Origin of the sequence: Nostoc sp. DedQUE12b (genome assembly GCF_034530835.1) — a bacterium.
GTDB lineage: Bacteria > Cyanobacteriota > Cyanobacteriia > Cyanobacteriales > Nostocaceae > Nostoc.
The window spans coordinates 1-52,659 of record NZ_JAVRCI010000050.1 but is presented as its reverse complement, the minus strand read 5'-3'; the positions used below and the strand labels follow the sequence as shown (position 1 = coordinate 52,659).

Below are 52,659 nucleotides of genomic sequence, written 5' to 3'. Positions count from 1 at the left end.
TGGCATGGCCGCTCGATGTAATGGCATGGCCGCTCGATGTAATGGCATGGCCGCTCGATGTAATGGCATTGCAAAAGGTTGCGTTTACATAACACAACAATAGAAATACTCGACTACAAAACGCCGTAATGAAAGCTTTTTCTCCTCATCAAAGCAGTTTATGTACTTTTGATTTACAAAAATAGACAAAATTTAAATTTTTTTTAGAGAAAGTAGCAGTAACCTCAACATTATGAGTTAATTTTTTCACTCAGGAGAGTCTGCTGATGAAAGCTTTACTACTCTGGTCTATAAAAATGCTCAATTATTTCTGGATTTACTAGCAGACGATTGGTCTGGCAGTTTTTCGTTGCATAAATCCGCCATTATATTTTATAACAACGGCGGTAATCCTGCTAGCTGACTACAAAATTATCTTTGCCGATGCAAATGTCTATCTAAAAATAGATAGAGCAAAAATAAAGCTAGTGGGATCGTAGCATCATCTCTGCAATGACCATCCAAAACTCGGATTTGTCAAAAGTAAAAAATTTTTCAACCAAAATTTAATTAGAGGACTACAGCAATGAAAGTACTCTTACTTTACCCCCGCTTTCCTAAAACGTTTTGGTCTTACGACGAATTCATGAAAATAGCGGGACTTAAAGCATTTATTCCACCGTTAGGGATTTTGACTGTTGCTGCGATGCTACCAACAGACTGGGAAGTTCGGTTTTATGACCGCAATGTTAACCAAGAAACGGATGCTGATTGGCAATGGTGCGACATCGTGATTCTTTCTGCGATGCTTGCACAGAAAGAAGACTTTCTCGCCCAAATTCACAAAGCAGCCCAACTAGGGAAAAAAGTTGCTGTGGGTGGCCCTTATCCAACCTCAGTGCCAGAACCTGCCGAAAAAGCAGGAGCTAACTATTTGATTTTAGATGAAGGAGAGATTACAGTTCCGCAATTTTTAGATGCGATCGCTAAAGGTGAAGAACAAGGAACCTTCCGCGCCCTGGAAAAACCAGATGTCACCCAAAGCCCCATCCCCCGCTTTGATTTACTCAAGCGAGATGATTACTTAATGATGGCAATCCAGTTTTCTCGCGGTTGTCCTTTTGAATGCGAATTCTGTGACATCATCAATTTATACGGTCGCAAACCACGGACTAAAGAACCCAGTCAAACCCTAGCAGAACTCCAAACCCTTTATGACTTAGGCTGGCGCGGATCTTTGTTCGTTGTGGATGATAACTTCATTGGCAATAAACGCAATGTAAAACGCCTCTTACAAGAGTTAATTCCGTGGATGCAGGAACATAATTATCCCTTCACCTTCCTGACTGAAGCTTCCGTCAACCTAGCAGAAGACACTGAGCTATTAGAACTAATGGCTAAAGCTGGTTTCTACGCAGTCTTTTTGGGTATTGAAACACCAGACCAAGACAGCCTGCAAGTGACTCGCAAGTTTCAAAATACCCGCAATCCCCTTTTAGAAGCCTGTCGTACCATCAATGAAGCTGGATTGTTGATCTATGCAGGATTTATCATTGGTTTTGATGGAGAAAAAGCTGGTGCTGGGGAGCGAATTCAAGCTTTTGTTGAAGAAACCGGCATTCCTCAACCGATGCTCGGTATACTGCAAGCTCTTCCCAATACAGCCCTTTGGCAAAGACTAAAAAAAGAGGAGCGATTATTAGAAGGTTTTGGAGGTTTAGAGGTGGGGGATCAGAATTCCTTAATGAATTTTGTTCCTACGCGTCCGATGGCTGAAGTTGCTAAAGAATATTTAGAGGCAATTTGGAGAATATACGAACCCAAAAACTATCTCCGACGTTGTTTTGAACAATGCCTGAAGATTACACCTAATCCCCAACTACAGCAGACAATGTATTTTCCTCCTGGCAAAGGACTGCGGCTACTTGGACACTTGCTTTGGCGTCAAGGTTGGCAACGGCAAGAAATTCGCGGTCAATTTTGGCAACAGCTTTGGGCTATTCTTTGCACCAAGCCGCAATTTGTGAATATGTATTTGGGTTTATGTGCTGCTGGCGAGCATTTTTGGGAATATCGCCTTTTAGCCAGAGAGCGCATTACTGAGCAATTAGGATTTGATCCCCTGACTACGCCTACACCTGTTGAAAAACCATTAGTCACAATTTAATATTAGTTGATTGTTCAGCGATCGCTAATGTGTTTTTATTGTGTTTTGATCAATAGCGATCGCATTAATTTTGCTCACAAAAACCAAACTCTTAAATTCGATTTACCTTTGAGCCAAACCCACCTGTCCACCAATTAGCCCCAAAAATCCAGTTCCAAAGTGCTGAATCTCCAAAAAGCTTGCTTGCTCCGGCGATGTTTTGTAAATTCGGAATGTTTTCATAATTCCTAAAGTAGCAGCACTTTCTAGAGGCCCAACAAAACTAATATCTCGGTTCAAAAAATAGGTTTGATTAGCCCAGTAAGCCATTTGATTTGCATTTAAAAAGTAGCAGCCTGCGTGAGGATTGAGGGCACGACGAAAGGTAATTGGTGCATTCATGATTGCACCATTGAGTTCCTGTTGCTCCTGTATATTTTGAAAAGGAGCAGTTACTCGCAAAGCCAAATCCCCATCAATATAAGCTTTGTGAACCAAACCGTGGGGAGAGACTTCATAACGATTTGGCTGGAGCAAATTTAAATCGCCCGCTTGTTGAGTAAACCAGTTTAATTTTATAAAAAACCAAGGGTCATGAATAATTAAGTCATCTTCAAGAAAGCAGTAATAATCATACTGACCGATACAGGTTTGCAGAATAGCTTGGCACTCAAACCCCAAAAGTAGAGGTTCTACATTAGTAGAATGATGCTTATATAAATGGGATGGTAAGGGAAGCTGATTCAGAAGATGATTATCTTGAGTTGTACAAATAACAATATCTAGTTCGTGAGACTGCGGCTGATTAGCAGGGAAAGCTAGTCGTTGAGCAATGTTGATAATACTTTGAGATTTGCCAAATAATTGATGTAAAGCAGTAATGCTTTTAGTTAACGCCTCCAAGCGAGGTTGTGGGTCTTTGCGTTGGGAAGCATGACGACCCTCATTGCTAGGTTTGAAAAAATGGGCAATGGTAAAAATAATTCGCATTTTCAATATCACTTTTATCTTTATTTGTCATTTGTACTAAGCTTAATTATTGGTGCAGCCTCTCTAAGAGTTATTGTCATTGGTCATTGGTCATTTGTACTAAGCTTAGTCGGTGGTACAGCCTCTTCAAACGTTGTATTGGTCATTTATAGTTTGTCATTTGCTCAAGAGCAATAACTAATGATTAATATACTTCTTGCAAAAGTCTTTATTTTCAAGCTTTTATTTGCACGTTTGCTTGAGGCAAAAAATATTTATGCAAGTGACAAATGACAAATGACCAATGACCAATGACTAATTTTTGCCAAATCCTTTAGAACTTGGGCGCTTTTTCAAATTATCAGAAGTTTTACCAGCGAACATCCATTGCAAATGCTGTGGTAACAGTCTTGCCAAATCATAACGCTTCAGAATTGTCTCTCGCGCATTCGCACGAATTGCTTTCATCTCTTGAGGATTATTCAATGCTTCTTCAACCCGATTAGCAATATTCTGAGGAGAAAAGAAATCTACCAGCAGTCCATTCACCCCATCCTGTACAACCTCCAAGACTGGTGAAGTCTTAGAAGCTATTAGTAAACATCCTGCTGCCATTACTTCTAACATTGACCAAGATAAAACAAAAGGACGGGTTAAATAAACATGGGCAGAAGAAGCTTGCAAAACCTGAAGGTACTCATTGTAAGGAAGCCTATCTGTAAAGTGCAGTCTCGATAAATCCAAAGATGATTTTAATTTTTCTAACATTAATTGTTTATAAGTCTGACCATCGGGGAGATTTTTACCATAAGCAACCCGATCTTCTCCCACAACTACCACATGGCACTTAGGCCGTCGCTGCTGAATTAGCGCCACCGTTTCCATAAACTGCGGAAAACCTCTATAAGGTTCCATTCCTCGTCCTACATAAGTTACCAACTCTTCCACATGGGAAAGATCCAGATTTATTCTTGGTAAAACTAACTTTGCACCTGGTTTGGGAACAAAATAGTTGGTATCAACACCATCATGAATTACAGTGAGTTTGCTATGATATTCTTTGGGAAACTGCTGACGCTGCCAATTAGTTGGAGAAAGACCGCGATCGCAGCTATATAAATCAGTTAAAATCGGTGCATTTTTCACGCGGATACGGCATTCATCATCAGCATTCAACGGATCGTTGGGATCGAAATCTGCATCGGAACCGTGAGCGTGATAAAACCACTCGAAATAACACAATAATTCTGCTTTGGGAAAAACATCTTTCATAAATAAAGTCGGCCCCCAACCAGAATGACCATAAACTATATCTGGAAAGAAACCCTCGGATTTTAATTTTTCTGCCACGCGATAGACAGCTTGAGCGGTAAGAACAGCATTTTCCAGGTTGCGAACGTAGTGGTGAGTTTGAGGCGCAGCTTCACGAGAAGGGGTATAAATAGCTTTGAAAACGCCAGGTATTTCCCCTTCACGACGATTTGTACCAAAGACAACTTGGCAATTAGGATCTTTACCCAAAACTATCGCTAGGTTGCGAAATTGCGAGGGAAAATTGGGATGTAAAAATAAGATTTTCATTGGAATAATCTTGATTAATTTATGCGAGATAAAATAAATTAAGACAATCTTTTTAAGATTATAAGATTATTTATCAAGATTTTGAGCAAGTAAATTTAGGTAAATGGTTGTCAGTAAATGCGAGAATAATCGCAAATTCGTGTTATTACAATGAAATTTATTGGCATTGATTTAGGCTGGCGATCGCAACCAAGTGGACTATGCTGTTTAGAATGGGTAGATGGACAACTGCAATTACTCGATTTAGACCGCAAAGAAGCCATTGCAGACATCCTCACCTGGATCGATCAAAACGTCCAACCAGATGAACCAGCCATCATCGCCGTAGATGCACCTACCCTCATACCCAACGCCACCGGAAGCCGCCTCCCTGACAAACTTAGCCACAAGTACTTTGGCAAATATCATGCAGGCTGCTACCCAGCTAATCAAAACCTACCCTTTGCCGATCGCACCATCAACTTTGGCTTAGAATTAGAATCACGCGGTTTTGCCCACGCCCCCACCATAGAACCGCAAAAACTCAGCAGATATCAAATAGAAGTCTTTCCCCACCCAGCAATCGTTAACTTATTCAACTTAGAACGCATCCTCAAATACAAAAAAGGGCGCCTCAATGAGCGTCGCCTAGAATTAATCAAACTTCAAAATTATCTTCTCGATATCCTCCCCTCCTTTTCTCCTGCTCTGCGCCTCTGCGATAGCCCTACGTTCCTTCTGGAAATACCCACCACAGGCGCAGCCCTCAAAGCAACCGAAGATAAACTGGATAGCCAAATTTGCGCTTACGTTGCTGCATACTGGTGGTATTGGGGAGAAGAACGTAATTTGGTATTAGGCGATCGCACTACTGGCTACATTGTCATCCCTCAAAGAATGTTAGCCTAAAATTGTAATCTCGTAAGATTTAACTCAAAGAGGTTTTATGCAAAGAGTTAGTTCTAACTTGAGTTTAAAAGAGCTTTATGAAATTGATGATCATCTCTGGTTAGAGGAAACAATCAAGCTATTGAAAGCTAACCATTTAGAAGAACTAGATTTAGAAAATTTAATTGAGGAGCTAGAAAATTTGGGTCGTAGAGACAAAGCCAAGGTTGCTAGTTTATTAGAACAAATTATTAGACACCTTTTATTATTACAATATTGGACAGAAGAATCTCAATATAATTCTGGACATTGGAAAGCAGAAATTAGAAGTTTCAGGAATCAATTAAAACGTAACTTGACAACGAATTTATATCAATACTTAGAAAATGAATTAGCATCAATTTATGATGATGCCTTAGGATATGTAATTGAGAAAAGTGATGGCAAACTAGATAACTTACCTCAATCTTGTAGTTACACTTTAGAACAGCTACTAGATATTAACTATCTATAGCCGTAGTCACACAGATTAGGACAGTGTTGATTGCTCAAAGTCCTGAAAAAACTGGATTTTTACTCAGCACTCAGCACTCAGCACTCAGCACTTAGCTATACCAGAAAATGTTTAACATAAAAGGCGTTGCTAAACTTAAATCAGCAACGCCTAATCTTGAGTATTCAATAACTACTCAACACTCTTACTCTGCCCAAGCAATCAACCTTGGTTCATAAGGATTAGCCAGATTTTTATTTTTCGGCAATACACGCAAAGACAAGCCTTGTAAACCAGAAGCGGTATAGATGATATTACCAGTGTAAATACTCAATTGCTGTCCATCTTCGCCTTGGTAATCCATCACCACTGGCACAGCGTTGACAATATCACCATTGGCATCGATCGCACCTTGATATAACTCCACCTGCACATCATCATTCGTCAAAGTTGCCAAGTCAACCTTGGCTTTGACGGCAACGGTTTGGTTAACCTCAATGTCTGAAGCTGCCGATACATCAACATCTTTGATTCTGATGTTGAACCAGTGTTCGCTTAGTTTTTCTTTCCAAGCAGCTAGTTCTTTCGCTGGAGCATAGTTATCAACAGTCAGGGTATGATAGCGATCGCTAGCTGGGAAATAAGCCCTTTGTGCATATTCTCCTACCATCCGCGCTGTATTAAAGAACGGACAATTCAACCGAATTGCATCCTTCATTTTGGCAACCCACGGACGGGGCAAACCATCAGTATCCCGATGGTCATAAAATAACGGTACAACTTCCTTCTCTAACAACTCGTAGAGAGCGTTGGCTTCTACTTCATCCTGGTAGTTGGGATCGTCGTAATTCTCTCCATGTCCAATCGCCCAGCCCGTGCGGACGTAATCAGCTTCATCCCACCAGCCATCTAATACACTTAAATTCGGCAATCCATTCATTGCTGCTTTCATGCCACTGGTACCAGAAGCTTCCCGTGGACGACGCGGTGTATTTAACCAGATATCGCAACCCGCAACCATCAACCGGGAGATGTGAATGTCGTAATTGGGAACAAACACTACCTGTTTTTCTAAATGCTGTTCACGGATAAAGTGATTGATCTCGCGGATCAACTCTTTACCGGGAATATCCTTGGGATGTGCCTTACCAGCAATCACAAATTGCACTTTCCGGTCTTTGTTAGCCAGCAGAAGCCGCTTAATCCGCTCCAAATCGCGCATCCAGAGGGTGGCGCGTTTGTAGGTGGCAAAGCGACGAGCAAAACCAATGGTGAAAGCGTAAGGATCTAAAACTTCTTGGGCTTGGGTAATTTCGGAGGCAGAAGCGCCGCGATCGGTTAAATGCTTAACTAGATGGTCACGCACATACAAAATCATATCTAAGCGGCAGCGTTCGTGATTGCGCCACAACTCTTCATCGGGTATGGCGTCCATCCGCTCCCACAATGGGCTATCTGGTGCTGCTGATGACCAATTTGGGCCGAGGTAGCGATCGTACAATTCTTGAGTCGATTTCGCCACACAACTCCGAGCATGAACACCGTTGGTAATTGCTGCGATCGGCACTTCCTCCACTGGCACTTTCTGCCATAAGCCCTGGAACATTTGCCGCGATACCACACCATGCAGTTGTGCGACACCGTTAGAAAATGTTGCCATTTTCAGCGCCAGCACTGCCATACTGAAAGGCCCAGATAAATCGCCTGTATTCTCACGCCCCAGTCCTAAAAATTGCTCTTTGGGCAACCCAAATATCTCTGCATAGTACCCCAGATAGTGCAGCATTTTGTCGGGAGCGAACAAGTCAATTCCTGCCGGTACTGGCGTGTGGGTAGTAAAGATATTACTGGAAGCCACTACCTGTCTAGCTTGGGGATAATTCAGTCCTTCTTCCTGAATCAGCAAGCGGATGCGTTCTAAAGCAGAAAAGGCGGCGTGGCCTTCATTCATGTGGTAAGCGGTAACTTTCAGCCCCAAAGCTTTGAGCATTTGCACACCACCGATCCCCAGCATGATTTCCTGGTGGATACGCATATCGATGTCGCCACCATACAGTTGATCTGTGATGTCGTGGTCGTAAGTGTTGTTCGGTTCAATGTTGGTGTCCAGGAGATACAGGGGAACCGTTCCTACCTGTACGCGCCAAACTCTGGCATATACCTTACGTCCTGGATAATCTACCGCAATCCGCAGTTCAGAACCATCGGCATTGCGCTCCAGATGCAAGGGCATATTATAGAAATCGTTGAGCAAGTAGCGTTCTTGCTGCCAGCCATCGGCATTGAGATACTGGGCAAAGTAGCCTTGCTGATACAGCAAACCTACACCGACAAGCGGTAGTCCCAAGTCACTGGCAGATTTGAGGTGATCCCCCGCCAAAACGCCCAAACCCCCAGAATAGACTGGCAAACAATCTACAAGTCCAAATTCCGCCGAAAAATAGGCGTAGCATTCTTTGGGTTTCTGCTCCCGTTGTTTCTGATACCAGGTGCGCTCTTGCAAATAATCGTCTAACTGACGGTCAGCTCGATCCATTTGCGCTAAAAAGCCTTCATCTTCGACAACTTCCAGAAGCCGCGATTGAGAGATTGTACCCAACATTAACACTGGGTTATGATGGCTAGACTCCCACAGGTCAGAGTCTAAGCGACGAAATAAATCTTTAGTATCAACGTTCCAATCCCAGTGCAAGTTATATGCCAGCCGCCGTAGTGGTTCGAGTCGCGGCGGTAGTGAAGGGGATACGTTAAATGTACGAATTGGCTGCATAAGTTGGCAAAACTCCAAGTTTAGCTATGGTTATTGTTTACTCTCTTTACCAATGTTGCCAATTCTTTATACAGTAGTTTGTGAAAAAGCGATGACTTTGTTAAGCATTGAGAATTATTTTTAACCTCGTTGCTAAAGTTTACACCAAGGTGTTTCTAATTCTATGCCTTACTCTGAGCCATGTACTTGGTATATCAAGATTTAATCATTTACTGGTATGTATCACTTAAAAAAATTTAGTTTTGAATAAATAATTTATATTTATTTTAGTATTGCTTCCGGGGATCAATTAGAGATTCTTGACTGAGGGTGAAAATTCCCCATACCTGGGTCTAGTAAAGTTAAAATTTTTAATTATTTTTTAATAAAACTGCCCTGTCAAAGAAGGCAGTCCAAATAAAACGAGTTTCAAAAGCCTTGCATGAAAATCTTCTCAAGACTGGGATTTTCACTCAGCACTCAGCACTTTCAAGTCAGGAGCAGAAGGGAAACCCCATAAATAATCGGATGAAAGCCTTACCAAGCAGTTAATCAAGAAAACCGATGCCTGCGGTGGTCACTGACTTGTACTGAGCGCAGTCGAAGTAGCTTTGTCGTACCCCTCCGGGGAAGCAAGCTACGCGCAGCGTTTTATAGAGAAGTGCGGACTACGCCTACACTAACTACTTGGTATGAAATATTTGCACTACACCAGGAAAATAACTTATAAACGTGTTATTTTATGCACCTAGTGAAGGCTGATCTTTAGTACTTTTTGTCATTGTCAGAGCTACAGCTGCTGCATAAGCGAGTTCCGCTGCCATTTGATAAGCAAGTTTGATACTTGATGAAGTGTCCTTGGCTTTAGGAGATGGGGAAGCTTTTTTTCGGCGCGACTCTTGTTTGACATCACCTGCTGCAATAGCTCGCTGTAAAATTATCCAGGCATCTAGGTCTTCTGAGTCATAATTCCCTTGAAGCTGCGATCGCAGTTGATCTTCGGCTACAACACTCAGATAGCCGATAGTTAGAGCTTCTTGTACAATTTCTTTAATTAAAGCCATAATTTGAACCAAGTGTGTGAGTTAAAACCGATACCTCAATTTGGAAAATTAGATGTTTTTTTGTGATTTATCCTCGAAACTAAGCTACTTTTAGCTTTCTTTTAATAAAATTTATAATAAGTAGTAACAAGTACGCATCACCCGCTTGGCTCACCCATTCGGGTGATTTATAAATTTTTAGATATCAGTAATAGGGAAGAGGAAAATTTTCAGCTACTTTAGCTTTTTAACGAAGAGGGTGTCACAAGTATAGTAGATATCATTCTGAGTTTAACGCCCAATTATAAAATAGTAACGGTAGAAATATAGACAAAAATGCTAATAACCACTTACAACATTTTTAAATTTCCGTCCTGAATGAATGCCATTTAAGTAGACCTCTTGCAAAAATATATTTTTGCACTCTTAGGGAAAAGGGAAAAGGTTAAAGGGAAAGGATTTTGAGTTTTTTTACCCTTTTCCCCCGCCCCTTACCCCCAGAGGGGGCCCCACCTTCCCCTTTACCCCGACAAATGCCAAGAAGTCTAGTGTATAAAAGTATTTCAGAGTAGCGATTGCTCTAGTAAAAAACTTAACTTACTTCTACCATTATCATCAACAATAAATCTGGAAATCAACTAAGTTGGTGAGAGTGTTCCACTAAAAATAAAATGTGCTATCGTTAAAAACAATTGTTATTAAAAACCATTCATGTCATTACAAACTTGAATTGGTTAGTCTGTAAATCATCCGTGTGCAACATGATTGGAGCAGCATACTCTAGAAATTCGTTGCAAGAAAGCCGTCATAGCAGTCGGGGAAGCGCTTACTTGTTTGCACCGATGGTTAACTTCAATGTGATGGCTGATGTGGGAGATAATCCACCTTAATTGGATTTTTTGGGCAAAAATACCCAGAAAAATCCAACAATAATTACATTGTCATGCTAGGCATAAAATTTATCTAAACTTTAAATATAGTCTAGTTAAATGTATTTTTTGTTGCAAAATAACTTTTGAAACGAAGTTGCTTCAAAAGAATAAAACCGCTTGAGAGGAAATAGCCTCAAGACAAACAACACTATCTCTATTTGCTTTAGGAGTGGTGTTAGCGGTAGCAAGCTTTTAAAATTTGCCAAAGAACAAAAACAGTAGTCTATCTAAACCAGCAAATTTTCCATCAGACAATTTAAAAGCCTGAGTTTTGACCCAGCAATGCACTAAATTGTTTTGTTAAGTGATTTTGTGAAAAATAAGCCAAACTTTTACGTGCATATAGTACAAAATCTGCTAACGAATTAACGTAATTGTGCATATTACTTGAGTAATTATACACACCTAGCCTCAAGAATTGCTCGCATAGTCAGAGCCAGACTATGGTTTTTCAAATGTTGAAAACCATCTAAAAATCTTAGGGAATTTTGGTGATCTTGATACCTTAGCTCATGTATTAATACACACAGAGCCTATTGGTATTGACAGAAGATTAGAATACAGCCAAAACAACTTCAACACTGTCAACAACAATTGATTAAAGAGATATGTAGCCATGCAGAACGAGCAATATTTTTCCAAATTGCAGCGCATGCAAGAACTTTTAGTAACTACAGTGTTAGGAGATATTCCAACACTTCTTCTCGGTCCAAAGTTGCGTAATTTAGGATACCGTAGTATTTTTAGCCAGATAGGCAGTCCAGTGTATATTCAAAATGGTGTTGAATTTAACGGTACTTCTTGTATTGAGATCGGCGCAGGAGTCTATATTTTCAAGGGTGTGCGGATGGATGCGAGAGGACACAAAAATAATAGAATTCATCTAGGAAATAGAGTCGCGATTGAGCGTAACGTTGATATAGGGTGTTTGGAAGATACGTATATACATATTGATGAAGACACTTTCATTGCTCCCAACGTGTGTATTGAGGGGCCAGGAGACATTAAAATTGGTAAACACTGCTTGATTGCCGCCCACTCAGGGATATATGCCAATAATCATAATTTTGCCGATCCGATGGAGCTAATTAAATTCCAAGGTGTTACTCGCAAGGGAATTGTGATTGAGGATGATTGTTGGCTAGGACATGGAGTAACAGTATTAGATGGCGTTACTATCGGCAAAGGCAGCGTTATTGGTGCGGGAGCAGTTGTTAATAGAGATATTCCTCCTTTTTCCGTTGCTGTCGGCATACCTGCACGAGTAATCAAAAACCGAACTGGCAAAGATATAGCCAAGCTTCAAGTTAAGACATAGGGCATTGGGAGTGCTGAGTGCTGAGTGCTGAGTTAAGAGTTAAGAGTTAAGAGTTAAGAGTTAAGAGTTAAGAGTTAAGAGTTAAGAGTTTTGTTTACCCCATTGTCTCCTTGTCCCCCTCATCCATCTCCCCTGCTTCCTTGTCTCCACCTTCCCTATTCCCCACTCAGTACTCAGCACTCAGCACTCCCGAAGGGTATGGGGAATAGTAACTATCCCCTGTAACCTGTTACCTTTTTTGGGAAACCTTTGCCATCAGTCAACGTCACAATGGTAAACGTCTCTGAGTTACTTTCTTAAGGGCATCTACAAGTCAGACAACTTACATCTTGTACGTTATTAATAACCGTAGGATAGGCATTGCTAGTCCTGAGCCCCCAGAGTCCTCTCAAAAAGGGACGAGATTTGGGTAATATAAAGTAGCTATCTTTTCTGCATTGCAGATACTGAAAGAAAAGCTTTCTTTGTTTTACCCGTTGGAGATATTTCTATGCTGACTTTAAAAATCGCTGTTTATATTGTTGTTGCCTTCTTCGTAACTATCTTCATCTTCGGATTTTTGTCGAACGATCCAGCTCGTAACCCCGGCCGTCGGGACTTAGAGTAAAAGGGCGATAAATCATCCGCGACTTTGGAAGGCGGAAAATACTAAACGCCACGGAAACTTACTAAGCGAAAATTTAGTAAGTTTCTTCCTCCAAGTAGCTTGCTGTAGGTAGCAGAAGGCGACAGTCGGAAGGCAAAATGTATGTTTAATCCTTCCCTTTGTCATTTGGCTGTTTGTTAGCCCGATTTTGCTCGCTTATGCTTCATCCAGTTCTGCCACCTAATCCGCCTCCTATCGTTGAATCTTTACAACCTGTAAATCCCGCCTCATCTGCTAGTCATACAAAGTTTCTTTCAGGTGTAGATACTGGAATACACAAAAAAACAGACGAATCCAAGCAGCCCAAGAATTTGGCTCAGTTGGCAATTTCGGGTAACACTAAGAGCGATCCTTTATTGTCAACTCCGATTAACTCAACTCAAGATGACTTGGTAGTTGCTAAAACTTCTTCTGTACCTCATTCACCAGAAGCCTTTCCACCAGAAAGTTCCCCACTCCCCAGTTCTGCAACTGCTGGGCTTTTGGGGCAGCCACTAGTTGTTGGTTATACCACGCAGGAGGTTAAAACCTCTAATGGCCAAGTTAAAGAATACACAAAGATAAGTCCGAGCGTCGAACCCCGCCACTCGGAAATTCTTCTGATGTCGGCACTGCGTAAACGGGAGATGCAAAGAGAAGCTGCGGCTTTGCAAAGAAAAGTTGGAGCAGAGGCTTTAGACCAAGACGCGAAAGATAAGCCTGCTCAAAAACTCGATCAGCGATGTCTGACGACAAGCCGCTTTGCGTCTACGCTAAATCCAAACTTTAATGGTGAAGCAAAATCAACCTTTTTGGACTCTTCTAGCTTTACCTATAAAGTTTCTCCAACTCCCCTTATGGGCCAATCTCCACGGCCTCTTCAAATTGCCCCAACTGTCACAAACAGCAACAAGTTAGGCAAATCCAAGGCAGAGATTTTAGCTGAGAAGTTAACCCAACAAAAACAGCAACGCGACCTTACTGCACAACAGTCTCTAAAAAAAGACAATATCTCTTTATCTGCTGCCGATCTAGCACCGAGTTCTCAATCAGTACAAAATTTTATAACATTCAAGTCTCGTCAGCCCACAAACCAACTCTCAGTACCGATCACTGTAGAATTTAAGTCCCAATTCCAGCAACAAACCCAAGTACCAACGCCTACACCACAAGTAAATACCACTCAGCCACAAACTCAACCATCTGGTACAACTGCGCCAGCTACCACACCGCCAGCCGGGCCAAGAACTGTAGAAGTCACTTCAGATCGGCAAGAGTATGACGAGAAACAGCGAATTATTACAGCTGTAGGTAATGTCATTGTGCGATTTGATGGAGCTGTGGTGGATGCTGATCGCTTACAAGTCAATTTGGACAACTTGATCGCTGCGGGGGAAGGCAACGTAACCTTAACACGGGGCGATCAGATACTGCGTGGACAACGCTTTACCTATAACTTCGTTCAAGATCGTGGGGAACTGGAAAATGGTAGAGGAGAAATTTACGTACCTTCAGCACAAACAGATTTTGCTTTTTCACCCACGGCTATAAGTGCTGGTGGAGTTTCAAAACGTCCGCCTAGCGATCGCATTAGAGCCAATCAGCCCGTTTCCGGTGTGAGTAGCCCTGGAGGAATTGATGTGACATTTGGTGGTCAAGCAGATGCTAGCAATATCCCGCCACAAAAAACAGGGGGTGCAGTCAATCGGCTCAGGTTTGAAGCTGAACAAATTGACTTTTATCCACAAGGCTGGCAAGCAAACAATGTCCGCATCACCAACGATCCTTTTTCGCCTCCTGAATTAGAATTACGCGCAGATAAAGTAACTTTGACGCGAGAATCACCCTTGGTAGACCGCATCAGGACACAGCGACAGCGTTTGGTCTTGGATCAAACAGTCTCCTTACCAATTCCCTTGAATGAGCGTACTATTGACCGTCGAGAGCGGGACGTTTCACCTGCAATAGTTTCTCCGGGCTACGATGCAGAAGATCGGGGTGGTTTGTACATTGAGCGTGGTTTTCCAGTAATCGATACAGAGCAGACACGCTGGACAATTACGCCCCAGTTATTAGTACAGAGAGGTGTGCAAGAAGGCGCGGGTGACTTAGGGGCACTGTTTGGTCTGAAGACCAAGATCAATTCTGCTTTGAGTCCACGGAGGATAATTCAGGGAACTGCGGAGTTAACTAGTTTTAACTTGAATGACGTGGAAGAAAATTTGCGAGTGAATTTAGGATTGCGCCAGACATTAGGCACTTCCCTTCCCCACACATTGAATGTGCAATATAACTACCGCGATCGTCTCTATAACGGTACTTTGGGTTTTCAAACTGTCCAGAGCAGTTTTGGCGGGATTATTACCTCTCCTGTGATTCCTTTAGGAAAAAGTGGCATCAACCTCAACTACCAGGCAAGTGCCCAGTATATTGATGCCAACACCGATCGCCTAGACTTGCTAGAACCAGTGCGGGAAAACAATCGCATTTCACTTGGTCGTTTACAAGCCAGTGCGACTCTCAGTAGAGGGCTGTTACTGTGGCAAGGAAAACCATTACCACCCACTGCCACTGAGGGATTGCGATACACGGCTAACCCTGTAGTTCCTTACTTGCAAACGTTCGCTAGCCTTACAGGCACTACCAGTTCTTATACCAATGGTGATAACCAAAGCACTCTAACTGGTACAATTGGATTACAAGGACAAATTGGTCATTTTTCTCGACCTTTTTTCGACTATACCGCCTTTAATGTCAGTTTCTCTCAAGGCTTAAATAGCGGATTATCACCCTTTTTGTTTGACCGCTCCGTTGATAACAAAGTGTTGACCGCTGGAATATCACAGCAAATCTATGGCCCTGTTCGCTTAGGCTTTCAAACATCTGTGAACTTGGATACTGGTAGAGAAAGTAGCACTGACTACATTTTGGAATATAGCCGTCGCACCTATGGCATCACCTTGCGTTACAATCCGGTGTTGGAGTTAGGCGGCATCAGCTTCCGAATTAGTGATTTTAATTGGGGTGGTGGCACCGATCCATTTTCGGAAGTTAAACCAGTAGTGAACGGCGTACAACAGGATTATTAGTTTAAGGATTAGGGACGACTCGACAGGCGATCGATCTCACAATTAGTTAATGCCGAGCCAGGTATTCTCAAGCTGGCATAGTCGCCGCTTAGTTGAACGCTTGATGGTGGTTGATGTAGGGTTACACAGCATCTATGAACTGCGGCTTGGTATTCTCGCCATTGCCTACGGATTGCAATACTTGCAGCATCGTTACCTAAGTCGGAAAATCTTAGCCCCGCTCGCATCAGCCAAGATTCTACGTCAGTTGTTTCACCAACTATTTCTGAAATGGGATTAATCTTTTTCATGAGTAATATCTTATACGTGTATTCTCAATTACTCATTTCACTTTAAAAGAAAGTATCAATACTAGCCAATATCATTTTTTATCAAAATCATCAATAAAAATTATTCATACCTGAATAGAATACTCAGGTATGAAAGAAGGAATTACTATTACGGCTGGTAAACAGCATTGCTTTAGCTTGTGAATAGGCCGTTTTCTAGCTCGTAATTACTAGAAGCGATAGCCTAATCCAGCTTGGAAGCTGACAGCATCAGCATCACTATTTCTGTAGGCGTCAATACCCCATTTAGTATCGCCGTAGGCAATGACATTTTTGCTAACTTCTGATTCAATGCCAAGGGTGACTACAGGTGAATTCTGATTGCCCAATGGAGTTTTTTGACCTTCGTCAGTTACAAAGGAATAACCACCACCGAAGTAAACGTTAGTATTTTTGGCGATGGGCGCATCATAAGTCACTATGGGCATAATTGCAGCAGCATCACCACCATACAACACAGAACCTCGCAGTGAAACAGGGGCATTGGGTACAGCGTATCGTCCTTGAATATTACCACCAATTTGTGCTTCATCGTTTCCTTGTCCGCCACTGGTTGCACCAACAGCAACACCAGCACCGATGTAGTTACCGTTAGTACCGTTAGTAACTGCCGTTTGAGCAGATGCAACGCCAGCTGAGAGGATAATGGAAGCAACAGCAAGTGCAGAGGCAGCTAATTTTGTAAGTTTCATAGAATTCTTCTCACTAGAGTTAGTAAAATCAATGTTCTCTAGTACTAGAATCTCTTTTTTTACAAAATGTAACCTCACGCACCTGGTTCACCCAAGCGGCTGAATTATTTCTCACCCACCTGGGTGTAACAACTGAAATATTTAAAACTCTTAAAATCGAGTAGTGGGTGCGATCGCGCTTTTACCCCTGCCTTATCCCAAGGATAATTATTTACGCTGACCTACTTAAGCATCTCCAACAGAATGGAACTAGCCTGATTGACTGACAGGATCTCCTGAACTCAGATGCTGTAGATAAATTTCCCGCTTAAATTGATTGAGCCACTGCCCTTAGGATAATACTTGATCTGCTGCTATTGAGTCAGCAGAACTTTTAGCTGTAAAATTTATCTAGAGTTGATGAGAGTAGATGATAAGCTGGCAATGACCAATCAAATTCTGCAAGAACAAATTGCCTACTATCGTGCTAGAGCCAACGAATACGATCAGTGGTTTTATCGCCTTGGTCGTTACGATCGCGGTGAGGAACTAAACCAGCGTTGGTTTAAAGAAGTTGATATTATCAAACAGGATTTACAACAAATTGTCCAAGCTGAAGAAATCTTAGAATTAGCCTGTGGAACCGGAATTTGGACACAAGAGCTTTTAAAAATTGGACAGAAAATTACTGCAATTGATGCCTCCGAAGAAGTAATTGAAATTAATCGCAGTAAATTAAATTCACAAAAAGTAGAATATCACCAAATTGATTTATTTGCCTGGGAACCGCACACTGAATATGATTTAGTATTTTTTTCTTTCTGGTTATCTCATGTGCCGCCAGAATTACTGAAACCGTTTTTGCTAAAAGTTTATAAATCTGTGCGTGTCGGTGGGCAAGTATTTATTGTTGACTCGCGCTTTGAACCCACATCTACAGCTAATAACCATATTCTGAATGATGATAGCAGTATCTACAAAAGCCGGAAGTTAAATGATGGGCAAGAATTTAAAATAGTGAAAGTTTTTTATCAGCAAGATGAACTGCAAAAGCATCTGATACAAGTTGGTTTTAAAACCGATGTAAAAGTGACAGACCATTATTTTATCTATGCTAATAATAGGAAGTTTTAGAATTAACTTGTAATGCTGGACACTCATCTAATGGTTGCTTAAGTGACGATGGTTAAGAATAAAATCTTAATCATTTTTATTTTTTATAACGACTATAGTCTATTTTAAACTTCTGAAAAAAGTCATCAAAACTTTGCCTATATTTAAAATCATTAATCGAGAAGAAATGTTAATATCCTTAAACCAGATTAAGCAGTCAGCATAATAAAAATATAAACTGATAATAATTAATTTTATTATCAGTTTATATAAAATGGGCAAGTACTGTGTTTGTTAACGAAGAAAAAATTTGATTAAGGACGCATTAGGCTTAATTTTCACTTATCCAAAGTCCAATCCCTTTATCAAGCAAAAAATACGCTTTTGGCAGCGGGGGGTAGTTATACACCCACCCAAAATATTTCTATTCCTAACTTTGTAGCAACAGGCTATGTCTACGACGGGCAGCGCCGACGCTATCTATATATCTCGATATTTCTTAACATTGGCTAGAGCGATCGTTATTTCTTCAAAAAGCGCTGACGTAGACGAGATACAAAAATATTCACCTCTGGTATTTTCAGCCATGAAGCGATCGCAGCAAACACCGCAATTCCCACGAAGCCAGATATACACAATTGCAACAGCAGAACCAGTAAACCCGTTCTACCTAAGAATTGTTGAGAAGCAACCAAAGTCCCATAGCTGGCTACCCCAGCTACCACGCTACCAGCAGTCAAACCCAAAATCGGCAGACTCCACTCACGCCAAGGTAAACCATTGAGTTTGCGATCAAGCAACCATAACAGCATCAACAGGGAACTGCAATTTACACCCACTGTTGCTAACACCAAACCGGGAGCACCAAAAGGCCCAACTAAAATCCAATCGAGCGCAGCATTGAGAAAGATATTAAAAGTACTGATGCGAAAAGGTGTCTGCCCATCACCCAAGGCATAAAATACCCGCACCAAGACATCACGCCCCAAATAAGCAAACATCCCAATCCCGTAAACGATTAGCAACTCGGAAACTAGCTGTGTAGCATCTTGCTTGAAAGCACCCCGCTCATACACTACCTGAACAATGGGTACAGATAAGACTACCATCAATGCTCCTAGAGGTAGCATGGTGACAGCACTAAGTAGGAGTCCCTGACGAATACGCAATTTGAGATCGTTCCAATTTTCTGGTTCGGCAAGTTTGGCAAATATCGGTAACAGAGGCAGCAAAATTATATTAGAAATAATCCCTAAAGGAGTTTGCACTAGCAAATTGGCATAGTTAAAGCCAGCAGCAGCACCAGGGATGGGACTGGCGAAGTAAAGCACAGTAGCAAAGTTAATTGGCATCATCCCGGAAGAAATTGTTGCCGGAGTCATGATTCTAATCACTTCTTGAACACCGGGGGATTTAAAATCAAACCGCAGGCGTAACGTACCTAATCCTAACCGCCACTGAACAATTAGCTGCACCAGCCATTGGAGAATTGCCCCTGCCAAGGTTCCCCAGGCTAATACCATACCACCGATTAAAGCGTATTCTGGCTTGATAATGTCCTTGCCCACTTGCATGGTCATCAACCCAATGCCGATAATAACGGTAATGCTAGATAATAGAGGGCTAATAGAGAGTAACCAATATTGATTTGCTGCATTAAGAGTACCGAAGCCAATGCCAATTAATCCTGAAAATAAAGCCATCGGTGCCATAATGCGGAGTTGTTGAATGGCGATCGCTCTGGTTGTTTCTTCCAAACCATGACCAACTAAATCAACGATCGCATCCGCAAAGAAAACTTGAGCAAATGTCACCAGCAACAGTACTCCACCTACCAACGTTGTCACGGTTTCTACTAGGGGAGCCGCTTCTTCTCGGCGACGCTTGGCTAAAACGCTGACGATCGCACTGTGTAATGGCCCATTTACGCCACCGAGTAAGATCAATAAAAAGCCAGGGATAACATAGGCATAACTATAGGCAGTGGCAGCAGCACCAACACCAAATGCGGCAGCGATCGCTTGCTGCCGCACTAAACCGAAGACTTTACTAATTAATGTGGCTGCGGCAACAATGCCAGCAATTCCAACGAAAGAACGAGAGGGTTTTTGATCTTGTTGTGTCACGAATAATACCCGACAACTCTTGCAGAGTGCATACTTTAAAACATTTAACCTGAAATACCGCAGTCTGTCAGGTAAATTTTGACAAATTAGTAATTTTAAATGCCTACGCTAAGGGCAAAGGCAAAGCGATACCTACGCCCAGAATTAAATTCCTGAGATTGCTATGATACAGCGAACGCGATTCAAAAGTGGTCAGATCGCTTTTCTGATTTGTCCCTGCAATACTAACTTAGTCGCCTCCTTTGTTGTGTACAAGCCAAAACTATTTTTTAACTCATTACGAGGATAGATCGAGAAAGGGGAACTATAACAATAACCATCTTCTGGGAAATTGTTGAACACTGTAAAAGTTTGCAGTTTGTCATACTTTTGACACCCTTCAAGCCTGTGAAGTTTGGTATGAGGAACCCTTGTATAAAAACGAAATAATCCAGAGCAATGGAACCCAATTCAAATTTCACGGAAAATCAACTTCTCTTGTCCAGCGCTCAACTTCAAGAGCAACTAGAGCAACAAAAGGCTTTGGCAAGTGTAATTGTCCGAATTCGGGAGTCTCTTGACTTAGAAACAATTTTTCAAACTACCGTTACACAAGTGCGTCAGTTGCTAAATGCTGACCGAGTAGCAGTCTTCCAGTTCGACCGCGAACAAAGCTGGGAGGGAGAATTTGTTTCTGAAGATGTTGCCATTGGCTGGGACTCAGCAATGGCAGTAAAAGTTTACGACCATTGCTTTGGAGAACAATTTGCTGCCAGTTATCAACAAGGTAGAGCGCAAGCAGTAGCAGATATTTACAAGGCGGGACTGAGTGATTGCCATGTGGCAATTTTGAGTAAATTTCAGGTACAGGCCAACCTTGTTGTCCCTCTATCGCGCCAGAAGGAACTGTGGGGATTGCTTTGCATTCATCAGTGCAGTGAGGCTCGTGACTGGAAAGAATCGGAAATTGAGTTTATTCGTCAAATTGCTGACCATCTTGTGGTTGCGATTCAACAAGCAAAGCATCTCCATGAAGTCCAATTGCAAGCTGCAAAATTGGCTCAAGCAGTTCAGCGCGACCAAGTAATAGCTAAAATTGTCGATGAAATTCGCTCACCCCTTGATATTGAAACTATCTTTAAAACCACAACTCAAGAAATACGTAAGCTGTTGCAAGCTGACCGAGTTGCCATCTTTAGCTTCAATCCCGATTGGAGTGGTGACTTTGTTGCGGAATCATTTGCTGAAGGTTGGGCTCCTTTAGTTGGGGTTCAGGCTGCGATCGCTGATAGTTATTTACAACAGACGCAAGGCGGGCGTTACGTTAACAACCAGACTTTTATAGTTAATGATATTTACCAAGCCGAATTAACAAACTGTCATGTAACTCTGTTGGAACAATTTCAGGCAAAAGCCTTTGCTACTGCCCCGATTCTCCAAGGAGATCAACTTTGGGGAATCATCGCTGCCTATCAAAATGCCTCACCCAGAGAGTGGCAATCTTATGAAGTCGAATCACTGACCAAAATCGGCACACAAATTGGTGTAGCAGTGCGACACCATAAGTTGCTGGCATACGCTCAGTACCAAGCAGAGCAACAAAAAACATTAACTAGCGTGATTACTCGGATTAGGGAGTCCCTAGATTTAGATACAATTTTCCAAACTACTGTCACTGAGGCACGGCAAATGCTGCAAGCAGATAGAGTAGCAGTTTTTCGTTTTGACCCGCAAAAAGATTGGGAAGGAGAATTTATTTCTGAAGATTTTGTGCCTGAGTGTAACTCGGTAATGGCAGAAAAAGTTTATGACTATTGTTTCGGAGAAAACTTTGCACCCCTTTACGCCCAAGGTCGAGTAAATGCGATCGCTGATATTTATCAAGGAAAGTTTCCCGGTTGCTACATCCAAATTCTAGAAAAGTTTCAAGTGCGGGCAAATCTGGTCGCACCTCTATTAAAAAAAGGTGAACTTTGGGGATTGCTATGTATTCACCAATGTAACGCTCCTCGTCACTGGCAAGACTCTGAAATTGAATTTACTAGTCAAATAGCCGAGCAATTAGGAGTCGCATTAAAACAGGATTCTTATTTAAAACAAGTTCAAATGCAGGTTGTCCAGTTAGCAGAAGCTACTGAACGGGAGAAAGCAATGGAACGGCAAGAATTACTGGCTGCAACTATTGATAAAATTCGCCAGTCACTTGATATTAAAACTATTTTTAAAACCACTACTCAAGCTGTGCGAGAGTTGCTTGAAGTTGAGCGAGTTGCAATTTACCGATTCAACTCAGATTGGAGTGGTAAATTTGTGGCAGATTCCTTTAAAGATGGTTGGAAGCCTGTTGCTCAAGCCCAACCAATGATTGTCGAAACCTTTGAGGACACAGACGACGATAACGAACTTCCGCGTAACGAAACCTTTGTTCCGATTCGGGAAGGTGAAAAATTATGGGGATTATTAGTTGCTTATCAAAATTCGCAACCGCGTTATTGGAAAGAAGAGGAAATTAATTTACTGGCTCAAGTCGGGGTGCAATTGGGGATTGCAATTCAGCAAGCAGAATTACTCGAACAAACTAAACGTCAAACCTTAGAACTTACTCAAACTCTGCAAGAATTGAAACAAACTCAGACTCGGTTAATTCAAGGTGAAAAAATGGCAGGTTTAGGACAACTACTTGCTGGAGTTGCCCATGAAATAAATAATCCTATTAGTTTTATTTTTGGCAATCTTATCCATTTAAATGAATATACTCAAGAACTGCTAAAGGTAGTGAAACTTTACCGTCAAAACTCCTCAATCTTGCCAACTATCCAAGAGAAAATCGACAAGAGTGATTTGGACTTTCTCATTGAAGATTTACCGAAAACCCTTGAGTCAATGAAAGTAGGAACAGAGCGCATTTGTGATATTGTGCTATCACTGCGAAACTTCTCTCGTACAGATGAAGCTGAATTGAAGCCAGTAGATATTCATGAAGGCTTGGATAGTACTTTGCTAATTTTAGGGCATCGCCTTAAAAATAATAACGATCGCCCAGCAATTGAGATTATTAAACAATATGATAATTTACCTTTGCTCGAATGCTATCCCGCGCAATTAAATCAAGTTTTTATGAATCTTTTGAGTAACAGTATTGATGCATTAGAGGAAAAATTTAACACTATACAGCAAAGGTATTTGAAATTATTACAAACGTGTCCGAGAATACCCTTGACTATCTGGATTAATACGCAAGCCATTAATAACCAGGTTGTAATTAGAATAGCTGATAATGGTCTTGGGATTCCAGAAGAAGTGCGATCGCATATATTTGATCCCTTCTTCACTACCAAAGCACCAGGTAAAGGTACGGGGTTAGGATTGTCTATTAGCCATCAAATAGTAGTTGAGAAACATCATGGTCAGATGAAATGTTCTTCTAAACCAGGAGAAGGAACAGAATTTTTAATTGAAATTCCAACTGGTAATTAGAGGCGGTTGATTTTTGACAATTTTCAGTCAATCTTAAAGGGGAACCAAGATAAAAAGAGGTTGCCTCCATTGCGTTATGCCATTAACTAATCCACCAACGCCTGAATCAATATAATTTTATTTATAGTTTAGGGCGTTTTTTGGGATGCGATCGCAGAGTTGATGTTGATAAAGTAGCAGATTTGGTAGAAACAAAGAAGTTTGATTTTCCATTTTTCGCAAAAATGTCTCCGTTTTGAAGCTCAATGCGGAGATTCTTTACCTACAACCCAAACTATCTCGCGTTGACATACCCGTAACTGGATTTACGCCATCGGCTCTTTCACACAGCAGTGACACTTGATAGCGGTCAATTAAAGCATCGGTAAAATCAGCACCAGTGACATCAGCATCGTAAAAGCGGCTGCGGGTCAAAGTTGCTTCAGTAAAGATGGCATTTTTCAGGTTAGCACCATCCATAGTGGCGCGATCAACTAAAGCGCCGCTCAAGTTCGCAGCTTCCAAATTTGCCTTTAATAAAACTCCTTTAGTGAGAATTGAGTTGGTTAAATTTGCTCCTTGAAAATTTGTCCCCCGCATTTCTGCTGCTACAAAAGTTACACCTGCCAAATCAGCATGAGAAAAGTCACGATTTTCTAAATTTATATTGTTGTAATTAATTGTGTTTATCTGAGCAAAAGCCGGCTTAGGATTAAGTATTATCCACCCAAAGGCTAGTAGCAAAATTACAATCAAACCCAAAACGCGCAGTAAAATCTTTTTCATAACTTTATTATTTTTCAGTAGTCCTTTGTCATTAGTTCTATCTTACAAAGTTCTGAGCGGAGGTTTCCTCCGCTCAGATTTTGCGCTTTGTCATTTAACCAATGACTAATGACTAATGACTCTTAGCTATTTCCAATCTTTCCCAATGCGAATTGTCAGGTCGGATTCTAAATCACCAATAGCAGACACCTCGATTTGACCCAAGCCTAAGACTTTTTGCAAATCAGCCCCAACTCGTCGGTTGCCTTTTTGGACAATAATCTGAGTTTGACGTTGGGTATCTGGCCAATCAGGCACTTTGTAAATATTATTAAAGCCTTTCTGTTTAAGATAAGCAATAACTTTTTCAGTTAGCTGAGGTTGATTAGAAGCATTTTGAATAGCAATTTTGAGGTTAGGAACCTGACGCATATCTGGTTTTAGACCAGGTACATTTACCCCAACATAATCATTCAACAGGCTCTGTTGTCCAGTCATATTTAGCCAATAGCTATCAGGGTCTTTGCTAAAACGGCTAAAGGTACCAGGCAACACAGTCATTTGGAAATTATCCCGATCTAGGTTGAGTCCGAAATTGACCAACGCCATCATTTCTTCCATCTTCAGGTTGGTATCAAAATATTTTCGCATTAGGCGAGTCAATTGAGGCAACCTGGGTAAGATGGTGGGACTATTTAAGCGTTGCAGCAGGGCAGCTGTTAGTGCTTGCTGACGCTGCACTCTCGGTAAATCTCCCAAACCTGGTTCGCGGAATCGGGCAAACTGTTCTGCTTGTTCGCCATTAAGGGTTTGCCAGCCACTGACTAAATTAATCGACAGCCGACTGCTGGAGTCTTTATATTCCATTGATTGGGGAACAAAGACTTCTACTCCGCCTAACTGATCGACTAACTGCCGTAAGCCGCTGGTAGAAATACGGATGTAACGATCGATTGGGGCATTATTTAAGGTACGGCTAACTACCCGTGCTGCTAAGACTGGGCCGCCTTTGGCATTGGCATCAGATACCTTAGTTAATCCCTTTTCTCCCTTTTCGGGGATGGCGATCATTGTATCTCTGGGAATGGAAAGTACTCTTACAGATTTTTCACTAGGGTTAAGTCGTACCAGCAGCATGGAGTCGCTTTTGCCTGCAAAGCTTTCTGGTGAGCCATCAACGGTACCGCTAACTGGTTCAATCCCCATGATTAAAATATTCATCGGACGTGAAAGCTTGTACTGGGAGAGTTTGCCCCATAACTCCCCTGGTAATGGGATTTTTACTTCGTCTTTAGCAGCAGTTCCTAAATCGTCATCTGTTCGATCTAGATTGCTCCATAAAGGAGTCCACAGCGCTAACGTTGACACCAGCAGCCCAGATAAGATGATGCCAATGACAACCGTCATAAACCATAACAGCCATCGAGGCATGGTTAAGCCCAGTCTCTCAGAAAGCTGATTGGGAAACGCGCCCACAGATTCGATGACGCTACGGTTCGGATTCGCTGGCTGGTTTTGTTCGACCAGTTCCTCCTCTGAGTCGGCTACTGGTGCTGGCGTTGCTTGATTTTCTGTCCGTTGAAGTTGCGACGATCGCACGTCACTTTCAAACTCTACTACTTGCTGAGACGTAACCGGATTTTCCGACCATTCGACTTGTTTTATCACAATTATCTCCCCACTCAACCACTCCCTAAAAGTATGTTAATCCAAGCTACAAATATTGCCAGTGGAAAAGCTCACTGTAAACTTGTAATGTTCTTCGGTAGGCGTGTATGACAACATGAATACTTTATTGTTCCCCGTAATCCTAGCTGGTGGTAAAGGTGAACGTTTTTGGCCCCTAAGCCGCAAAGACCGACCCAAGCAATTTTTAAGTCTTGATGGTAGCTCTAGAAGTCTATTACAAGCAACCGCCGATCGATTGATTGAACTCGGTCGCGGGTGGGATTCCCTGTGGGTCATCACTTCTAGTCAGATAGCTGAAGGCGTAAGACAACAACTACCCGATCTACCAGTTGAAAACTTACTGATTGAGTCGGAAGGCAGAGACACAGCCGCCGCCGTTGCTTGGACAAGTTTAGAAATCAAACAGCGCTATGGTGAAGACGCTGTGATTGGCTTTTTCCCTGCTGACCACTGGATTGCTGACCAAGAGGCGTTTGCACGCACATTAAATGCAGCTACGCAACTGGCAACAAGCACAGCAGCGATTGTTACACTGGGGATCAAGCCTACTTTTCCATCAACCGGTTACGGCTACATTGAACAAGGTGAAAAAATAGGTAGCTTTAATGAGTTGCCAGCTTATCACGTGAACCGCTTTACTGAAAAGCCCGACCGAGAAACGGCAGAGACTTTTTTATCTACGGGACGTTTTAGCTGGAATAGTGGAATGTTCGTTTTTCGGGCGGGGGTTGTTCTCAAGGAACTACATACCCATGCTCCAGAAATTATCGAACCTTTAGAACAACATGGTCCTGATATCTATCCCCAGTTGCCTAAGAAGAGTATAGACTATGCGTTAATGGAAAAGACAACTCTAGCATACGTTTTGCCAGTTGATTTTGGTTGGGATGATTTAGGAGATTGGAATGCGATCGAACGTTTACTGAAAACGGAAGATACTCCAAACGTGGAACTCGCTACTCACGTAGGTTTAGATACGCAAGGGGCGATTATTTACGCCTCAAATCCAGAAGATGTAGTTGTTACTATTGGTTTAGACGATGTGGTGATTGTGCGCGATCGCAATGTCACCCTCGTTGTCAAAAAAGAACGTACCCAGGAAATCAAGCAGATCCTTAAAATTCTCCAGAGTGATTCCCGATTTACTGACCTGCTATAAAAGTTAGAACCCTTGGCAGAGGCGAAAAAGTCTATTTTCACATTATAACTTGACTGTCTATTATTTTATCTGACAGTTATGGACATTATTAACTTTTAGCCTCTTGCCAAGACAATGGCAATTGATTCTACTACTGCCTATCAAAAATATATTTCTCCGTCCAAAGAATTTTCTTGTTCCCATCGCTTATTACACGGCGGGGATTCCTGCTCTAATTACATCAAACGAATGCTCAACGAACAGAAACTTCACGAAGCCGTAAATCATCCATAAAAAGATTTCAAGACTGTGCGACAGCTAGCAAAACTTGTGACTTGCACCAAAGCTAGAGCCGACTTCCGTTGTATTGTTATCCCCTGCTGTTTACCTCTTTAACTCCTCTGCATCCTTGCAGTTTTTTACAAAAATGTTCCTCACCCAAACTGTTCCCCGTCAACGAGAAATCCTTGAAGTCTTCCTTCGCAATGGCTGGGACTATATGCGAAGGTTACTTACTGGTGGCAAAGCTGATGAACCCCAGCTGCCGACACCTGCGGTTTTAAAAAATATTCTGGTAGACTTGGGGCCAGTTTACGTCAAACTTGGCCAGCTAATGTCTACCCGCCCTGACTTACTGAGCGCCTCCTACATTGAGGAATTGTCAACTTTACAAGATGAAGTACCACCAGTTCCTTGGTCAGAAATAGAAATAATCCTGCGTAAAGAATTAAAACGTCCATTAGCAGAAACCTTCAGTACAGTTAACCCGATCCCAGTCGCAGCCGGATCGATTGCCCAGACACATCGAGCTACACTAGCAGACGGTCGAGAGGTCGCTCTGAAAGTGCAACGTCCGGGAATTGATCTGACTATTGCTCAAGATATTGCTTTAATTCAAGGTATTGCCGATTTAGTGGCGCGGACTGATTTTGGGCAAACCTATGAAATCAAATCCATCGCTGAAGAATTTACCAAAGCCTTAGAAGCCGAGTTAGATTTTACACGGGAAGCAGGTTTTACAGACCAACTGCGCCGCAACTTATCCCAGAGTCGCTGGTACGATCCTACACAAATAGTGGTTGCGGAAATTAACTGGGAATTGACCACACCAAAGTTATTGGTAATGGAATGGTTGGATGGAATACCATTCTTGGCGGCGGATTTGGATAGTGACCCCAATGTTAAAGATCCTGCCGAAAAGCGTAAAGAAATAACTACCTTGTTATTTCGGGTATTTTTCCAGCAACTATATATTGATGGTTTTTTTCACGCCGATCCCCATCCAGGAAACTTATTTTATCTCAAAGATGGTCGGGTTGCCCTCTTAGATTGTGGCATGGTGGGAAGACTCGATCCCCGAACACAGCAGATATTAACAGAGATGTTGTTAGCGATCGTTGATTTAGATGCTCAAAGGTGCGCTCAGTTAACTTTACAGCTATCAGATTCTGCTCAACCAGTGATTTTGTCGCGGTTAGAAAATGATTACGATCGCATGTTACGTAAGTATCATAATGTCAGCCTTACACAAATAAACTTCAGTCAGATAATTTATGAAGTTTTACAAGTTGCCCGTAACAATAAAATTAGGTTGCCTAGTAATATGGGTTTGTATGCCAAAACCCTAGCGAATTTAGAGGGTGTAGCGCGGACATTCAACCCAGAGCTTAATTTTTTTGATGAAGTTAAACCATTAATTACAGACTTGTTTCGTCGGCAATTACTGGGCGATAATCCAGTGCGATCGCTATTACGGACAGCCTTGGATATTAAAAGTTTGTCTCTCCAATCTCCCCGCCAAATCGAGCTATTATTAGACCGAGTTACCTCAGAAACCTTACAGTGGAATCTATCACTGCGGGGTTTAGATGGTGTACGGCGCACTATGGACGATGCCGCTAACCGACTATCTTTTAGTATTTTAGTGGGTTCGCTGATTATGGGTGCGGCAATTATTTCCACCAGAGCGCAAACAACTCAGCTATCTTTTTTAAGCACTATCTTGTTTGCAGTCGCTAGTTTATTGGGTTTGTGGTTAATTATTAGTACATTGCGATCGGGACGTTTACGGTAAAATCATTTTGAATTTTGGACTTTGAATTGAAGGAAAAATCTAAAATTTAAAATTGAAGTTTGTAGTAAGCACTTTAGTGCTGATAACATTAAGAACTAAAGTCCTTACTACGAACTTGCTTATCCATCAATTTTGATTAGCTGGATAAGACTCCTGCAATACTCGTCAATTCCATAATTTTCTCAAACTGAAAATCATGAGCTAAATTCTTAATAAAATTTTGTAGTACAACATTTTCCGAAGGGATTTGCTCAATCAATTCTAAAATCAGGTCATCACTACATTGAGCTGCGGCGGTGTACAGCTGTTTCACCCATTCAGGTGACATTTCAGATAATAGATTCACTAAATCCGCGAGCATTAATATTGATTTTGACCTTTGTTGCTTTAGGTTTATTAACTGATAGCTTTCTTCTTGATAAATATATTGAACTCCCAAATATTCGCTCAACTTTTCTAATAATTCTTCCTCGCGGAAAGGCTTGTTAATATAATCATCGCAACCAGCTTTGATTATTGCCTCTCGTTGTTCCTCAAAAGCATTAGCAGTTAAGGCAATAATAATGGTCTTCCAATTGGGGATTTGGGATTCGGTATTTTGGATTGAGGTTTGTTCTCTAGTTTTAATAACTTTTGTGGCTTCATAGCCGTCCATAATCGGCATCCGCATGTCCATTAAAATTAGATGTGGTTGCCATGTCTGCCAAAGTGCGATCGCTTCAATGCCATTTATTGCTTCCTGGACTACAAAACCGATAGATGTCAGAATTTTCTTTAACACTAAGCGGCTGTCTGTGGAGTCATCAACCACTAAGATACGGTATTCACTTTGAGTGGACGCTAAACTAATAACTTGGGGTCTAGTTTGTTGGATCTGGATTTCGCTGGCTGCGGCTAGACCAATTTGAATATCAAAAGTAAATTTACTTCCCTCACCAATAGTGCTGGTGACGCTAATATCTCCTCCCATTAGTTGCACGTATTTGCGGCTAATTGCTAAACCTAGTCCTGTTCCCTGTTGCGATTTTCTTCCAGTTTCAGTCTGCCCAAAAGCTTCAAATAGCAAATCAATTTCTTGTGGGGCAATACCGCGGCCAGTGTCTTGTACCTCAAAGGTTAGGAATTGGGTATTGGGCATCCCTTCTCTGCGAGACGCTACGCGAACGGCTTCGCTACCTCGGCTTTGCTCGGCATAAGTCGGGGCAAGCGGGGATTGGGGATTAATTATTTTCCTCTGCTCCCCTGCTCCCCTGCTCCCCTGCTCCTCTGCTCCCCTGCTCCCCTGCTCCCCTGCTCCCCTGCTCCCCTGCTCCCCAATCCCCACTCGCAGCGTCACCCTGCCAGTATCGGTAAATTTGATGGCATTTCCCAGAAGGTTAAGCAAGACTTGACGCAGTTTACTTTCGTCAACTTGGATGTATTGGGGAAGGTGAGATGTATATTCAAAGACTAATTCCAATCCTTTAGAGGTGGCGCGGAAGCGCAACATCTCTTCGAGGTTTTCCAAGAGGCGAATTAAATCAAAACTGTTGAGATTTAAGGTTATTCTGCCAGCTTCGATTTTAGACATTTCCAAAATATCGTTGATTAAATTTAGGAGATGTTCGCCAGCACGATTGATAATTGCTAGATTTTGCTGATGTTCAGTTGATAAATCACGATCGTGGCTCATGACTTGGGTAAAACCAAGGATGGCGTTAAGTGGAGTACGCAGTTCGTGACTCATGTTGGCCAGGAATTCGCTTTTGGCACGGTTAGCAGCATCAGCAATGATTACAGCTTCTTGCAATGCTTGTGACTGCCTTTGAGTTTGCGCTAGCAATTGTGCCTGCTGTAAAGCAACACCCAACTGATTGCCAATTTGAACTACAATGTTGATTTCTCCTGTTTTCCATTGGCGGGGATCGGAATTTTGATAACTCGCCAGCAATCCCCAAAGCTGACTACCATGTAGAATGGGAACAATAATGTAGGCTTTAGCCTGAAAGCGCTCTAAGAGATTGATATAAGCAGGATGAAACTCAGCGTTGTAAATGTCTGGTACACAGAGGAAACTTGTACCTGGAGTTACTTGCAGATCAGGATATTCCACCTGGTTATCCGCGCTATCCAAAATTTTCGCTAGGCAACGCCCATCTTGTAAGACACCTTCTGTAAGATGAGGGTCATTGTTGTGTTCTTCTATGAGAGAAATCCAATCGTTACCCACTGATTCAGAAACAAATTCGCCATTCCAGTTGGGATTGAAACGATAGACAACAACCCGATCGCAGTTGAGTACTTGGCGTAATTCTTCGGTTGTAGCTGCAAATATCGTCTCTAAATCCAGTGTTTGGCGCATTCTTTGAATCACTTGAGCGATCGCTCTTTCTCGCTCTGCACTCTCACGTAAGGCTTCTTCTGCTAATTTTCTCTCGGTAATATCTGTAATTGTACCGATGTAACCTTTAATTTCTCCATCATCTTTGAATTCTGGCAAAGCATGACAAATTACCCAGATGACTGTATTATCATCATGTAAAAAACGATGTTCGTACTTATAGGTTGACTTAGCGACTGTTGCTTGATTCCATGCCAACAATAATTGCTCGCGGTCGTCTGGATGCACGGCATTTGCCCAACCTATTCCCAGAGATTCTTCTAAACTACATCCAGTAATTTCACTCCAGCGTTGATTAAAATATAAAACATTGCCATCTACATCAGTATGAAAGATACAAGCTGGTGAGGCTTCTGCTAGAAGTTGATATCGTTGCTGACCTGACTGCAAAGCTAGTTCTGCTAATTTGCGATCGTTAATGTCTGCCCAATAACCAACCCATTCGATCGGGGAGTTAGCTTCGTCACGAATTAACCTCATCTTTTCGTAGAACCAGTGATAAGTTCCGTCAGCGTGTAACCAACGGTATTCGTAAGAAATGTACTCCTGCTTAATAAGGTGAGAAAATTTTTCCGAGATCAGTTCAATATCTTGTGGATGGAGGCGATCAAGCCAAAAACTGGAGTTATCGATAAATTCCTGCGCTTCATAGCCCACCATTTCTTTAACGTTTTCACTGATAAAAGTAATGCTATTCTCTGATATTTTGCTACTATAGATGACTACAGGGCTAGAAGTGAGCAGATATTGTAGGCGTTCGTTGGCTAAACGCAGTTCTTGTTCGACGTGTTTGCGTTCGCGTAGCGCTGCATGTAGTTCGCTAATTTCTACTAAAACTGTGCCAACACCAGAGGGGCGATCGCCTTCACCAACAATCGGAAAATAAGAAGCTAAGAAGTGGCGGATAATATCTGGTTGTTTAATTGATGCGCCGCTTAATTCTTGATTGAGAATGGGTTGACCAGTTACTAACACCTGTTGATAAATTGGTTCTACTAAAGGGGCGATGTGGGGTAAAACTTCATGGATGGTCTTACCAATATGATCTTGCTGGGGTAGTCCATTAATCTCCGCTAGCAGTTGGTTAATTTGCACAAACCGTAGCTGGTTATCTACAATATTCATACCAACGGGGGCACTGCTAAAAAAGGCATTGAGACGAGCTTCTCTGAGTGCTAGTTCTTGTTCTAGGGTTTTGCGTTCAATCAACCCACCCAATTGAGCAGCAACAGCACTGACTAGCAAGAGCAGACGCCGATCTACCAATACTGAGCTACGTTTAAAAAATACTAAAACAGCTAATACTTGGTTCCCAGCCAGTATGGGAACACCAAAACCAGCTTTGAATCCTACCTTGGCGGCTTGCGGCAATGCCTGCGGCGGGCTATGCCTACGCAAGAAAACTGGTTCTGTAACTTTAGAAACATCTTCTATCCATTCTGGTTCTTGGTTCTGCCAAACTCTTCCTGGTAATCCCTCTCCCAGAGCAAATTTCACCGTTTGGCTTTGCTGGCAGAATTCTTCTAAGCTGCTTTCCTCTCCGTACCAAACCAAGCTATGCTCTAAAAAAGTCCCATCTTCGTTAGGTATCCAGGCTTCACCAAAATCCCAGCCAATAGTGTGACAAATTAAGCGTAAGACCACTGCTAAGGCGCTATTGACATCACTGGCGCGAGTGATAGCTTGGGTTGTCAACAGTAACAAACGGCTTTCATTTTCTGCCTGCTTGCGTTCAGTAATATCTTTTGCGGTTCCCAGTACGTACCATTGCCCATCAATCTCGATCATTTCTGCACTCAACAGTGTTGTCCTGATTTCTCCTGTTGCTGTGCAGACATCAATCTCATAGTTGCGGATGGCTTTTGCTTGTTGCAGGATGTCGGTGAGAAAATTATATTCTTCTGGATTCACCCAAATATGCAATTCTTCATCGGTGCGATCGATCACTTGAGAGCGAGAATAACCAAAAAACCGACAAAAGCTTTCGTTCACTTCAATGTAGCGTTTGTTGGGAACAGTAATTAAGGCAATTGGATCAGGAGATGACCGGAAAGCTGATGCTAACTTTTCTTCAGAAGCCCGTCGTGCTGCTTCTGCGCGTTGGCGTTCTTTTGCCTCCAATACCAAAGATACTAAATTACCCAGAGAGCGAGCGAAATTTTGGTCTTCTAGCGTCCAATGATGAGTAACTCCCACTGCCTCCAGACATAAAACTCCTACGGTCTTTCCCTCCAGCCTAACGGGTGTATCGAGTATGGAGGTAATATTTAATCTTGAATAAGACGCAGAAAATTCTTTAATTCTGGGATCGGTATGAGCATCATCTGCGGCGATTGATTGGTTTTGCTGCAAAGCTGCAAAATAAACTGGATAGTCTGTCGCCGACAAGGAAAGTCCTTCGCTATGTTGATTGCGACTGCCCTCAAATAAATCAAAACACTGGATTTTCACGCCTGTTTCGTCATACAGCCAGACACTAGCTCGTTCTACGCCAATATTGTTGACAGCTGTTTCTGTGATTATACTCAAGGCTGCTTTCAAATTACCCTGATAAAGTGTCTGATTTTGTGCCAATTTTGTAAGTACGAGATTATGGTTGCGGAGCTTAATCGCGCTTTCTTGGAGTAATTTTTCTACACCTCGACGCTGCGTAATATTGCTACCAGTGCCTGTCATGCCTATAACCTGACCCTCTTCGTTGCGTAATGCGATCGCATTCAACATTAGATAAAGTAAGGTACCATCTTTAGCCACACAGGTAGTTTCATGCTGGAAGATACACTTTCCCTGAAGAACACGCTCAAAGGCTACTTTATCTTTAGCAACTTGTGTAGGTGAGATAAAATCAATTAAGGCACGCCCGATCATTTCTTGCGGTTCGTAGCCATAAATCTGTTTGACTGCTGGATTGACAAAGGTAATTAGTCCATCAATATCCACCGACCAAATCATGTCCTGGGATGTCTCCACTAGGAGGCGATACTGACTTTCACTCTTCTTCAGGGCGGCTTCGACTACAAGGCGTTCGCTTTGATAAACTTCTCTACAAAAGGCTTTGCTAATACTAACGGGAATTTCTTTCAAAATATCTTCTATTTGTCTGTTGCGAAGATTGAACTCAACTGTAATCCGTTGACGCTCTTTAATCTCCTGTTGCAGTTGGGCATTTTTTTCTTTTAACTGTTTTTTCAGTCTTTGGATAGTGAGTTGATTTTGGACGCGTAATAAAACTTCTTTAGTTTGGAATGGTTGAGTAATATAGTCAATATCGCCTAAATTTAAGACGCTTATTTTTTCAATAAAATCATCGGAAATTCCGAAGAAAATTATCGAAATTTCTGGAGTTTGAGCGTTAGCTTTCAAGTATTGACATACTTCATAACCATCCCTCTCTATAATAAGAACATTTAGCAAAAGTAAATCCGGGGGAGAAGCAAGTGCCGTATTGATTGCCAATTGTCCAGAAATGACACTTTCTACCTGATAACCTTGGTGTTGAAGGATGTCTGATAAAAAATGTAAATTCTTTAAGTTGTCGTCAACTAATAAAATTTTTATTTTTTGAGCATCCATATCAGTTACTAAGTTAATTTTAAATCAGGAAGAATTTCTGGAATAAAACTGAACATGAAATCAGAAAGCAAAACTCTGTCACCAGATTGTAAATAAAATCATCGTCGCTTACAACCATAGTTCAGCGCCGGGTGTATAGAAAAGTTGCATATAAAGCAGGATAACTGTTTATATCATGTCTGCTTGATTACTTAATTAAATCCGAAGAATCCCAACAGCCAAAGCTACGGTGTACATACAAGTCCTAAAAACCTAGCTTGATGAGGCTTGACTCGTTCCCAGTCTCCGACTGGGAATGCATTTATTGAGTCTCTAACTCAATGTCTGACTGGAGGCAGCAGCCCCTTATCAGCCATTGCCATGCTCGTATGGGAAATCGAGCTTTTTTCTACTTGTGTCCACACCGTAGCCCTTCGCATTGGGGAGACGCCAAAAGCGTTAGCAAGTCTTCATACAGCAAGCTACGTCCAGCGTCTTTGTCAATCTAACCCTTAGATCGGGCTAGAGCTTCTGACTACAAGCAAACTTAATTTAATTAAATTTACATTACATAATGTAGTTTAATTTATGCTTGCCTACTTACTTTGACATTAAGTATTCTCAAGCTTTTCATCCTTTTTTTGTTTGATACGGTAAATCCAACCTATGTCTGTACGGTTTACCCAACTGTTCTTAGATTCTTCTTTTATTAAATTACTTACTAGAGAGAAACAAAGCAAATAAAGCTCCTCTCTAAAAAATACCTCTAAAACTTTGTTTGATTACCCAAAATTGAATTAGAAAGTTAAGGAGAGATTGAAATATGGCACTCATTCGTTGGGAACCATTCCGTGAAATGGAGATTCTGCGTCGTCAAATGGATCAACTATTCTCTGAGCTTACAGTAGCCGAGCGCGATAACTCCGAGATTTCTGCATCAGCGAGAACAGCGTGGGTTCCTGCGGTTGAATTACATGATAATGGCTCAGAGTTGCTATTAAGAGTTGAGATTCCAGGCGTGGAAGCTAAAGACTTGGATATTCAAGTTACTCAAGATGCAGTTTCGATAGCTGGTGAGCATCGTTACGAAAAACATTCACAATCTAACGCTAAAGTTCATTCTGAATTCCGGTATGGCAATTTCACTAGAGTAATACCTCTACCAACCAAAGTTCAGAATCAACAAGTTAAGGCAGACTTGAAAGATGGGATTTTAATTTTGAATTTACCTAAACTGGAGCAAGAACAGAACAAGGTATTCAAAGTGAATTTAGGCCAAGCTCAAAGTGCTACAGCTTCTATAGAAGCTGGCAATGGTAACACACAACCCAATATTACATCATAGCAAAGTGTTCAAACTACTTGAGAAGAGGTTCTATTTTCTCATTCAATAGTTCCTATCTCTCTGAAATAGGTAAATCTTAATAGAAACCCCAGCTAAACTCATCGGCTGGGGTTTTTATTGTTTTTTTACTTAGCACTGTTTCGGTAATACTAATTCTGTACAAAGATGCATATAAAAGACCCTCTTGTTAATCCCCTGATGCTTTGGGAGACGGCGTAGCCAAGGGTAAAGATATGCAGCTTCACAAAGAAATGGTATCAATTCAGGCAGAGAGTGCTATTCCTCTTGGACATCAACCCAGATACTGCCTTCTTCCACACGAACTGGAAATACTGGCAATGCTTTTTGTTGTGAAACCAACGAGAGTACCTTACCTACACCAGGTGGCCAGGCACACCATCCTTGTACCTCACCAGTCCGCAGGTCAAATGCACTGCGATGGAAGGTACAAACTATTGCCCCACTTTCAGTGATTTTCCCACTTTTCAACGGTAATTTTAAGTGGGGACAGTTGTTATCTACAGCATAAAGCTGATTTTCGTGATTCAAAAGCAGAATTTTCCGGTTGCCAACTTTCACCACTTCTCGCGTACCTGGGGAAAGTGCATCGGCTGCAAGAACTTTAGTCCAACTCATTAGGTTCTCCTCTCCTAATATATCTGCTTACAGTTTCCCGCAATAATGACCAGTGCGATCGCCTTTCAGTACCGGAGAGTCGAGAATGCCTACGACGGGCTTTGTCTACGCTGGCAAGATACTAAAACTATAAAATTTTACATTAGATTCAATTTTTGTACTGACTAAACTTATTTCTGGGTAAACTAAATAAAGCATTTACTGTTTATGTATTACAAGGCTTGTAGCTGATAAAAGACAATTCTAAGGGATATAAAAAATGATTAAGACAAGTTACGAATTTGACCAGTCTATCCTCGCCGCAGGATCTTCATTAAAGACTAATATTCTGCTACGTTTTCGTGCTGACATAGCTAAATCTCCTCGACGTAACCTTAACCTTTCGCTTGTAATTGACCGTTCCGGCTCTATGGCAGGCGCTCCCTTGCATCACGCACTCAAAGCTGCTGAGTCTGTGGTAGATCAACTTGAGCCAGATGACATTCTTTCAGTAGTTGTTTACGACGATGAAGTGGACAGTGTTGTGCCACCCCAAGCTGTGACTAACAAATCCGCACTGAAAAATTCCATCCGCAAAGTGAGAGCAGGCGGTATTACCAACTTATCGGGGGGATGGCTCAAAGGCTGCGAACACGTGAAGACGCGACTCGATCCGCAAAAAATCAACCGTGTTCTTCTGCTTACCGATGGTCACGCCAATATGGGCATTCAAGACCCCAAAATACTGACGGCGACAGCAGGGCAAAAAGCTGAGGAAGGCATTATCACAACTACGTTAGGTTTTGCTCAGGGTTTCAACGAAGACCTGCTGATTGGGATGGCAAGGGCAGCCACGGGCAACTTCTATTTCATTCAGAGCATTGACGAAGCAACTGAAGTGTTTAGTATTGAGCTAGACAGTCTTAGAGCAGTAGTAGGACAGAACCTGAAGGTGACACTTGAATTGGCCGATGGTGTCAGCTTGGTTGATACCTTAAGTCTGGCTAAAGTTAGCCAGAATGATGCAGGTCAAACTGTCATCACCTTGGGAGAGCTTTACGAGGGCGAAGATAAACTTCTCGGTTTGAGTCTGGGGATATCAAGCGCTCAAGTTGGTGATTTACCTGTGATGAAGCTGCATTACAGCGCCGATGTTGTGCAAGATGACCGCATTCAATGCGTTTCAGGTACAGTCGATGTCGTCGCCAAAGTTGGCACTGTTGAGGAAGCAGCTTTTGCTGCTACCAGCCATATCATTCTGGAACTGAGTCGCCTTACCATTGCTAAGGCCAAAGAGACTAGCCTTAATCTCGCTGAACAGGGCAAGCATCAGGAAGCTGAACAAACCCTGCGATCGCTTGTGAAAGATTTGCGAGATAAAGGGTTGAATGAGAATTTTGAAATTGCTGAAGAAATCGATCAGCTTGAGTATTTTGCTAGTCGGATTGCTCAAAAAGCTCTAGGCAATGCCGGGCGGAAAGAGATGCGGGATCAGACTTACCAAACGATGACGCGCAATCGCAGCGATTTGGTAGGTCGCGGTGTCACTACTGGCGATGAAGTGTACGCCATGCCCATTGTGAATGAAGTCGGTTCAGGTGTTGAATTGCACTGCGTTCGTGAAGGAGGTAAACTGCGGGTCAAGGTCATGTCTGAAGGCTACGATTCAACCAAGAACATCCAGTTTCCTCGTGCCATTCGTGCCGAAGGGGCGCGCTATGTCGTTGAAGGATTGGAACTCTCAAGCGATGCTACTTTCTATCGGGTACGTAGTAAGATTACCCGTTTTGCTCAACCTGGTGAAACAGATATCTTCGTTGCCCCTAGACAATCCAATCGAGCTAACACAGGTAAAGCTTCCAAAGGACCTGCCAGTGCTGCCGATCTGCCCACAACTGACAGTGTAGGGGACAGTATTTTAGTTCAGTGTGTCAAAGATGGCAGCAAACTACGTGCTAGGGTGGTTTCCGACGGATATGAACCGGATTGGAATATGCGTTTTCCGCGATCGGTTCGCGAAGAAGGAATGCTTTACGTCGTTGATGAAGTCAAAACCGCACCAGATGGCAAGTCTTATATTGCCTGTGGTGAAATTAAGCGGTTTGTCCAACCCACTTGAATTGAGGAGTGGGGAGCAGGGGAGCAGGGGAGCAAGAAAGAAGTTGCAGTCAGTTTCCCCCCTCTGCACCTCTGCCTCTTCTAATGCCCAATCCTTAAAATATGCCAAGTAAATATGCCTTAGCTGACTGAGACTGTCAGGATCAAAGAGTAAAGAGTAAAAGGCAATCTATTTTGACTTTTAACTTTCTCCTTTTGTTCAACTTCCACAACGGGAGGTTTAATTTTGACTAAATTAAAAGTTGGTATCAATGGCTTTGGTCGAATTGGGCGACTTGTGCTTCGTGCTGGCATCGATAATCCCAACATTGAGTTTGTGGGCATTAACGATCTAGTACCACCAGATAACCTCGCTTATCTATTAAAGTACGACTCAACCCACGGTCAATTAAAGCACAAGGTTGAAGCCAAGGAAGACGGCATCCTGATTGACGAACATTTCATTCCTTGTGTGTCAGTTAGGAATCCAGCAGAGTTACCTTGGGGTAAATTAAGTGCAGATTATGTCGTGGAAGCTACCGGACTCTTCACTGACTACGAAGGAGCTGCAAACCACCTAAAGGCAGGTGCAAAGCGAGTGGTAATTTCCGCTCCCACCAAAGATCCAGATAGAGTTACTACCCTGTTAATGGGTGTCAATCATCACCTATTTGACCCTGGTAAAGATATCATTGTTTCCAATGCAAGCTGCACTACAAACTGTCTAGCTCCCATAGCTAAGGTGATTAATGATAATTTTGGGTTGACTGAAGGGTTGATGACCACAGTTCATGCTATGACTGCCACTCAGCCAACTGTAGACGGCCCCAGCAAAAAAGACTGGCGGGGTGGTCGAGGTGCATCCCAAAATATTATTCCCTCCTCCACAGGCGCAGCGAAAGCCGTAGCACTGGTTTTACCAGAATTGAAGGGCAGGTTAACTGGGATGGCATTACGAGTTCCGACTCCCGATGTCTCTGTGGTTGATTTAACTTTTAAAACAGCCAAAGCCACCAGTTATCAGGAAATCCGTGCTGCTATGAAGGAGGCTGCGGCAGGTTCTCTAGCAGGTATTTTGGGTTACACAGATGAAGAAGTAGTTTCCACAGATTTTCAAGGCGATACCCATTCTAGTATCTTCGATGCAGGTGCTGGGATTGAGTTGAATTCTAACTTCTTCAAGGTAATAGCCTGGTATGACAACGAGTGGGGCTACTCAAATCGCGTGATTGACCTGATGTTGTCTATGTCACAGAAGGAAAAACTCGCCTCGACAGCGGCTGTGGTTTGATTAGTCATTAGTCATTAGTCATTAGTCATTAGCTTTTGACTGCTGACTCTTGACTAGAGATTTTTGGGATTTGGGCCAAATGGTAAATACTCCGAAAATAAAACGGAATCTAGTATTTTTATTTAGCAAACCAGTGATATGAAGCACGTGTGAATTTGGATGTTTTGTGCGATGTCTACGATGGTCACTGAGCGACTGGTGAGCGGAGTCGAACTATGTCGAAGTGCGGGCTACGCCTACGCTCAAAGCATCCAAATTTGCAGGTTAATCCTCAACCTCCAATCCCTATGCGTCGAACCAAAATCATTTGTACTGTTGGCCCGGCTACATCTGCACCTGAAAAGCTGCAAGCCTTGGTAAAAGCTGGAATGAATGTGGCACGGCTGAATTTTTCCCACGGAGCTTATGAATTCCACGCCCAAACGGCTCACTATCTTAGGCAGATTAGTACTGAGTTGCAAAAGCCGATCGCCATTATGCAAGACTTATGTGGCCCTAAAATTCGTTTGGGAACTTTACCACCGGAAGGCTTAAATTTAGAAGCTGGTACTGAAGTCACCTTTGTTTTGCAAGAAAAGGGTGAGAGTATCGACGAACTACCCTTACCATTGCCGACTTTGTTCGCAATGGTGCGACCAGGTGAACCAATTTTGATTAATGATGGTCGCGTCAAATTGATAGTTACCGATCGCGATGCCGATCGCATTCGCGCACAAGTAAAAATTGGCGGGTTAATTTCTACACACAAAGGAGTAAACCTACCACAAACTCCTTTACCTGTTAGTTCGATCACCGAAAAAGACTTGCTCGATCTGCGCTTTGGGATTCAGTTGGGTGTAGACTGGGTAGCGGTGTCCTTCGTGCGATCGCCACAAGATTTAGAACCTGCCAAGCGGATGATTGAAGCGGCTGGCGCTTCGATTCGCTTAATTGCCAAAATCGAAAGAGCAGAGGCAGTAGAAAATTTTGATTCCATTCTAAAAGTTGCCGACGCGATTATGATTGCCCGTGGCGATTTAGGGGTAGAAGTGCCAATTCATGAAGTACCCTTAATTCAAAAAGATATTATTCGCCGTTGCAATCGTGCTGGCAAGCCGGTGATTACAGCCACCCAAATGCTAGAGTCGATGATTAGCGCTCCTGACCCCACCCGCGCCGAAGCAACCGATGTTGCTAACTCTATCTTGGATGGAACAGACGCGGTAATGCTTTCTGGTGAAACAGCTGTCGGACAATATCCCATTGCCGCCGTCCAGATGATGCACAACATTGCCGTGCGGACAGAACAAGCTCTAGATGAGGGTAGCAAACACGCTTGGTGTCATGAAGCAGGCAGTCTCAGCGTTACCGAATCTGTGGCAGAATCCGTCTGTCGCATCGCTTATGAAACTGGCTCACGGGCAATTCTTTGTAACACTTCATCAGGAAGTACGGCGAGAATGGTTTCTAAATATCGGCCGACTTCCCCTATTATTGCCCTAACCTCTGACATCACCGCTTATCGCCAACTAGCACTTTCTTGGGGTGTGGAAGCTTTGCTCATCCCACCAGTCCACAATGCCGAAGAGATGTTTACCAATGTGGTGAACACAGTTGTAGACATGGGTCTAGCAAACAAGGGTGATAAAGTAGTTATTACCTCTGGTGTTCCAATTGGTAAACCAGGAACAACTAGTTTAATTAAAGTGCATTCCATTGGACAGCCAATTTCGGCATAAGGCACTTAAAATAAGGCTGTGGCTGAAGATAGTAAGCAAAATTGGGCAATGATTAAGAAAAATTCCCAGAATCAGAATTGAAGGAACTGGAAACTGGAAACTGGTGATTGGGGACTAGAGACTAAGGAGACAAGGAAATAAATAACTCTTAACTTCTCACTCAGCACTCAGCACTCAGCACTCAGCACTAATTTGGTGGGGAATAAGTAAATCCTGTAACATTCATCACGGAGTATTTTATGTCTAAGAATTTACTGGAACAATTGCGACAAGTGACTGTTGTAGTCGCAGATACAGGGGATATCCAGGCAATTGAAAAGTTCAAGCCCCAAGACGCTACCACCAATCCTTCGCTGATTACTGCTGCGGCGCAGATGCCAGAATATCAGGAAATTGTCGATCAAACTTTACTCCAAGCGAAGAAAGATGCTGGAGCCGGAGCCACCCAAGCACAGATAGTTTCTCTAGCTTTTGACCGTTTGGCAGTTGCTTTTGGATTAAAGATTTTGCAAATCATTCCTGGCCGTGTATCTACAGAAGTGGATGCTCGCTTGTCCTACGATACCGAAGCTACCGTCACGAAGGCACGGGAATTAATTGCTCAGTATAAAGCTGCTGGAATTGGCCGCGATCGCGTTTTAATTAAAATCGCCAGCACTTGGGAAGGTATTCGCGCTGCGGAAATTTTAGAGAAAGAAGGTATTCACTGTAACCTTACCTTGTTATTTGGTCTTCACCAAGCGATCGCCTGTGCAGAAGCCGGGATCACCCTAATTTCTCCCTTCGTCGGTCGGATTCTTGACTGGTACAAAAAAGATACCGGACGCGATAGCTACCCAGCAGCCGAAGATCCAGGAGTTTTGTCTGTCACCAAAATCTACAACTACTACAAGAAATTCGGCTATAAAACCGAAGTTATGGGAGCTAGTTTCCGTAACGTTGGTGAAATTACTGAAGTTGCAGGTAGTGATTTGCTGACCATTTCGCCGTCGCTTTTGGCTGAATTGCAAGCAACCGTTGGAGAACTGCCACGCAAACTTGACCCTGCGAAGGCAGCAAACTTGGAAATCGAAAAGATATCCATTGACAAAGCTAGCTATGACAAGATGCACGCTGCTGACCGTATGGCAACTGACAAACTAGACGAAGGTATTAAAGGTTTCACCAAGTCCCTAGAAGACCTTGAGAAACTTTTGGCAGACCGACTGGTTCGTCTAGAAGGAGAGGTAGTGGCAACCCATTAGGGACTTGCAATTAAAAAACGTCCAAAGTAGTGTGCGTTAAGGCTTAAGCCGTAACGCACTTTAAATATAATGTCTGGGTAATTAGTTATGATTGCCATAGTCATTTCACCCCACACGCTAATCGCTCATCGAGGAAACTCCGACCAGCAACAGCAATGCTTGTCTACGTAGGTGTAGCCCGCACTTCGACATAGTTCGACTCCGCTCACCAGTCGCTCAGTGACCATCGTAGACATCGCACCAAAAATTCACGCTGCGGACATGATATGACTCTTTTAATCTTCGTGGTCATCGAACGGATCGTTCAATTCCTTGCTAGGAGGACCAAAGGAGGTATAAATCGAAACTCCAGTGATGGCAATCACCACGGCAGCCACAGAAATGCTAAGAACTATTGCGGGTTCCATAATAGAGAGATAGATGATGAGTGCTATTCTTATAGAATATTACAGAAGATTAAAAAAAGCTTTGGCAAGTAATCTTAGGTGAACTATGGCACAAAGGACTAGGTTGGGAGATATCCTGAAACCACTGAACTCTGAGTATGGGAAAGTGGCTCCAGGTTGGGGTACTACCCCTGTGATGGCTGTTTTTATAGGGCTATTTTTCGTGTTTCTGCTGATTATTCTGCAACTTTACAATAAAACACTGTTGGTTCAGGATGTATTTGTCGATTGGCGCAGTTTAGGACGCTAACACATACACAGCGAGCGAGTTTGGATAACAAGTTAAGTTTCACCCGGTTCTTCCGGGTTTTTTTGTGAGTTGCGATTTCCGACTAGACTAACTATATATGTGAGTTTCTGTAGTGGTTTTAGAGTTTACAGGAGACAAAAAATGAATATATTTGGTATCGGTCTGCCGGAAATGGCTGTAATTATGGTAGTGGCGCTGTTAATCTTTGGCCCAAAAAAGCTACCAGAGATCGGTCGGAGTGTGGGGAAAACAATTCGTAGTTTTCAAGAAGCTTCCAAGGAGTTTCAAAACGAGTTTCAAAAAGAAGCAGAACAGTTAGAAGAAGTTGTACAGACTACTGCTGAATTGGAACCTAAGCAAATCCACCCTGCTAAATCTGAGCAGGATACCGCTAGTTCTTCCCAATCTAGCTAGTAGTTTGTCGAGTTCGTAGTAAGGACTTTAGTCCTTATTTTCTAAGGGACTTCCAAATACAAAAACATACAATTTTTCTTGTGGGGTGGACATCTTGTCCGCCCATAACCAAGGGCGGGCGAGACGCCCACCCCACAAGATTGGATAATTTATTTCTTGGCAATCCCTAAGCACTAAAGTGCTTACTACAAACCCTTCATTACTAGTAGTCTGGCAACCCAAAAATGTTAGGTGGAGGTTGGGTAAAGGGTAAAGGGAAAAGGGTAAGGGATAAAAAACCTTTACCCTTTACCCCACCAAGTTCCCAAGGCGTATTACTAGAAGAGTGATGAATATCAATTGACTGTAGACAAAATGACAGAAGCTGTTACGCAACCAGCTTTGGTAATTCCACAACTAATCGTCGGATTAGGGAATCCAGAAGCTAAGTATGACCAAACGCGCCATAATATTGGTTTTGCTGCTTTAGAAACTCTCTCTCGTTCTTGGCGCATTTCCTTAACAGAAAACCGCAAGTTTCAGGGTGAGTATGGCGAGGGTATGGTTCCAGGTGGAGGTAAGATTCGCTTGCTAAAGCCGTTAACTTATATGAATCGCTCAGGACAAGCAATACAGGCAGTGACAAGTTGGTATAAATTGCCGCCTGAGTCAGTGTTGATAATTTACGACGATATGGATTTGCCTTTGGGAAAAACTCGTTTGCGCTTATCTGGTTCGGCTGGGGGACATAACGGCATGAAAAGTGCGATCGCACATCTGAATACCCAAAACTTTCCCCGTTTGCGAATCGGTATTGGTAAACCCAAAGATGCAGCTAATAACGATGATTCTGGTGCTATCTCTCATGTGCTGGGGCGATTTTCCGCTGCCGAAAATCAGCAGATGTCTCTTGTACTTCAGTTCGTAGTTGAGTGTATTGAACTAAGTCTCAAGCAGGGAGTAGAAAAGGCGATGAATGTTTGTAATAGCCGCACCATTAATAATTCTGAGTCTTAGGGCTGGATGAATACTGTCCTATCAGCTGATTAAAGAAAGCTAACCAATGTTTAAAGGCGCTTATTTTGGTTGATGGGCAGCGATTTTAGCTTGCTCCATCTAACCAAGATAAAGTCTCTAACGCGCTCTAAGTATAGGAAAAGTAACTCATTTATACCCTAATTATCGGTGCGGCAGACTTTGCTTAATGTTTGTATGAATAATGGCGCTTTTGCTATTGCCTGTTTTCGGTGATAACCTCAAGCAACGCCGATATCACACCAAATAGGTTTATTTAAAACGTCTTGTGCGTCTAGCTGCCACTGCCTTACGTTTGCGTTTTTCTATTGGTGTTTCAAAGTGCCGATGATATTTCACATCAGCTAATATCCCAGCTTTGGAAACCTGGCGTTTAAACCGACGCAAAGCTGAGTCTATTCCTTCGTTCTCTCCTAGAACCACCTGGGTCATTCTTCCCTTTTCCTCATTATCAATAGTTTCCATTCTAATATTACCCTCCACCTTAGTAAAACTCCTCTGAGCTAAAGTCATGATTAAGAGGCTATTCGTCCGGTTGAGGCGGGTTATGTGTGCTTCTGGCTCTTGAAATCGGTACTTAACTAAAAGTTAATTTAAGTGCCCTCATGCACTCTCAGAACCAATAGAGAAGATGGGGAAATGATAATAGTAAATTTTTTTGACTGTACTTTGAACTGGAGAATAATGTAATCTTAGTTACTAAGATACATGATGAAAACAGATTTTAAAAGTTTATTCTGCCCTCATTTAGTAATTTATATCCAGTTGCTAATGCTGTAAAAGCAATTATGAAATTCCATAAGCTAGTAGGCTTTAAAATAACTCCACCGCTTAAGAAAATTAGTACTATGCCAATGCCTAAAAAAATCCATCCCAAGTTACCAGTTTCTCTTTGAAAAAAGACTAATGCAAATATACCTGTCATTGTTGCTAAAACTGAAGCTGTAGCCGGCAAGCTACGGTAAAAATATGAATAGTAACCACTAACAAATATGATGTTTTGACCAAAAAAGTATAATCCTGTAAAAAGTAGAATTAAACCTATAAGTTTGATTAACAATCTACTCATAATATTTTGATATTTTTAATAGCCCAAGCTAATTTTTATCCGATTATAGTAGGGTTTTTATATCTTGCCAAATTTTTACCTAAATATAATTTTTTTACGTAAATATACTGAATAGAATTCCAGGCTGTCTGAAAATGCCAGTACAAGTAATGTTGATTACATCAATTAGTCCTTGCCAGGGTTTTATCAAGGTGCTTTAATAGCGATCGCATTCCGCAAAACAGTCTTACTTAGAGAATATGTACAAAACATGCAGCGACTCGACATCGCTGCCGGTGTTGATAAAATTACAGACTCAAAACATTAAACTCAAAGATATGACAAGCTAGTAGCATATCTTTGACACTAAATTCTCCCCAAAGCTGAATAGGAGCATACATGGAGCCAATTATTGCTATAGTTTTAGCCCTTATAGGTTATGCATTAGGTTCTGCAAAACTGATTAATCAAGGAAATGAAGCCCTAGTCGAACGCTTAGGGCGGTATCATCGAAAACTTAAGCCGGGGCTGAACTTTATTGTTCCCTTGGTCGATCAGATTGTGATGGAAGATACTACACGAGAGCAGTTTACAGACATCAAACCTCAGAATGTGATCACGCAAGATAATATTTACGTAGAAGTGGATGCTATTGTATACTGGCGTATTCGAGATATCGAGAGAAGCTTTTACGCGATTGAGGATCTGCAAGGGGCATTAACACAGATAACCACAACTACGCTCCGAGAAATCATTGCCCAAAATACCCTAGAACAGACCAACGTCTCTAGAGCAGAGATGGACTCAGCTATCTTAGATCAGTTGAATCATGTAACGGCAGATTGGGGAGTTGAGATTCTCCGGTTAGATATTCAGAGAATTACTCTACCTGATAGTGTGCGAAAGTCTAGGGAAGAGGAACAAGCTGCCGTCATCAAAAAACGGGCACTGATTACCGAAGCAGAAGGGGAAAAGGAAGCTGCGATTAAGAAAGCAGAAGGAACTATGGCTTCAGTGCAAATCATTTCTCAAGCTCTCCGTTCCAATCCCGATAGTAGAGACATTCTGCGGTATCTTGTGGCTCAAGATTACGTAGATGCTAGCCAAAAACTTGGTGAGAGCAGTAATGCCAAAATTGTCTTTGTAGACCCAGCTAACTCAAGTGAAATGTTTCAGGAGTTGATAGCCGAGTCAGTAAATCAAGAAGGTAACGGCAAAAAAATCGAAGAACGGTAACACTTAAGAGTTATGCTGTGTAGCCTGTCTCAATAGGGCATCGGCGACTAATGAAACATCGCGCATTTCTTGAACATCGTGAACTCGGAGGATATCAGCGCCATTAAAAATAGCAGCACAACAAGCTGCTGCCGTTCCCCAAACTCGTGCTTTGGGATCTGGTTGATTTAAAATGCGACCAATGAAACTTTTACGGGATGCTCCTACCAAGATAGGACAGTTGAGTGGTGCGAGCGATCGCAAGCTGCGAAAAATTTCTAAATTTTGCTCATAGTTTTTAGCAAAACCAATACCAGGATCGATAATAATTTTATCCCGGTCAATACCCGCAGTAGTTGCTGCCTCAATTTGCCGAGCCAAAAAACTATAAATCTCACCAAGCAAATCTTGATAATCAGTCTGTTGTTGCATTGTCTGTGGTGTTCCCCGGATGTGCATTAAAATCATCGGCACACCTAACTCTGCCACTGTTGCCAACATTTCTGAGTCAAAAGTACCGCCAGAAATATCATTAATAATATCCGCTCCAGCTTTTACAGATGCCTTGGCCACAGCAGCACGGGTTGTATCTACAGAAATCGGGACTGAAATCTCTGGTCTTAGCACCTGTAATACCGATAGTACTCGGTCAAGTTCCTCCACCAGAGTTATTTGCTTTGCCCCTGGTCGAGTTGATTGACCGCCCACATCAATGATGTCAGCACCAGCAGCCACCAGTGCTTGCGCCTGTATTAAAGCAGCAGAGGAAGTGTTAAACTCACCCCCATCACTAAAGCTATCGGGCGTTACATTTAAAATGCCCATCAAATAAGTCCGCTGTCCCCAATTGAAACAGTGTCCTCGAATTATCAAGTTCCTTGGCATAAATCTACATTAGGCATTCCCATGCTCTGCATGGGAACGAGAAAAAAGCACATCACACTGATTTAAAATTCACAATCCGAGCGAAACTCTCAGGTTCTAGACTTGCTCCTCCCACGAGGACGCCATCAATTTCTGGTTGAGCCATAATCTCATCAATATTATTCGGCTTGACTGAACCGCCATATTGAATTGATACATTCGGATTAGTCAACTGGCTACGAATTAAGCCAATTATTCGATTAGCTTCCTCTACTTCACAAGTGTCACCCGTGCCAATCGCCCAAATCGGTTCGTAGGCAATCACCAAATTATCCTGATCGATATCTACCAAGGCTTTGTCGAGTTGGAGAGCAATCAGTGATTCAGTTTCTCCCGCATCTCGTTGTTGTTTGCTTTCGCCAACACAAAGAATTGGAGTCAAACCAAACCTTTGAGCTGTTCGGAGGCGCAGATTAACGGTAGCGTCCGTTTCCCCAAAATATTGCCGCCGTTCGCTATGACCGACAATCACAAAGCGCACACCACTTTCTGTCAGCATCGGGCCAGAAATCTCACCCGTATAGGCTCCATATTCTTCCCAATGGATATTTTGTGCCCCCAGTTGGATGAGGCTACCGTGCAAGGTCTTGGACAAAACACTTAAATCAGTGAAAGGAGGACACAATATCACTTCTCGCCCTTGGGGGGTTTCCTCTAAGTGGGGCAGAAATCCTTGTAAAAACTCCTGGGTTTCTGCCTGGGTTTTGAACATTTTCCAGTTGCCGGCAATAACGATTTTCCGCACAGGTAATTTAGTCAAGATCCTAACGCGTTATATTAGATGCATTTTTCAGTTTATGACTTTTTGTTAGCCATTAGTCATTGGTCATTGGTCATTTGTCAGTAGTTATTCTCCTCTGCTTCTCTGCCTCCCCTGCTCCCTCATCTCCACAAACCTCTGTTAAAAATAACTAGGATAAGAGACAGGGCTAATTTAAAAATCCCAAATTTTCAATCTCAAATTGATATGACTTCGACATTGCCCGTGCCTGAACCTCATCAAAGCGATTCCGCTAACACTGACGCAAATTCTCTCAGCTGGGAGGAAGAACTGGATAGTGCTATTTTCAGTTTTGAAGACATTCAGACGGAACTGAACTATAAACAAGCACAAACGGCGCTGCGAAACTTGGTAGCCAATCTTGACCTCACTCCCCAGGAAAAAACTGGGTTAGAGGCGGAAATTGCTGATTTGGAAACCATGCTGGGCAAGTTAGACCGCATGGTAGTACAGATTGCGGCTTTTGGCATGGTGGGACGTGGTAAGTCTTCGCTACTCAATGCTTTGGTTGGGCAAACAGTATTTGAAACTGGGCCACTGCACGGTGTCACCCGTGCTGCACAAAGAGTTAATTGGAGTATTACTGAGGAGGCGATTGGGGAAAATGAACGTGCTTTGCGTGTCACTCTTCCTGGTGTAGGTCAATCCCAGGTAGAATTAATTGATACTCCTGGGTTAGACGAGGTAGATGGTGCAACCCGCGCCGCCTTAGCTGAACAGATTGCCAAACAAGCAGATTTGATTCTGTTTGTGATATCTGGCGACATGACAAAGCTGGAATACGCCGCCCTTTCTCAGTTGCGGGAAGCAGGTAAACCGATCGTTCTGGTATTTAACAAGGTAGACCAGTATCCAGAAGCAGACCGGATGGCAATTTATCACAAAATCCGAGATGAAAGAGTGCGGGAATTGCTCACACCTCTAGAAATTGTGATGGCTGCGGCATCGCCATTGGTGAAGACAGCGATTCGTCGCCCTGATGGTACGAGGGGCATACAGTTGCGTATAGGGAATGCCCAAGTCGAGGAACTGAAGCTGAAAATATTAGAAATTCTGCATCGTGAGGGCAAAGCCTTGGTTGCCCTTAATACTATGCTTTATGCCGATATCGTAAATGAGCAGTTGATAGAACGAAAACTGATGATTCGGGAACAGAATGCCAATCAGTTGATTTGGAAGGCTGTGATGACTAAAGCATTAGCGATCGCACTCAATCCTGTAACTGTGGTAGATATTCTGAGTAGTGTGGTAATTGATATTGCTCTGATTTTGGGTTTATCTAAACTCTATGGCTTCTCTATGACGGAAGCCGGGGCTGTACAATTGCTACAAAAAATTGCCCTGAGTATGGGCGGTATCGGTGCTAGTGAATTGTTAGCAAATCTAGGCTTGAGTGGATTAAAAACTTTACTTGGGATCTCTGCAACAGCTACGGGTGGCATTGCACTAGGCCCTTATATATCGGTAGCAATTACCCAAGGAGGAGTAGCTGGTGTTTCTTCTTACGGTATTGGACAAGTTACCAAAGTTTATTTAGCCAATGGCGCAACTTGGGGGCCTGATGGCCCGAAAGCAGTAATTAATCGGATTTTGGCAAACTTGGATGAGAGTTCAATTCTTAACCGGATTAAAGATGAATTACTCCACAAAGTCAAACTCAAAAAGTGATGGATCAATAAGGTTTGGTTAGCCATATTTATGCTTATATCTGATTCGTCAAGAAAAGCTTAAGGTGCAATTCGCTTTACCATCAGACGAATCAATGAGCCATAAATCATTGCTTCACTTAACTCTGTGTACAACTCATAATCCTTACTCAAACGCCGAAATCGATTGCGAAATCTAAATTTGTGAATGTACAGGTGCGCTACCAACTGCGCTATAACCCCTTAGAGGATGTTTTAAAAGAGTATTTTGCTCTCATAATTAGCACAGCCAAGTATTTAAGTATGTAGCGATAACCTTGGTTTTTAGTTGTATTTACCGTAGTCAAGAAGGCAAAAATTATACTTTGTGCTACTTTTAAAACATTTTCTTAAAATCAGCTATACAATTACTTAGTTATTATTACGTTGTCAAGCTTTCTGGAAACTAAATTTTAAATATCTCTTCTGACACTCAGCACTCTCTAGGATACTTGCAACAAATAGGTCATACAATGCCCCATCAAAAAGTAAACTACTAACATGGCAGCAGCAGCCAGAGCGACCAATGTACCAGCCAACATTAGAGAAAATTCTTTACTCTCATAGGCTTTTTCCATTAAGTGCAGTGACCACGCTACCAAGGCTACATCAAAAAGTAATATAGGAAGCAACATATTTTTTAATATTTGTTAATACTTGTAAAATAATATTAACACCCTTTTCAGGAAGTGTGTTTAACCTTAGATGGATGTCATTAAATGAGTAATAGTGGATCAACAGAATGTTCTGACTGGCACGTTGCGATCGCGCAAGTAAGCTTTAATTTCTGCTACGCTTAATTGTCCGTAATGTAACAGTGATGCGAGTAATGCGGCTTCAGCTTTGCCTTCAGTTAGGGCTGTGTAGATATGTTCACAATTACCTGCACCACCAGAAGCAATAACTGGAATTTCTACAGCATTGGCAATTGCCCGTGTGATCTCAATGTCGTACCCAGCTTGGGTTCCATCAGCATCCATACTTGTGACTAGCAGTTCTCCGGCCCCCCGTTTTTCAACTTCCTGTGCCCACAATAGGGCATCTAAGCCTGTATTTTCTCTGCCACCCCGCACATACACATCCCAACCTGGATTCTCCGGGTTAGTTCTGCGTCTGGCATCAATAGCAACAACTATGCACTGATTACCAAAACGATCACTGGCCCGATTAATCAAGTCTGGTTCCCGCACTGCCGCAGAATTAATACTAACCTTATCTGCGCCCGCCCGTAACAAAGCTTTAACATTTTCTAAGGATTGAATGCCACCACCTACAGTCAATGGAATAAAGACCTGTTCAGCAGTGCGGTAGACCACATCTAAAATTGTAGCTCGGTCTTCATGAGTAGCTGTAATATCCAGAAATACTAATTCATCAGCACCGGCTTCGTTGTAAACCTTGGCCAGCTCTACCGGATCGCCTGCATCTTGAAGATTAACAAAGTTAACTCCTTTTACAACCCGTCCCGCCTTCACATCTAAGCACGGTAAGATTCTTTTAGATAACATA

General features: G+C 42.4%; 41 protein-coding genes and 1 pseudogene. 23 read left to right on the top strand and 19 right to left on the bottom strand.

What is annotated here, in order from left to right:
• Positions 1-565 precede the first annotated feature (565 nt).
• Positions 566-2,146: a B12-binding domain-containing radical SAM protein gene (locus RMY16_RS22260; protein ID WP_322738193.1), complete on the top strand. Its 1,581-nt coding sequence runs from the start codon at positions 566-568 to the stop codon at positions 2,144-2,146.
• 102 nt (positions 2,147-2,248) lie between these two features.
• Here RMY16_RS22260 and RMY16_RS22255 read toward each other — a convergent pair whose 3' ends face one another.
• A complete protein-coding gene (locus tag RMY16_RS22255) occupies positions 2,249-3,115 on the bottom strand; it encodes a calcium-binding protein (protein ID WP_322666883.1) in 867 nt (288 codons plus the stop codon).
• Between the two features lie 294 nt (positions 3,116-3,409).
• Positions 3,410-4,675, bottom strand: a complete 1,266-nt coding sequence (locus RMY16_RS22250; protein ID WP_322738192.1) for a glycosyltransferase family 4 protein — start codon at positions 4,673-4,675, stop codon at positions 3,410-3,412.
• Positions 4,676-4,825: 150 nt separating this feature from the next.
• On the opposite strand from RMY16_RS22250, the gene RMY16_RS22245 reads away from it, so the two are divergent.
• Both RMY16_RS22245 and RMY16_RS22240 read left to right on the top strand, forming a co-directional pair.
• A complete protein-coding gene (locus RMY16_RS22245; protein ID WP_322738191.1) occupies positions 4,826-5,563 on the top strand; it encodes a DUF429 domain-containing protein in 738 nt (245 codons plus the stop codon).
• Between the two features lie 37 nt (positions 5,564-5,600).
• On the top strand, positions 5,601-6,056 hold the full coding sequence (locus RMY16_RS22240) for a DUF29 domain-containing protein (RefSeq protein ID WP_322738190.1): 456 nt from the start codon (positions 5,601-5,603) through the stop codon (positions 6,054-6,056).
• A gap of 184 nt (positions 6,057-6,240) precedes the next feature.
• Here RMY16_RS22240 and glgP read toward each other — a convergent pair whose 3' ends face one another.
• Positions 6,241-8,805, bottom strand: a complete 2,565-nt coding sequence (gene glgP, locus RMY16_RS22235) for an alpha-glucan family phosphorylase (protein WP_322738189.1) — start codon at positions 8,803-8,805, stop codon at positions 6,241-6,243.
• Positions 8,806-9,524: 719 nt separating this feature from the next.
• Positions 9,525-9,848 (bottom strand): hypothetical protein, encoded by a 324-nt coding sequence (locus tag RMY16_RS22230; RefSeq protein WP_322666897.1) that lies wholly within the window; start codon positions 9,846-9,848, stop codon positions 9,525-9,527.
• A gap of 740 nt (positions 9,849-10,588) precedes the next feature.
• Between RMY16_RS22230 and RMY16_RS22225 the strand changes: the two genes are divergently transcribed.
• The 4 genes from RMY16_RS22225 to RMY16_RS22210 all read left to right on the top strand — a co-directional run bounded on the left by RMY16_RS22225 (position 10,589) and on the right by RMY16_RS22210 (position 15,791).
• A complete protein-coding gene (locus RMY16_RS22225) occupies positions 10,589-10,717 on the top strand; it encodes a hypothetical protein (RefSeq protein WP_256091202.1) in 129 nt (42 codons plus the stop codon).
• Positions 10,718-11,375: 658 nt separating this feature from the next.
• Positions 11,376-12,077, top strand: a complete 702-nt coding sequence (locus tag RMY16_RS22220; protein WP_322738188.1) for an acyltransferase — start codon at positions 11,376-11,378, stop codon at positions 12,075-12,077.
• A 490-nt stretch (positions 12,078-12,567) separates the two neighbouring features.
• Complete coding sequence (locus RMY16_RS22215) at positions 12,568-12,684, top strand: photosystem II reaction center protein I (protein WP_041566417.1); 117 nt, start codon at positions 12,568-12,570, stop codon at positions 12,682-12,684.
• A gap of 197 nt (positions 12,685-12,881) precedes the next feature.
• Positions 12,882-15,791, top strand: coding sequence for a DUF3769 domain-containing protein (locus RMY16_RS22210; RefSeq protein ID WP_322738187.1), 2,910 nt, complete (start codon positions 12,882-12,884; stop codon positions 15,789-15,791).
• Between the two features lie 8 nt (positions 15,792-15,799).
• On the opposite strand, the gene RMY16_RS22205 is transcribed toward RMY16_RS22210, so the two are convergent.
• Both RMY16_RS22205 and RMY16_RS22200 read right to left on the bottom strand, forming a co-directional pair.
• A complete protein-coding gene (locus RMY16_RS22205) occupies positions 15,800-16,081 on the bottom strand; it encodes a hypothetical protein (protein ID WP_322738186.1) in 282 nt (93 codons plus the stop codon).
• Positions 16,082-16,290: 209 nt separating this feature from the next.
• Positions 16,291-16,812, bottom strand: a complete 522-nt coding sequence (locus tag RMY16_RS22200; protein ID WP_322738185.1) for an outer membrane beta-barrel protein — start codon at positions 16,810-16,812, stop codon at positions 16,291-16,293.
• Between the two features lie 423 nt (positions 16,813-17,235).
• On the opposite strand from RMY16_RS22200, the gene RMY16_RS22195 reads away from it, so the two are divergent.
• Positions 17,236-17,925, top strand: a complete 690-nt coding sequence (locus tag RMY16_RS22195) for a class I SAM-dependent methyltransferase (RefSeq protein ID WP_322738184.1) — start codon at positions 17,236-17,238, stop codon at positions 17,923-17,925.
• Positions 17,926-18,425: 500 nt separating this feature from the next.
• Here the strand turns inward: RMY16_RS22195 and murJ are convergent, their stop codons facing one another.
• Positions 18,426-20,030, bottom strand: coding sequence for a murein biosynthesis integral membrane protein MurJ (gene murJ, locus RMY16_RS22190; protein WP_322738183.1), 1,605 nt, complete (start codon positions 20,028-20,030; stop codon positions 18,426-18,428).
• Between the two features lie 438 nt (positions 20,031-20,468).
• Between murJ and RMY16_RS22185 the strand changes: the two genes are divergently transcribed.
• Positions 20,469-23,486 (top strand): GAF domain-containing protein, encoded by a 3,018-nt coding sequence (locus RMY16_RS22185; RefSeq protein ID WP_322738182.1) that lies wholly within the window; start codon positions 20,469-20,471, stop codon positions 23,484-23,486.
• Positions 23,487-23,744: 258 nt separating this feature from the next.
• Here the strand turns inward: RMY16_RS22185 and RMY16_RS22180 are convergent, their stop codons facing one another.
• Both RMY16_RS22180 and RMY16_RS22175 read right to left on the bottom strand, forming a co-directional pair.
• Positions 23,745-24,251, bottom strand: coding sequence for a pentapeptide repeat-containing protein (locus tag RMY16_RS22180; protein ID WP_322738181.1), 507 nt, complete (start codon positions 24,249-24,251; stop codon positions 23,745-23,747).
• 126 nt (positions 24,252-24,377) lie between these two features.
• Positions 24,378-25,898 (bottom strand): LCP family protein, encoded by a 1,521-nt coding sequence (locus tag RMY16_RS22175; protein WP_322738180.1) that lies wholly within the window; start codon positions 25,896-25,898, stop codon positions 24,378-24,380.
• A 115-nt stretch (positions 25,899-26,013) separates the two neighbouring features.
• Here RMY16_RS22175 and RMY16_RS22170 point away from each other — a divergent pair, with 115 nt between their 5' ends.
• From RMY16_RS22170 to RMY16_RS22160, 3 genes are all read left to right on the top strand, one after another.
• Positions 26,014-27,078, top strand: coding sequence for a mannose-1-phosphate guanylyltransferase (locus RMY16_RS22170; protein WP_322738179.1), 1,065 nt, complete (start codon positions 26,014-26,016; stop codon positions 27,076-27,078).
• 114 nt (positions 27,079-27,192) lie between these two features.
• Positions 27,193-27,351 carry a membrane protein insertion efficiency factor YidD gene (yidD, locus tag RMY16_RS22165; protein ID WP_322738178.1) on the top strand — a complete coding sequence of 53 codons (159 nt, stop codon included), beginning with the start codon at positions 27,193-27,195 and terminating at the stop codon, positions 27,349-27,351.
• A gap of 133 nt (positions 27,352-27,484) precedes the next feature.
• Positions 27,485-29,131 carry an AarF/ABC1/UbiB kinase family protein gene (locus RMY16_RS22160; protein WP_322738177.1) on the top strand — a complete coding sequence of 549 codons (1,647 nt, stop codon included), beginning with the start codon at positions 27,485-27,487 and terminating at the stop codon, positions 29,129-29,131.
• Between the two features lie 136 nt (positions 29,132-29,267).
• Here RMY16_RS22160 and RMY16_RS22155 read toward each other — a convergent pair whose 3' ends face one another.
• A complete protein-coding gene (locus RMY16_RS22155) occupies positions 29,268-35,084 on the bottom strand; it encodes a PAS domain S-box protein (RefSeq protein ID WP_322738176.1) in 5,817 nt (1,938 codons plus the stop codon).
• Between the two features lie 802 nt (positions 35,085-35,886).
• Between RMY16_RS22155 and RMY16_RS22150 the strand changes: the two genes are divergently transcribed.
• Entirely contained in the window at positions 35,887-36,408 is a 522-nt protein-coding gene (locus RMY16_RS22150) for an Hsp20/alpha crystallin family protein (protein WP_322738175.1), read from the top strand.
• Positions 36,409-36,684: 276 nt separating this feature from the next.
• On the opposite strand, the gene RMY16_RS22145 is transcribed toward RMY16_RS22150, so the two are convergent.
• The gene (locus RMY16_RS22145) at positions 36,685-37,044 is read right to left on the bottom strand and encodes a Rieske (2Fe-2S) protein (RefSeq protein ID WP_322666927.1); all 360 of its coding nucleotides are present in this window, start codon (positions 37,042-37,044) and stop codon (positions 36,685-36,687) included.
• A gap of 259 nt (positions 37,045-37,303) precedes the next feature.
• On the opposite strand from RMY16_RS22145, the gene RMY16_RS22140 reads away from it, so the two are divergent.
• From RMY16_RS22140 to RMY16_RS22125, 4 genes are all read left to right on the top strand, one after another.
• Positions 37,304-39,142: a vWA domain-containing protein gene (locus RMY16_RS22140; RefSeq protein ID WP_322738174.1), complete on the top strand. Its 1,839-nt coding sequence runs from the start codon at positions 37,304-37,306 to the stop codon at positions 39,140-39,142.
• Between the two features lie 225 nt (positions 39,143-39,367).
• Positions 39,368-40,411, top strand: coding sequence for a type I glyceraldehyde-3-phosphate dehydrogenase (gap, locus tag RMY16_RS22135; protein ID WP_322738173.1), 1,044 nt, complete (start codon positions 39,368-39,370; stop codon positions 40,409-40,411).
• A gap of 287 nt (positions 40,412-40,698) precedes the next feature.
• Complete coding sequence (gene pyk / locus RMY16_RS22130) at positions 40,699-42,129, top strand: pyruvate kinase (RefSeq protein WP_322738172.1); 1,431 nt, start codon at positions 40,699-40,701, stop codon at positions 42,127-42,129.
• Positions 42,130-42,368: 239 nt separating this feature from the next.
• The gene (locus RMY16_RS22125; protein ID WP_322738171.1) at positions 42,369-43,373 is read left to right on the top strand and encodes a transaldolase; all 1,005 of its coding nucleotides are present in this window, start codon (positions 42,369-42,371) and stop codon (positions 43,371-43,373) included.
• A gap of 275 nt (positions 43,374-43,648) precedes the next feature.
• Here the strand turns inward: RMY16_RS22125 and psbN are convergent, their stop codons facing one another.
• Complete coding sequence (gene psbN / locus RMY16_RS22120; protein ID WP_292866665.1) at positions 43,649-43,780, bottom strand: photosystem II reaction center protein PsbN; 132 nt, start codon at positions 43,778-43,780, stop codon at positions 43,649-43,651.
• Between the two features lie 85 nt (positions 43,781-43,865).
• Here psbN and psbH point away from each other — a divergent pair, with 85 nt between their 5' ends.
• The 3 genes from psbH (at position 43,866) to pth (ending at position 45,479) form a co-directional block, all read left to right on the top strand.
• Complete coding sequence (psbH, locus tag RMY16_RS22115) at positions 43,866-44,069, top strand: photosystem II reaction center phosphoprotein PsbH (protein ID WP_322674201.1); 204 nt, start codon at positions 43,866-43,868, stop codon at positions 44,067-44,069.
• A gap of 141 nt (positions 44,070-44,210) precedes the next feature.
• Positions 44,211-44,483 (top strand): TatA/E family twin arginine-targeting protein translocase, encoded by a 273-nt coding sequence (locus tag RMY16_RS22110; RefSeq protein WP_322738170.1) that lies wholly within the window; start codon positions 44,211-44,213, stop codon positions 44,481-44,483.
• Positions 44,484-44,837: 354 nt separating this feature from the next.
• The gene (gene pth, locus RMY16_RS22105; RefSeq protein ID WP_322738194.1) at positions 44,838-45,479 is read left to right on the top strand and encodes an aminoacyl-tRNA hydrolase; all 642 of its coding nucleotides are present in this window, start codon (positions 44,838-44,840) and stop codon (positions 45,477-45,479) included.
• A 270-nt stretch (positions 45,480-45,749) separates the two neighbouring features.
• Here pth and rpsU read toward each other — a convergent pair whose 3' ends face one another.
• Positions 45,750-45,929: a 30S ribosomal protein S21 gene (rpsU, locus tag RMY16_RS22100; RefSeq protein WP_069073049.1), complete on the bottom strand. Its 180-nt coding sequence runs from the start codon at positions 45,927-45,929 to the stop codon at positions 45,750-45,752.
• Between the two features lie 292 nt (positions 45,930-46,221).
• Positions 46,222-46,566: a hypothetical protein gene (locus RMY16_RS22095; RefSeq protein ID WP_322738169.1), complete on the bottom strand. Its 345-nt coding sequence runs from the start codon at positions 46,564-46,566 to the stop codon at positions 46,222-46,224.
• Positions 46,567-46,738: 172 nt separating this feature from the next.
• Between RMY16_RS22095 and RMY16_RS22090 the strand changes: the two genes are divergently transcribed.
• Both RMY16_RS22090 and RMY16_RS22085 read left to right on the top strand, forming a co-directional pair.
• Complete coding sequence (locus tag RMY16_RS22090) at positions 46,739-46,873, top strand: hypothetical protein (RefSeq protein ID WP_322703881.1); 135 nt, start codon at positions 46,739-46,741, stop codon at positions 46,871-46,873.
• 71 nt (positions 46,874-46,944) lie between these two features.
• Complete coding sequence (locus tag RMY16_RS22085; protein ID WP_322666943.1) at positions 46,945-47,781, top strand: SPFH domain-containing protein; 837 nt, start codon at positions 46,945-46,947, stop codon at positions 47,779-47,781.
• A gap of 3 nt (positions 47,782-47,784) precedes the next feature.
• Here RMY16_RS22085 and folP read toward each other — a convergent pair whose 3' ends face one another.
• Positions 47,785-48,645, bottom strand: coding sequence for a dihydropteroate synthase (folP, locus tag RMY16_RS22080; protein ID WP_322738168.1), 861 nt, complete (start codon positions 48,643-48,645; stop codon positions 47,785-47,787).
• Between the two features lie 52 nt (positions 48,646-48,697).
• Positions 48,698-49,429 carry a triose-phosphate isomerase gene (gene tpiA / locus RMY16_RS22075; protein WP_322666978.1) on the bottom strand — a complete coding sequence of 244 codons (732 nt, stop codon included), beginning with the start codon at positions 49,427-49,429 and terminating at the stop codon, positions 48,698-48,700.
• Positions 49,430-49,651: 222 nt separating this feature from the next.
• On the opposite strand from tpiA, the gene RMY16_RS22070 reads away from it, so the two are divergent.
• Entirely contained in the window at positions 49,652-51,133 is a 1,482-nt protein-coding gene (locus RMY16_RS22070) for a GTP-binding protein (RefSeq protein ID WP_322738167.1), read from the top strand.
• A gap of 59 nt (positions 51,134-51,192) precedes the next feature.
• Here the strand turns inward: RMY16_RS22070 and RMY16_RS22065 are convergent.
• The 3 genes and pseudogenes from RMY16_RS22065 to hisF all read right to left on the bottom strand — a co-directional run.
• A pseudogene (locus tag RMY16_RS22065) lies at positions 51,193-51,300 on the bottom strand (IS5/IS1182 family transposase); the annotation flags it as partial.
• A gap of 293 nt (positions 51,301-51,593) precedes the next feature.
• Positions 51,594-51,785, bottom strand: coding sequence for a hypothetical protein (locus RMY16_RS22060; protein ID WP_094348875.1), 192 nt, complete (start codon positions 51,783-51,785; stop codon positions 51,594-51,596).
• Between the two features lie 99 nt (positions 51,786-51,884).
• Positions 51,885-52,658 carry an imidazole glycerol phosphate synthase subunit HisF gene (hisF, locus tag RMY16_RS22055; RefSeq protein ID WP_322738166.1) on the bottom strand — a complete coding sequence of 258 codons (774 nt, stop codon included), beginning with the start codon at positions 52,656-52,658 and terminating at the stop codon, positions 51,885-51,887.
• Position 52,659 lies beyond the last annotated feature (1 nt).

Coding starts and splice junctions, on each gene's coding strand:
- RMY16_RS22205 (WP_322738186.1), bottom strand. CDS start 16,081: ATGAAAAAGATTAATCCCATTTCAGAAATAGTTGGTGAAACAACTGAC.
- RMY16_RS22225 (WP_256091202.1), top strand. CDS start 10,589: ATGATTGGAGCAGCATACTCTAGAAATTCGTTGCAAGAAAGCCGTCAT.
- RMY16_RS22125 (WP_322738171.1), top strand. CDS start 42,369: ATGTCTAAGAATTTACTGGAACAATTGCGACAAGTGACTGTTGTAGTC.
- psbN (WP_292866665.1), bottom strand. CDS start 43,780: ATGGAACCCGCAATAGTTCTTAGCATTTCTGTGGCTGCCGTGGTGATT.
- RMY16_RS22195 (WP_322738184.1), top strand. CDS start 17,236: ATGACCAATCAAATTCTGCAAGAACAAATTGCCTACTATCGTGCTAGA.
- RMY16_RS22245 (WP_322738191.1), top strand. CDS start 4,826: ATGAAATTTATTGGCATTGATTTAGGCTGGCGATCGCAACCAAGTGGA.
- RMY16_RS22095 (WP_322738169.1), bottom strand. CDS start 46,566: ATGAGTAGATTGTTAATCAAACTTATAGGTTTAATTCTACTTTTTACA.
- RMY16_RS22215 (WP_041566417.1), top strand. CDS start 12,568: ATGCTGACTTTAAAAATCGCTGTTTATATTGTTGTTGCCTTCTTCGTA.
- yidD (WP_322738178.1), top strand. CDS start 27,193: ATGGCAATTGATTCTACTACTGCCTATCAAAAATATATTTCTCCGTCC.
- RMY16_RS22250 (WP_322738192.1), bottom strand. CDS start 4,675: ATGAAAATCTTATTTTTACATCCCAATTTTCCCTCGCAATTTCGCAAC.
- rpsU (WP_069073049.1), bottom strand. CDS start 45,929: ATGACCCAGGTGGTTCTAGGAGAGAACGAAGGAATAGACTCAGCTTTG.
- RMY16_RS22085 (WP_322666943.1), top strand. CDS start 46,945: ATGGAGCCAATTATTGCTATAGTTTTAGCCCTTATAGGTTATGCATTA.
- RMY16_RS22170 (WP_322738179.1), top strand. CDS start 26,014: ATGAATACTTTATTGTTCCCCGTAATCCTAGCTGGTGGTAAAGGTGAA.
- glgP (WP_322738189.1), bottom strand. CDS start 8,805: ATGCAGCCAATTCGTACATTTAACGTATCCCCTTCACTACCGCCGCGA.
- RMY16_RS22220 (WP_322738188.1), top strand. CDS start 11,376: ATGCAGAACGAGCAATATTTTTCCAAATTGCAGCGCATGCAAGAACTT.
- RMY16_RS22110 (WP_322738170.1), top strand. CDS start 44,211: ATGAATATATTTGGTATCGGTCTGCCGGAAATGGCTGTAATTATGGTA.
- RMY16_RS22230 (WP_322666897.1), bottom strand. CDS start 9,848: ATGGCTTTAATTAAAGAAATTGTACAAGAAGCTCTAACTATCGGCTAT.
- RMY16_RS22155 (WP_322738176.1), bottom strand. CDS start 35,084: ATGGATGCTCAAAAAATAAAAATTTTATTAGTTGACGACAACTTAAAG.
- RMY16_RS22210 (WP_322738187.1), top strand. CDS start 12,882: ATGCTTCATCCAGTTCTGCCACCTAATCCGCCTCCTATCGTTGAATCT.
- RMY16_RS22180 (WP_322738181.1), bottom strand. CDS start 24,251: ATGAAAAAGATTTTACTGCGCGTTTTGGGTTTGATTGTAATTTTGCTA.
- pth (WP_322738194.1), top strand. CDS start 44,838: ATGACAGAAGCTGTTACGCAACCAGCTTTGGTAATTCCACAACTAATC.
- RMY16_RS22200 (WP_322738185.1), bottom strand. CDS start 16,812: ATGAAACTTACAAAATTAGCTGCCTCTGCACTTGCTGTTGCTTCCATT.
- folP (WP_322738168.1), bottom strand. CDS start 48,645: ATGCCAAGGAACTTGATAATTCGAGGACACTGTTTCAATTGGGGACAG.
- RMY16_RS22160 (WP_322738177.1), top strand. CDS start 27,485: ATGTTCCTCACCCAAACTGTTCCCCGTCAACGAGAAATCCTTGAAGTC.
- RMY16_RS22240 (WP_322738190.1), top strand. CDS start 5,601: ATGCAAAGAGTTAGTTCTAACTTGAGTTTAAAAGAGCTTTATGAAATT.
- RMY16_RS22185 (WP_322738182.1), top strand. CDS start 20,469: ATGGAACCCAATTCAAATTTCACGGAAAATCAACTTCTCTTGTCCAGC.
- psbH (WP_322674201.1), top strand. CDS start 43,866: ATGGCACAAAGGACTAGGTTGGGAGATATCCTGAAACCACTGAACTCT.
- RMY16_RS22150 (WP_322738175.1), top strand. CDS start 35,887: ATGGCACTCATTCGTTGGGAACCATTCCGTGAAATGGAGATTCTGCGT.
- RMY16_RS22070 (WP_322738167.1), top strand. CDS start 49,652: ATGACTTCGACATTGCCCGTGCCTGAACCTCATCAAAGCGATTCCGCT.
- hisF (WP_322738166.1), bottom strand. CDS start 52,658: ATGTTATCTAAAAGAATCTTACCGTGCTTAGATGTGAAGGCGGGACGG.
- RMY16_RS22260 (WP_322738193.1), top strand. CDS start 566: ATGAAAGTACTCTTACTTTACCCCCGCTTTCCTAAAACGTTTTGGTCT.
- RMY16_RS22255 (WP_322666883.1), bottom strand. CDS start 3,115: ATGCGAATTATTTTTACCATTGCCCATTTTTTCAAACCTAGCAATGAG.
- pyk (WP_322738172.1), top strand. CDS start 40,699: ATGCGTCGAACCAAAATCATTTGTACTGTTGGCCCGGCTACATCTGCA.
- RMY16_RS22145 (WP_322666927.1), bottom strand. CDS start 37,044: ATGAGTTGGACTAAAGTTCTTGCAGCCGATGCACTTTCCCCAGGTACG.
- RMY16_RS22060 (WP_094348875.1), bottom strand. CDS start 51,785: ATGTTGCTTCCTATATTACTTTTTGATGTAGCCTTGGTAGCGTGGTCA.
- RMY16_RS22140 (WP_322738174.1), top strand. CDS start 37,304: ATGATTAAGACAAGTTACGAATTTGACCAGTCTATCCTCGCCGCAGGA.